Source organism: Rhizobium sp. 01T437 (genome assembly GCF_056398505.1).
In genome coordinates, this window is record NZ_JBFTPM010000026.1 from 1 (window position 1) to 56,708 (window position 56,708).

Genomic DNA, 56,708 nt, shown 5'->3' on the forward strand with positions numbered 1-56,708 from the left:
ATCGCGTGACGTTCCCTGATCTTTTCCTGCAGCGACTGCGTCGCCTTCGCCATCATGCCGACTTCGTTGTTCATGCCGGTATGCGGGATCTTCAGGGAAACATCTTCCTCGGCAACCGCCTGCAGGGCGTTGTGCACGTCCTTCAGAGGRTTCGAAATACCGCGGATGACCAGATAGGCGGCGACGATGGCGAAGAAGAACAGGACGATGCTGCCAGACAGCGCGGACAGAATCTTGTCGTTCACCTGAGTATCGAGATCGTCCATGTAGACGCCGGTGACGACGACGACCCTCCAGGGATCGAAGGCCAGTGCATAGGCCGTCTTGCGGAAATCACCCGCGGGCTGACCCGGCTTGGCCGTGGAATAGTATTCGACGAGACCACCGCCCTGCTGCCCGACCTTGACCAGCTCTTCGCGATAGAGCTTGCCCTTGCTGTCCGGCTGCCCCTTGTTGGTCTGGCCGATTTTCGAGGCGTCATAGTGGAACATCATCTGGATGTCGTAGCTATAGCCGAAAAAATAACCATCGGGGTCGTATTTCATGGCGTTGAGCGTGGAGTAGGCCTGCTTCTGGGCGTCTTCCAGCTTCATTTCGCCTGAAGTCACCTTTGCCTGATAGAGCTTGAGAACGGAGACCGCAGACTGGACCTCCGAACGCAGCATGTCATAGCGTTCCTTGTAGATCGCATTGACCGAGGAGCGGACCTGGAGAGTGGTCGCGATCGCAAACGCTACCATCAGGCCGATGACCAGCAAGATAAGCTGCTTCGATATTTTCAAATTTTTCATGATGCCTCGCAACGGGAATGAGTGGCTGCATTCCGGTGCGGTTTTCTACCGCCTGTGCGAGCGCGCCAGATAAAGGCGACGCATCTACCGCTGCTAAAGGAACATGCTGCGACCGGTTAGTTACGATTGGCATTCATCCTATAATAAAGCTTTAATTTTATTAGATTTTGGACAAAATTTCCCTACAAATCTGGGGGTGCGCCAAAAGCAAAGCCGCCGGATCTTCATCCGGCGGCCGCTAATATTTTGGTAATGAAAAGGCCTGATGTCTCCGCCCCGCTTATGCGGCGCGGCGACCCTGATGCATGGCCGGAGCGACACCGGCAGAGCTGATGCGGAAGCCCCTGATAAGGCCGAGCAGTTCATCGGTATCGGCAGCCAGCGTTTCGGCCGATGCCGTCGTCTCTTCGGCCATGGCAGCGTTCTGCTGGGTGGCAGCGTCGAGCTGGTTCATCGAAGACGAGATCGAACGCAGCGTCGTATCCTGTTCGGAGGCGCTGTGGGCGATCTTGGCGACGATCTCRTTGGCAGCCTTGATCTGGTCGGAGATGCGCTTCAGCGCTTCGCCTGCCTCGCCGACGAGGCGGACACCGTGGTCGACCTGGCTGGAGGAGCGGGCGATCTGATCCTTGATCTCCTTGGCGGCAGCAGCCGAGCGCTGGGCCAGTTCACGCACTTCCTGAGCGACGACGGCAAAGCCCTTGCCGCTTTCGCCGGCACGGGCAGCCTCGACACCGGCGTTGAGCGCCAGCAGGTTCGTCTGGAAGGCGATCTCGTCGATGACGCCGATGATCTTGGTGATCTCAGACGAAGACTTCTCGATGCCGCTCATGGCTTCGATCGCCTGGGTGACGATGGCATCGCTGTGGGTTGCTTCGGTCGAGACCGAGTGAACCCGCTTGCTGGCTTCATGGGCACCATCGGCCGTCTGGCGRACGGCAACGGTCAGCTCGTCGAGAGCAGCCGAGGTTTCCTCCAGGCTTGCGGCCTGGCGCTCGGTGCGCTGCGAAAGCTCGTTGGAGGCGCGACGGATCTCTTCCTTGGCGACACCGATATCACCGCCCYTGGCGCTGACCTGGGCCATGGCGGCCTCGAGATGCGAAAGCGCATCGTTGAAGTTATCACGCAGAGCCGCGTATTTCTGGCCGATGTCGGCGCAACGCACCGTCAGGTCGCCGTGGGCGATCTGCTCCAGCGCCTGGCCGATGGTGCTGACGACGCGGGCCTGCAGCGTGGCTTCATCCTGCTGATGGCGCAGGTTGCTTTCGCGCTCGCTTTCGAGAGCCAGYTGCTGGGCCGCCTCGCGATCGGACATCGCGTGACGTTCCCTGATCTTTTCCTGCAGCGACTGCGTCGCCTTCGCCATCATGCCGACTTCGTTGTTCATGCCGGTATGCGGGATCTTCAGGGAAACATCTTCCTCGGCAACCGCCTGCAGGGCGTTGTGCACGTCCTTCAGAGGTCGAAGGCCTTGGAATAGGCGCCCTTGAGGAATACCTGGTCTTCCGGCTGGCCGGGCTTGCCCCAGTAATAGAAGGTACGGCCGCCGCCGGCCTTGCCGTGGTCGACGAGCGCCTGGCTGAATTTCGTGCCCGCCTTGTCGACCTGACCGCTCATGTCCTTACCGATATTGGTCGGATTCGGATGAAAGACCTGGACGACGTTGTAGTCCATGCCGAAGAGATATCCTGATGGCTGGAAGGTCACGCGCTTCAGGATGTCGAAGGCTTCGGCCTGGGCAGCCTCATGCGTCATCTGGCCGGCCTTCTCGCGTTCGTAGAAGGTGTTGAGGACGGAGATGCCTGATTCGACCTGCGTGCGCAGCATGTCGAAACGCTCATCATAGATCGCCTGCTCGGATGTACGGATTTCAAAATAGGTTGCGACTGCAAATGCAGCCATCAAAACACCGACCAGCGCAAAAAGCTGATGAGCAATCTTGAGTTTCTTCATGATTGGCCTCACAGAAAAGGTGAAATGCAGTATCCCGGATCGGTCAACTCCCGACCTGCGCGCGAGAAATCGCGCGCTCAGCTAGCGCAATCATGCGTCCTCCGGCCCTCGGTAAGTAAAATTAAAGTGAATGATTAAATTATCTTTTAACAAAGGCAGGACTTCTACTCGGGCGGACTAGTAAAATTGATGGGTGTCTTCTTGCAGACTTGTATAGGTTGCAGTCTGATCATGAATACAATCAGATAAATTAGAATATACTTATTTTGAATAGACAAAAAGCACCCTGCTTCTCTTCAGAGTGCGTTCGCGATGATCGAAACTTTGATCCGAGTGGCAAAGGGATCCGATTAGAAACGGAGCTCAAACGCGGAAGCGTCGAGAGGCGTGGTTCCACCCATGCCGGCCGCTACCGGCTTCGCATCGCCGCCGACCACGGCTGCCGTCGCCTCATTGTCGATACCCTCGCTGGGCACCGGCGGAGCCAGCGCAAGCATCTGCTCGGGCGTTGCCTTGCTCACGAAGAGGACGGGGGAACCACCCATCCAGTTTTCGGTGCGATAGATCTTCTTTTCTCCATCGACATCACGGACCTCGGCATGCTGGAAAGCGCCGGGATGCAGTTCCGGCACCGAATAATCCTTTTTGGAGGCTTCCGTCTGTAGCGGCGGGCAATGGTCGCAGGTCTCGGTGATGATGCTGCCGGCTTCCCTCGGCTTGCCCGGCCCGACCGCTTCGATCGAACCGGCCATGGCGGAACCAGCCGCCAGCAGAAATACTGCACTGAGGAAAATCTGACGCATCAACACTACTCCGTCTCACATTAAGAGCCAGATTAGCGCAGCTTTGTTTCCATCCCGTCAGAAGAAAGGGTAAAAATTTAGCGAAACGGGCCGATGTCCGCCCGCCGCCTATGCCTTTTCGCGTTCGACCGCGCGCCAACCGATATCGCGGCGGCAGAAGCCGTTTTCCCATTTCACCCCGTCGAGCAGGGCATAGGCGCGGTCCTTTGCCTCACCGACCGTGCGGCCCGTCGCCGTCACGTTCAGGACACGGCCGCCGGTTGCCACCAGAGCACCATCCTTCAGCGATGTGCCGGCATGAAACACCTTCTCGCCCTCGCCGGCTGCCGGCAGCGCGAAGATCGGGGTGTTCTTCTCATAGGAGCCGGGATAGCCTTTCGAGGCCATGACGACGGTCAGTGCAGGGTCGTCGGTCCATTCAGCCTCGACCTGGTCCAGCGTGCCATGAGCACAGGCAAGCAGCAGCGGCAGGAGATCGCTCTTCAGCCGCATCATCAGCACCTGGCATTCCGGATCACCGAAGCGGACATTGTATTCGATGAGTTCCGGCCCCTTGGCGGTCATCATCAGGCCAGCGAAGAAGACACCGCTGAAGGGATGGCCACTTTCGGCCATGCCGTGAATGGTCGGCTCGATGATCTCCTTCATCGTACGCTCGATCATCTCGGCCGTCATGACAGGTGCGGGCGAATAGGCACCCATGCCGCCGGTATTGGGACCGGTATCACCCTCACCGACACGTTTATGGTCCTGCGCGGTCGCGAGAGGAAGGGCGGTCTTTCCATCGCAGAGGCAGAAGAAGCTTGCTTCCTCGCCATCAAGATAGGCTTCGACGACGACTTCGGCCCCTGCCTCCCCGAAAGCGCCTTCGAAACAATCGTCCACTGCGGCCAGCGCCTCGTCCAGCGTCATGGCGACCGTCACACCCTTGCCGGCGGCAAGACCATCGGCCTTGACGACGATCGGCGCGCCCTGCTCACGGATATAGGCCTTGGCCTTCGGAGCGTTGTTGAAGCGCTGATAGGCGCCGGTCGGGATATTGTAGCGGGCGCAGATATCCTTGGTGAAACCCTTGGAACCCTCGAGTTGGGCAGCCGCCGCAGAAGGGCCGAAGACCGCAAAGCCTGCGGCACGCAGCGCATCGGCGATGCCGGCAACGAGCGGGGCTTCCGGTCCAACGACGACGAAGTCGATCGCCTTTTGCCGGCAGAAGGCGACCACCGCATCGTGGTCGTCGACATTGACCGCGACCAGTGTCGCATGTTCTGCGATGCCGGGATTGCCGGGCGCAGCGTAGAATTCCGTCATCAGCGGCGATTGCGCCAGTTTCCAGGCGAGTGCGTGCTCGCGTCCGCCCGATCCGATCAACAGAACCTTCATGCCTGATCCCTTTCCTGCTGGTCTGGCCTGCTGGCCCGGCCTGTTGGTCTGGCGGTTAAGCGGGAAGGCCCGAAAGGTCAAGCGGGAAAGCTCACCAGCCCCCCCCGCCGCCGCCCCCGCCACCTCCGCCGGAAGATCCGCCGCCGGAAAAACCCGAGGACGAACTGGAGGGCGGCGGCGAAGGAATGGTGGACGCGATCGTCGAGGCCATCGACGACGAGAAGCCGCCAATACGATCCGAAAAGCTGCCGCTGTTGAAATTGCCGGAATACCAAGCGGGGCTATAGGCAGCCGCAGCGGCTCCGGCTGCAGCAGCCGCCAGCCAAGTTTCGAACGTGCGCGACCATGGCTTTTCGACACCGAGCGCCACGGCATAGGGCAACAGGGTCTCGAAATGTTGCGGCGACATTTGCGGCGCGCCGGCCATGTTCATCCGGTCCTTCTCGGCGAGCGTCAGATATTGCCGCAGGCCGTCGACGCCGGCTGTCATCTTGGCACCGAGCGGCGTCGGTGCCCCCATGATGAAGAAATAGAGGATGTTGAAGAGCACGATGCCGCCGACCGCAAAGAGCATGGGCGTTTCGTGGAATTCCATCAGCGAAGAGCCGAGCGCCAGCACGACGGCAGAGAGAATGCTCAAGCCCACAAAAACGGCGATGGCGATGGCGATGACCGCGAAAATCTTGCCGACGAGCGAACGGCCGCGATGCAGCGCCTTCGCAAAACCTGCCACGAAGACAGACAGGAAGACAGAAATGCCGATGGGGATGATCATCAGCGCGATCGTATCCGGCTCCAGCGAGCCGAAGACGAAGAGCGCCACCAGGGCCGCAGCGCTTAAAATCACGCCGCCGGTGATATAACCGGCATTGGAATTGTAATATTTGCCGCGGTGTTCCCGTTCGATCGACGAGCGGAAGCTCTGGCCGACCGATTTGACCTTTTCGCCGTTAGCCTTGTCGATGGTGAGCGTATCACCGGCTCTGCCGACCGCCTTCAGGAACTCGGCCTCGCCGGCCTGGAGCTTCTCCTTGCCGAGCGGCTTGTCGGTGCGACGGATGACGATCGAGTCCTTGAGATCTTCCAGCGCAACATAGCCGCGCACGGCAAGATCGAGCGCGGTTGCCGAAAGCGCCGTCCAGCCCTGGCCGGAAAAGCCTCTATTGTCGATGTAATTGACGAGCGCCGGAGAGATACCAGACGGCGGATCCCAGCGCGGCACAACGATCTCTCGCGCCGGATCACGGCCAACCTTCAGCCAGGAGCGCGTGTAATAGAGGAAGACGAGGATGAGGCCGCCGAAACCGATGAAATAGTCGCGGTTATCGCTGAACCACCAACTGCTCTCCTGATCGGCGCTCGGCGGATCGATCGCACCCTTCGGCAGTTTCGCGGCAAAGGTCAACCCCTCCTCCGCGCCGAGGGGCGCGGTGGTTGCGACGACCAGTCGGCCGTCGTCTGCGCTCGCTCGAGCATTCTTGCCGGTGGCACCGACGGGGCCAGTGAAGAAGGCGACGTCTTCGGGCACAACACCCTGCGGAAAGGTGACCGTCGCTACTGCCGAGCGGATCGGAAAAATCCAGCCGTTGCCGGTAACGTTCCAATAGAGCTCGTCATGATCGTCGAAGTAACGGATCTGACGGTTCGTTTTGTAGGTGAAGACATATTGATGGCGGCCGGGAGAGATCATCACATCTTCGGAGCCGGCATAGATGCGGATGCCGCCAGTGACGGATTCCGTATGCCAGGGCTCGTCCCTGCCATCGCGCGTGACCGAGACGACGCTGAAATCGACGCTGCGGCGTCGGCCGCTCGCATCCCTGAAGGTCAGCGGAAAATCGCGGAAGATGCCCCGCCGGATGCGGTCGCCTTCGGCATTGACTGTGATCGTTTCCGCCACCGTTATCGCCCCGCTCTTTTCCAGCTGGATTGTGGAATCGAAGGAAGCGATGAATTCCTCAGCCGTTGCTGCTCGTGCCGACAGCACCAGCAGCAATGCGAAACAAATGCCGAAAAACCGCCGGACCATGTCCCCTCCCCGATTGCGGTTCAGCCTGAAGCGTGTCGCGATGTTTAGAGTCGCCGCCACGCTTTAGGTGTTTGTTTTACGCGTGTCGTGATCGCAAAACCGCGGCACAATTCTGTGCAACAGTTCCAGGCCTGACTCAGGCTTCGTCCTTGTAGGCAACTCCCAACCCTGCAAGCGTGCGCCAGTAAGCCGGGAAGGTCTTGCCGACGCAGTCAGGGTCGAGAATGGTGATGCCATCGATCTTCAAGCCGGCAAGCGCAAAGCTCATGGCGATGCGGTGATCGGCAAAGGTATCGATATCGGCCGGCAACGTCTGGCCGGCGAGGCCGGGATCGGAATGGACGATCAGATCGTCGCCTTCCTCGACCGCCAGGCCTTCGCGAATGTTGTTGAGCCCCGTGGACAGAGCGCGGATGCGATCGCATTCCTTCACCCGCAGGTTGGCGATGCCGACGAAACGGACCGGCGTCTCGTTGAAAGCCGCGAGAACGGCGATCGTCGGGATAGCATCCTGCATCTGCGAGCCGTCGATTTCGGCCGGCAGGTACGGAAATTTGGCGATCGTCTCATAGGCCTTGGCGTCCGGCTGGGTGAAGGCATCGTTCGCCACGCCAAGGTCGATCTTACCGCCGCTCAGCACTTCAGCGGCCCAGAGGTATGTCGCCGCCGACGCATCCGGCTCGATGACGAAATCGGTTGCGGTGTAGCCGGTCGGCTCGACGCGCCAGGTCGCGGCGTCGAGCTGCTCCACCTTGGCGCCGAAGGCCTCCATGGCGGCAAGTGTGAGATCGACATAACCGCGGGCACCGATATCGGTACCGGCAAGCGCAATCGTGACAGGCGCGTTGGCGCCCTGCTTGGCGAGCGGTGCTGCCATCAGAAGGGCCGACACATACTGGCTGGACAGACCGGCATCGATTTCGACACGGCCGGACGCGAAATGTCCGTTGCCGCGCACCGTCACCGGCGGGCAGCCGGTTGGCGCCTCGGCGTCCAGTCCCAGCGACTTCAGGGCAGCGACCAGCGGACCGATCGGCCGCTTACGCATATGCTCGTCGCCGTCCACCACGACCGTGCCCTCGACGGAAGCAACCGCGGCTGTCAGGAAGCGCGTCGCCGTGCCGGCATTGCCGAGGAAGAGCGGAGCTTTCGGCTGATGAAGCTTGCCGCTGCCGGTCACGACGAAGGTAGTCTCGTCGGGCTCGTCTATCTGCACGCCCATGGCCCGCAGCGCCTCGGCCATATATTTCGTGTCGTCGCTCTTCAGCGCGCCGGTCAGCCGGCTCGTGCCCTTGGCAAGACCCGCCAGGAGCAGGGCGCGGTTGGTGATCGACTTGGAGCCCGGCGGCACGGCACGACCGGCCAGCGGCTTGCCCGGCGGGATGATGGTGAGCTTGGCTTTACTCATTGCGCTTGTCTCTTCTGTCTATTGCAGCGGCCGCAGACGGCCTTGTCGGACTGCTCATAGCAGTTTTTGTGCAAAGACAAAGGTCAGAACTTGACGGTCGGTACGGCGCGATCGGCCTCGTTGGCGATTTCGAAATATTCGCGCTTGGAGAATCCGAACTGGCCGGCAACGAGGTTCGAGGGGAAGCTCTCGACCTTGACGTTCAGATCGCGGGCAGCGCCGTTATAATAGCGCCGCGCCATCTGGATTTCGCTTTCCATCGTTTCCAGCGAGGCCTGAAGCTCGGAGAAATTCTGGTTAGCCTTGAGGTCTGGATAGGCTTCGGCAAGCGCCATCACCCGGCCGAGCGCCTGCCCGAGCAGACCTTCCGCCTGCGCCCTGCCGGCCACATCGCCAGCAGGAACGGCCTGCGCCCTGTTGCGGAGTTCGACGACCTCTTCGAGCGTCGTCTTTTCGTGGGCGGCGTAACCTTTGACGGTCTCGATCAGGTTCGGGATCAGATCGGCGCGCCGCTTCAGCTGCACATCGATGCCGGACCAGGCTTCCTCGGCCATCTGCCGGGAACGGACGAGGCCGTTGTAGATGAAGATGACGTAGAGTGCGACGATGACGACAACAGCGAGTATTATGTACATACGAATGCGCTCCCAGCTCCGATGACCGCACGTTAACGATTCGATGCTCCAAAGTCATGATGGCACAGGAATGCTTTTGCCGATTTCGTAAGACTTGGGAGGCTGGGAGCCAATCTAGGATTTTTTCAGCCAATCAGGAGCGTAGGCATCCATCTTCTCGCTCGCTAGCCACAGGTTGAAGCGCTCGGTCCAGCATTGTTCTGCGCCAAATGCTATAGCGAATGGAAGGCAACGCTCGTAGCTTTCGATCGACATTTTCGGACCATCTATCTTCCCGAGAAAATAACGATTTAGCGCCAGCAGATTGTTACGGAGCTGCCGCTGTGACGGTGTTGGAGGGCGCTTCATCCTCAACGCGGCGAAAAGGGCGGCAATATTCACGAGAATGGCCAGCAGAAATGGCCACTGTTCGCTGACAAGCTCGGCCGTGGTGACGTAGTACAGCGCAATAACCGCTAACGCCGGTAGAACTACATATAGACCGAACGCGTCCTTAGAATTGTCGGGCCAATTGACCCGCTCCGGGTGCAGGATTCCCATCACGACAAAGAGCGACATCAGCAATATACCGCATACGGCCACAGAATAGAGCAATAGCCCCGCGAAATACGCAACCCCAACGCCAAGAGCCAGGATCGAGAAGACGGTCACTAATTTGCTGCGATCTGTCCCAGTGTTTAAACGCCCGTATTCCTCGACAACCTTCTTGTGCAACTCTCCATTCAAATTGTTCCATGCGCGCATAATTCTGCGCCGATCATCGACAGGCTTTTCTTTCTCAATCTGCTCGAAGACCAGACGGCTGGTGGCCGGTAGACTATACCACCTGATACCAGTCACCTTACCCTTTTTGGGTTTCTTGGAAGACAGTTCCGAAGCCTCGGCGTCTTCATTGAGGCCGGAAATGCGGAACTTTCGCTTGACCGCGAGATGGCAGACAGAAGCCAGAAACGCGGCCTTTGCCGCATCCTCCTTCCAATTCCAGAAAAGATAGGCGGCCAGAGCAGGAGATGTGGTCTGCACCACTTTGGTGTCGACGTCCGCCAAGTTCTCAGGCGACTGACACTTGGATCGCAATCTCAATGCGACGAACAGACCCGCGATCAACGGTCCCGAAATGCCTATGAATGTTAAAAAATGGTCGGAGAGCCACCAGCGCGCTTGCATTCCGATCGTCGCCTGCCGAAAGGTTCCTTTCGGATATTCGATCTCAATATCAGGCAGCCGCCGGTCGCGCTCACCCGCCTCAATCGATACCTCGATCTCGCCGGGTGCATTTTGCGTCATTTCATAAGCTGCGGGGTCAAGCTTTGAAGGGCGCGGCACTCCCCCAGGCGGGACCATCAGAACAACAGTCTTCTCGGCGCTCCAGTCGTGAACACGGCCCATATAGGCAGGCAGGACAAGAACCTGACGATCGCCCTCTTCACGAACCAGGCGGCCCAGCCTGTAAATGATGTTGATATAGCTGACGCCGACGGGAATGTCCGTAGAGCAGCGTTTACAATGCTCTTTTCCGATATAGATCGAGTAGCCCGGCACATTCTGTTCTACAAAATAGTGTTCCTCACGCCCATCGCGTCGGGTCGAGAACAGCTCGAAATCTCGCCGGTGAACGCTTCCTGACGCATCCTTGAAACGTTGCGGTATATCGACGTAGACGCCGCCGTAATTTGTCGACTTCTTGACCGCGATGGCGAAGTTTTCCGACACGACAGCGCTGCCGTCATCGGACACTTCAACCGTCGTCTTTACGGATTTGACAAGGAACTCTGCGTCAAAGTTACCGCATGACGTCAGCAATGCAGAAAGCGTGCATAGGATAATCCACGATGAGAGCACTCGGAGCATTCCGCTCGGACAACTCACAGATGAAATCTTAAAATAAAGAGGCTTGCTCTTCAAAGGGAATCCCGAATCTATACTTCAATTTTACCGCGCAACGAGACAATGTAAGAGCGGTCCATGCAACGTAAAAGAAGCATGGTTCAAGAAGCAGAGAATTTTTTCGGGACTGCTTTTACGCCGCCTCTTTCGGGAGGTTTACGCCACCCGCATCCGTCAGCAGGAAGGCTTCGCCGCAGGCTTTGGCGAGCGTGCGCACCCTCAGGATGTAGCTCTGGCGCTCGGTGACGGAAATCACGCCGCGGGCGTCGAGCAGGTTGAAGACGTGGCTGGCCTTGATGCATTGGTCGTAGGCAGGGAAGACGCATTTGTGCAGGCGCTGGTTGGCGTTGCCGCCGGGTGCGCCGGCGGCAAGCAGCGCCTGGCATTCCTTCTCGGCATCGATGAAGTGACGATGCAGCATCTCGGTATTGGCGAATTCGAAGTTGTGGCGTGAATATTCCTGCTCAGCCTGCAGGAAGACATCGCCATAGCTGATCTTCTCGTCGCCTTCGCGGCCGTTGAAGTTCAGGTCGTAGACATTGTCGACGCCCTGCACATACATGGCAAGGCGCTCCAAACCATAGGTCAGTTCGCCGGCGACGGGCGAGCATTCGATGCCGCAGATCTGCTGGAAATAGGTGAACTGCGAGACTTCCATGCCGTCGCACCAGCATTCCCAGCCGAGGCCCCAGGCGCCGAGTGTCGGGCTTTCCCAGTCATCCTCGACGAAGCGGATATCGTGCAGCAACGGATCGAGGCCGATGGCAGCGAGCGAGCCGAGGTAAAGCTCCTGCAGGTTCGGCGGGTTCGGCTTCAGGATGACCTGATACTGGTAGTAATGCTGCAGGCGGTTCGGGTTTTCGCCGTAACGGCCGTCAGAGGGGCGGCGGGAGGGCTGGACGTAGGCGGCCTTCCACGGCTTGGGCCCAAGCGCGCGCAGCGTAGTGGCCGGGTGGAAGGTACCCGCGCCCACTTCCATGTCATAGGGCTGCAGGACCGCACAACCCTTATCCGCCCAGTAATTATGCAGGGTCAGGATCAGCGCCTGGAAGGAGCGCTTCGGGTTCATATGGTCAGGAATGGCAGCAGACATGGAAGGGCACCGATTGCTTGGAATATGAGCGCGACAGGTGCCACGGAGGGCCGCAGGGGTCAAGACTTTTGCACCGCGTCCCGACAAACCTCACAAACGGCAAGCCGGCCAGCGATCTCGATCGCCGATCGGCAACGCTCAACACGCACGCTTCGGCCTATTCGTCTTCCCGTTTCAGGCGATATTCGCCCGTTGACGGATCCTTTACCAGCGTGCCGATGGCGCCCGTCTGGCGCTCCTTCTCGGCGCGGCGGGATTTTTCAGCAAGCCTCTGCGCATCAGAAACAAAACGGCGATAAAGCCACCAGCCCGCGCAGACGAGGATCAATAACGTAATTAGTTGTGCCATGTCCCCTCGTATCTCCCATCAAAGCCCGTAGCGGCTCCACAATGCCCTTTCCTCCGCGGCTTCGACAAGCCCCGATGCAAGACCGGACGCCGCACCTTCAAGCGAGACCGGCGAGACACCGGGAATGCGGCGGCCGAGCAGCCCGCGAGTCGCCGTGACGAGCTGCAGCTTCGTTTTCTGGCCGTAGCGTTTCTTCAGTTCCTGGCGCATGTCGCCAAGCCCGTCGATCAGGCCGAGCTCCAGGCCGCGCGTGCCGCTCCAGAAGAGACCGGAGAAAACGGCCGCATCGTCCGTCAGCTTGCCGGCACGGCGCTCGCGCACCATCGAGATGAAGACCTGATGGATCTCCAGCTGCAGGCTCTTCAGATACTCGATGTCCTTTTCCTTCTCGGGCTGGAAGGGATCAAGGATCACCTTGTTTTCGCCTGCCGTGTAGACGCGACGCTCGACACCGATCTTCTTCAGCAGTTCCGGAAAACCGAAGCCACCGGAGACGACGCCGATAGAGCCGACGATGGATGTCGGGTCGGCGATGATCTCATCGCCCGCCAGCGCGATCATGTAGCCGCCGGAGGCTGCCACATCTTCCACGAAAACCAGCACCTTCTTCTGCTTTTCCCGCGCAAGCTCGCGGATACGCGTGAAGATAAGGCGGGACTGGACGGGCGAGCCGCCCGGCGAATTGATGGAGATGGCAACGGCCGGCGCGTCCTTCATAGAGAAGGCCTTTTCCAGCACCGGCGCAACATTGGCGAGATTGAGGGTCGGGCGGAACTGACCACCGCCGCTGATGATCGCGCCCTGCAGCCTGACGACGGGAATGACGATCCCATCCTTGCGAAACCGCTTCGGCATCAGCTTTCTCAAAAATCCAGCCATTTCTCTTCCTCAACATGATCGGCGGCGCAAGCATGCATATGCACATTACAAGGGCATTGCATGTATGCGCTGCAACGACAAACGCAATGGCTATGCTCCCAAAACATCACCTCTCCATTTTCTTGTTGCGAATGACTTGCATTATCATTCTAATCAGGCATAGTGCCGGCATGGCTAAACAGGTGAAAATGGCATGGACATCGTAAATCCGAATGCAAAGGGCGGCTGGCGGACCGAGCGCGGGGAAGCTTCGCTCTCTGATGTCTACCGTACGGTTGGTACGGGGCGGCACAGCTCCACCTGGCGGCGCGCGGCAGCCTTCTTCGGCCCCGGCTACATGGTGGCGGTCGGCTACATGGACCCCGGCAACTGGGCGACCTCGCTCGCAGGCGGATCGAAGTTCGGCTATGCGCTGCTGACTGTCGCACTGCTTTCGAACATCATGGCAATCGTGCTGCAATCGCTTTGCGCGCGTCTTGCGATCGGCTCCGGCCGCGACCTGGCGCAGGCCTGTCGCGATGCCTATCCGAGCTATGTTGCGGTGCCGCTCTGGGCCTTTGCGGAAATCGCCATCATCGCCACCGATATTGCCGAGGTGATCGGCACGGCGATCGGCCTCAATCTGCTCTTCGGCATTCCGCTCGAAATCGGCGTGCTGATCACCGCGCTCGACGTGTTCGTCATCCTTCTGCTGCAGAGGCTCGGCTTCCGCTGGATGGAGGCCTTCATCATCACGCTGCTCGGCGTCATCGCGATCTGCTTTGCGATCCAGATCTTCCTTGCCGACCCGCAATGGGGCGCCGTCATCAGGGGCTTCCTGCCTACGCCCGAGGTCGTCACCAACCCGGAAATGCTCTACCTGGCGCTCGGTATTCTCGGCGCGACCGTGATGCCGCACAATCTCTACCTTCACTCCGGCATCGTGCAGACGCGCTCTTACGGCCATACCGTGCCGGAGAAGAAGGAAGCGCTGACCTTTGCGACCCTCGACTCCACCGTGGCGCTCTGCTTCGCACTCCTGATCAACGCCTCGATCCTGATCCTTGCCGCGGCTGCCTTCAATGCCAACGGCAAGACGGATGTGGTGGAACTTGGTGAGGCGCATTCGCTGCTGTCGCCGCTGCTTGGCCTTGCCATTGCGCCTACGCTCTTCGGCATTGCGCTGCTCTGCTGCGGCCTGAATTCCACGGTCACCGCCACGCTTGCGGGGCAGATCGTCATGGAAGGCTTCCTAAAAATCAAGCTGAAGCCCTGGGTACGCCGCCTGATCACCCGCGCCATCGCCATCGTTCCCGCGGCTTTCGTGACGATCTGGTACGGCGATCAGGGCACGGCCGAGCTGCTGATCTTGACCCAGGTGGTGCTCAGCCTGCAGCTTTCCTTTGCCGTCTTCCCGCTGGTGATGTTCACGGCCAGCAAGGCGAAGATGGGCGAGCTGGTGGCACCGAAGTGGCTGAGCGCTATCGCCTATGTGGTCGCTATCGTGATCGCCGGCCTGAACGTCAAGCTGCTCTTCGACTTCATGACCGGAGGTTAGAATTTGTTCTCAGGCAATTCCGGAATTGATTTTGCTCGCAATTCCGAACGAAATTGCTTCAAAGCCTGGCATAGGCCGCACGGCCATTGTTGAAATCATCGACGAGAGGGGAGAACTTGTGGCTCCCCTCTTCGTGCATGATGAGGGGCGCACGCAGTGACAGCCTTGCCCGCGAACCCTTGATTGCCGTCACGAGGATGCGGACGGCGTTTTCCCCCTCACGCGGATGAATGGCGGTGATCTCGATGCCGCCGAAGCGCCTGCCGCAGCCATCAATGATCTCGGCGATCGATTGCGGCCTCGCGATCAGCGACAATTGTCCGCCCGGCATCATGATGGCGCCGGCCGTACGGATCCAGCTCTCAAAAAGGCCATCGATCATGGCATGCGCCTCCGCCTTCAGCGCATCCGGCGTCCTGCGGTCGCCGGCATCGTTGAAAGGCGGGTTCATAATAACGTGATCGAAGCTTTCGTCGATCAAGCCTGCGTCATTGCGTGCCTTGGCGGTCAGCGTGACATCGGCCTCAACGACCGAGACGCGGCCGGCCATATGTGCATTGTCAGGGAGTGCGGCACTGCGGCGAGCGTAGTTGGCCATCTCCGCCGAGCGCTCGAAAAGCACGACCTCGGCCTTCGGAAGGCGGGAGGCGACGGCAAGGCCGGCTGCACCCGCTCCGGCCCCGAGATCGGCCACTCTTATGGGGCGATCATCGGCAACGAGGGCCGCCAGTAGCATGGCATCCATGCCGGCGCGATGCCCCCTGCCCTTCGGCTGGACGATATGGAAAAGGCCGCGATGAAAGGCGTCTATGGTGTCCGTCACCGCCTGCGTCATTTTTTCACTTCCGCTCGCGCAATTCGCCGCCGAGACCCGCATCGGTGAGGATGCGACGGGCTTGATCGGCCATCGCCTCATCGACCAACAGGCGGCGCGGCAGCATGCCGAGCGAGCCCTCCAGCACGCTCATCCCCTGGTCGGCGATGAAGCACGAAATCCCCGCATCCTTCATGAGGCTCTCCGCAAATGAGAGCAGAACGGGGTCGTTTGCGCGGATAAGCTCATGCATTTGCCGTCATTTTCCCTTCCGAATTTGCTGGCAGCGACAATTCACCCCTTGCCGCCTCCATCGCCCCTTTCTATTGTCAAAGGCAACGAATGAACAGGAGTCCGGGTCGTTGGGCGTGGTCATACCGCTTGAAGAAAACAAAAACAAACTGGCTTCCATCAAGCCGCTGGTGGACCTCACCAAGGCTGACATGGAGCGGGTGAACCAGCTTATCCTTTCCAAGGCCGGCTCCGATGTCCAGATGATCCCGGAGGTGGCGAACCATCTCATCTCCTCCGGCGGCAAGCGGCTGCGGCCGATGCTGACGCTCGCGGCGGCCTCGCTCTTTAACTACAGGGGCGAAAACCACATCAAGCTCGCCACATCAGTCGAGTTCATGCACACGGCAACGCTGTTGCATGACGACGTGGTGGATGAAAGCGACCTGCGCCGCGGCAAGTCGACCGCGCGGACGATCTGGGGTAACCAGGCGAGCGTTCTCGTGGGCGACTTCCTGCTCGGCCAGGCCTTCCGCATGATGGTCGAAGTCGGCTCGCTGGAGGCGCTCGACGTGCTTTCCTCTGCCGCCTGCGTCATCGCCGAGGGCGAGGTGCTGCAGCTCTCCGTCGCCAAGAACATGGAAACGACCGAGGACGATTACCTCTCTGTCATCCGCGCCAAGACGGCCGCTCTCTTTGCAGCTGCTGCAGAAGTCGGACCCATCGTTGCCGAGACCAGCAAATCCAACCGCAACGCGCTGAAATCCTACGGCATGAATCTCGGCCTCGCTTTCCAGCTCGTCGACGACGCGCTCGATTACGGCGGCAAGGCTGCCGATCTCGGCAAGAATGTCGGCGACGACTTCCGCGAAGGCAAGATCACCCTTCCGGTTATCCTGGCCTATCGCCGTGGCACGCAGGACGAGCGCGCTTTCTGGCGCGATGCGATCGAAGGCGGTAACAGCAGCGATGCCAATCTGGAAAAGGCGCTCGGCCTGATCACCAAATACGGCACGTTGAACGACACGATCCAGCGGGCCGTCCACTACGGCACGATCGCACGGGATGCGCTGGCGCCGCTGCCGGACAGCCCCTGGAAATCGGCCCTGATAGAAGTCATCGATTTCTGCATCGAGCGCGTGAACTGACGCGCGCCTCCGCGAGGGGCATGTCTTTGCAGCAACGCCGCCGCACACTTTTGCGCGGCGGCGCTTTAATCAAACGTCCTTGAACGTGGGCTGAATTTCTTGCAGGGCCGCTTCAAAAAAGCCATCCTGTTGTGAATCAGTGTTTGCAACTGATTTTGCGGTTGGCCCATTGAGTCGGCCGTCCCTGAAGAAAGGTTTTCTAATGCGGCAGAGATTTGTCACCCGTCTCCTTTCGAGCGCAGCCCTGGCGGCGGTGCTTTCGCTCGGCTGGATCGGCGGCGTGAATGCCGAAGACGCGGCCAAGGCAGATGATGCCGGCAAGACCGTGACTTTCGATCCGGACAGCGTTTCCACCTTCTCGGGCGCGTTTCTCGCTGCTCGCACGGCCGATGTGGATCACGACTATCCGACGGCGATCGAGCTCTACAAGAAAGCCTTGCAGATCGAGCCGGGCAATCCGGAAATCCGCCAGCGCCTGATGATCTCGCTGCTGCTCAACGGCGACATCAAAGACGGCGTGAAATATGCCAACGACCTCAAGGGCGACCCGACAGTCGAGCGGATCACCACGATCGTGCGCGGCATGGACGCGATGCGCCGCGGCGAGTTCAAGACGGCGGAATCGATCCTGAAATATGACGGGCCGAACGATCTCGACCGGATGATGAATGACCTTCTGCTGGCCTGGGCGCGTGTCGGCGCCGGCCGCGGCAAGGAAGGGCTCACCATGGTCGAGAAGATGAAGGGACCGGATTGGGTCCGCATCTTCCAGAACTACAATGCCGGTGCGATCGCGATCGTCAACGGCGACGTCAAATCCGCCCGCCAGCATCTCAATGATGCCGTGCTGGACAAGGAAGGAGGCGCGACTGCGCCCGATACCTTCATGCGCGCCATCATGGCGCTCGCCCGCCTCGAAGCCTCGCAGGGCAACAAGCAAAAGGCGCTCGACGCTGTTTCTGTCGGCGACAATCTGCTGCCGAACTACACGCCGCTGAACGCGCTGCGCGACAGTATCGAAAAGGGCGAGAAGCAGGAGCAGCAGGTCAAGAGCGCCGAAGAGGGCGCGGCTGGCGTGCTCTTCTCGGTCGGCGGCGCGCTGAACCGCGATGGCGCCGAGGACATTGTCTCGCTCTATCTGCAGACGGCCAATGCGCTCGATCCGAACAGTGCGGACACGCTGGTGCTGCTCGGCGGCATTGCCGAAAAGCAGAACCAGATGGATCGCGCCATTGCGCTTTACCAGAAGGTGCCGGCGAATTCGCCGATGCGCCGCATCTCCGAACTGCAGCTCGGCCTCGCTCTCGCGCAGGGCGGCAAGGTGGACGAAGCCCGCAAGCACCTGCAGTCGCTGATCGCCTCCGACCCGACGGATATCAGAAGCTACCTCGCCTATGGCAGCGTGCTTTCCGACGCCAAGGATTATCAGGCGATGGCCGATAATTACGACAAGGCTGTCGAAGTGATCGGGCCGCTGCCGGGCCGCTCCGACTGGAGCGTCTTCTTCCAGCGCGGCATCGCCTATGAGCGGCTGAAGAAGTGGGACCAGGCGGAGCCGAACTTCCGCAAGGCGCTCGACCTCAATCCGAACCAGCCGCAGGTTCTGAATTATCTCGGCTATTCCTGGATCGACATGAACCGCAACCTCGATGAAGGCCTTGGGATGATCAAGAAGGCCGTCGAGCTGCGTCCTGACGACGGTTATATCATTGACTCGCTCGGCTGGGCCTATTTCCGCCTCAACCGTTACAACGATGCTGTCGATGAGCTGGAACGCGCAGCGCAGATCAAGGCTGGCGACGCGACGATCAACGACCATCTCGGCGATGCCTACTGGCGGGTGGGCCGCAAGCTGGAAGCTGTCTATCAGTGGAACCGGGCGCTCGCCTCCGAACCCGAGGAAGCGGCGATTCCGAAGATAAAGGAAAAGGTCGCCAACGGCCTGCCGGCACAGGACGACGACTCCAAGACCGTCGACAAGAAGCAGCCGGACCCGCAGCCGGTGACGCCGCCGCCGGTCGACAAGAAATCCTGAGGCCGCATGCCTGACTTGGGCATGCCACTTTCCGTGACAGGCGATTTCGCCGTTACTGAAGATGCCTGCGCAAAAATCAATCTCGCCCTGCATGTGACGGGCCAGAGGCCTGACGGCTACCATCTTCTTGAAATGCTGGTGACATTTGCGCGCCATGGCGACCGGCTGGGCTTTGCGCCTGCCGATGCCGATGATTTCACGCTTTCCGGTCAGTTCGCCGATGTGCTTGCCGATGACCCCGGCACCAATCTGGTGCTGAAGGCGCGTGACCTGCTGCGGGAAGCGGCAGGCGGTGCTCCGCCCGTGCGCATCCATCTGGAAAAGAATCTGCCGGTCGCTTCCGGAATCGGCGGCGGCTCCGCCGATGCGGCAGCGACGCTGCGCGGGCTGATGCGTCTATGGGACGTGACGCTTCCCACTGAGACCGTTGCCGCCCTCGCGCTGAAGCTTGGGGCCGACGTGCCGATGTGCCTGAAAAGCACGCCGCTGATCGCACGCGGTATCGGCGAAAAGATAGAGACGGCCGATGCCCTGCCCTCCTTCGCTATGGTGCTCGCCAACCCGCTGAAAGGCGTCTCCACGCCCGAGATCTTCCGCCGGCTTGTCACCAAAAATAATCCTCCGCTGGTCCTGAAGAAGACGCCGCACTGGATGGAAACCATACGGGCGACACGCAATGATCTTGAGGTGCTGGCGCGAGAGCTGGTTCCCGAAATCGCCGAGATTTCAAACATGCTCGCGGCAGAAGACGCGCTTTTCACCCGCATGTCCGGCTCTGGCGCGACCTGCTTCGGCATCTTCGAGACACCCGTTGCTGCGCTACGCGCCGCTGAGCGTCTTCACGCGGCCCGCCCGGACTGGTATTTCCAGTCGACGGAGACTTTCGCAGGAGGTGCATGATGGCAGGCCTGGACGAAAAACGAGCTTTTATACCTCTCGGCATTGCGGTTCTGACCGTTTCGGATACGCGTACACTGGCGGACGACAAATCCGGCGATACGCTGGTGGCACGGATTGCGGAAGCCGGACATCAGCTGGTCGACCGCGACATCGTGCCTGATGACCGCGAGAGGATCACAGCGCGCGTGCGCGCCTGGACTGAAGCCAAGGAGATCGACGTCGTCATCACCACGGGCGGGACCGGCTTCACCGGCCGCGACGTGACGCCCGACGCGCTGGAACCGCTCTTCGAAAAGCGGATGGACGGGTTCTCGGCCTTGTTCCACCGCATTTCCTACGACAAGATCGGCACCTCTACGATCCAGTCGCGCGCTACGGCAGGTGTTGCCAACGCCACCTTCATCTTCGTGCTGCCGGGCTCGCCCGGCGCCTGCAAGGATGCGTGGGACGGTATCTTGAAGGCGCAGCTCGACTATCGGCATATGCCCTGCAATTTCGTGGAGATCATGCCGCGGCTGGACGAACACCTCAAGCGCGGCGCGACGAAATAGACCGGTTACAATAGCAGCATCGCTATGTCGCGAGGCCCGGCAGGGCGGGCATCGTTTCCCAGCTATCACCGGACAGCAGCACGCAGCTTATGCCGTGAACGTCCGTGACGACGAGCGTCCATGTGCCGCTTTCGGCGGCATAGACCTCGAGAATGGCGTTCTGGTTAATCAGTCCGACTGCAGTGAGCTTTTCACCAAAGTTGCTGTCCAGGAAATTGACGATCTCGGATCGGCCTGCGCAACTGCGCATCATCTGCGATGCTGCCGGATGCGGATGCGCGATCACCAATGTCGTCAATATGGCGGCCAGCAGGCCGTGGACCATATTGCGTAGCATGACGCACCTCCTTTCGCCGGGTACCGGCAGAAAAGGAGATTTTCGCTGACCTGTTCTGCCGTTCACCGGCATTCCATGGCCATCCGTTACGAAGCGAGGCGCTTCGGCGGCGCCATACCCGAATTATAGCGCGAAATCCTATTGGGCGCCATCTTTTCGCAATGTCGAGGAGTGCAGCTATCGCGCGGCGCGGGCGACCCAGGAGGGAATCAATTCGCTGGAGAGTTGGCGCGGCTTCTGTGCCTTGACGAATTCGGTAAGGCGCATGCCGCTCTTTGCAGCTGAAATGGCGAGTTTCTTCGGCATGAGCAGACCGAGTTCCAGCGGCGGCCTGGCACGGCCGACGCGCTGGAAAAAGGGGCGTCGATATCCGCGCGAGGCGGTGAAGCGCGCAGGCACCTTATTCAAGGCTACGTATTCCGCGACTTCGTCGATCCAGCCTGCCTGCGGTCTTGCGCCCGGTTCGACGAAGAGCAGCCATTCGCCGCGAGCGGAACGGATGATGTCCTTGATATCCCACTGCGAATGGAAACGGCAGCCGGCGGCATCCGCCACCCGCGAGGTGCCGTCGCGGGAGCCGTGATCGAGCACGACCACGTCGCTGACGAGGCCCTCGACGGCGCCCGCCACCAATACCGATAGAGTCTGGGCCAGCTCAGGTTCCTGATCCTGGCATTCAAGAACGACAGTCAACATTGCCTGTTTATAGAGCGCCGCACAAAATTTTGCCAGCACCACTTTCCCCATTTTGTTCTTGCATTGTTCTCTTTTTGCGGATAGGAATATAATCATCAAAACGAGCGGGATCGAGCGTTTTCCGCCGCTGGAGAATCCGATGAGACCACAGTCCCTTGCAGGGCAGGCGGCATTTGCGCCTGCCAATACGGCAGATATTGCCGACGCGATGATCGCGGCCTCAGGGCTGCGCATCGAGGTTGACCGGCGGCGTGGCCGCGGCGCGGGGCTTAACCCCAGCGGCCGCTTCGAGCCAACGCAGCGCGAGACCTTCGATGATGGCTGGCAGACGCTCGAGGAGCTGCCGCCCTTCAAGACGGATGTTCAGATCGAGAAGCCGCGCACGGCGATCACCCGCAACGAGTCCCCCGATCTTTCCTTCGACCGGTCGATCAATCCCTATCGCGGCTGCGAGCATGGCTGCATCTATTGTTTCGCCCGGCCGACGCATGCCTATATGGGCCTCTCGGCAGGGCTGGATTTCGAAAGCAAGCTCTTTGCCAAGCCGGACGCGCCGAAGCTTCTGGAGCGCGAGCTCGCCAAACCTGGCTACAAGGTCCGCGTCATCGCGATCGGCACCAACACCGATCCCTACCAGCCGATCGAGAAGGAGTGGCGCATCATGCGGCAGATCCTCGAAGTGCTGAACAAGGCGAACCACCCCGTTGCGATCGTGACCAAGTCGGCGATGATCCTGCGCGATCTCGATATCCTCACCGAGATGGCGGCGAAGAACATCGTGCGTGTCGGCATTTCAGTCACGACGCTCGACCGCAAGCTCGCGCGCCTGATGGAACCACGCGCTTCGACACCGACGCGCAGGCTGGAGGCGGTCCGCGGGCTTTCCGAGGCCGGTGTGCGCACGTCAGTGATGGCGGCGCCAATCATCCCGGCGCTCAACGATCACGAGCTGGAGCGTATTCTGGATGCCGCAAAGGCGGCAGGCGCAGAAGAGGCAAGTTATGTGCTGCTGCGGCTGCCGCTGGAGGTGAGCCCGCTGTTCCGCGACTGGCTGCTGCAGAACTATCCTGACCGTTATCGCCACGTCATGTCGCTGGTGCGCTCAATGCGCGGCGGTAAGGATTATGATGCCGAGTTCGGCAAGCGCATGAAAGGCGCCGGACCCTACGCCTGGCAGATCGCCCGCCGTTTCGAGATGGCGGCAAAGCGGTTGGGGCTGACCCGGCGAAGCCTTGCCCTGCGCGACGATCTCTTCGTGCCGCCAAATGGCAGCGGCGTGCAACTTTCGCTGCTCTGACTGGTTGTTTTACGCAATTCCGGACGCAAAACCGCGGCACACTTTTGCTGGAATTGCTTTTGTTAACGAGCTTGCGTGAGGCGTGAAGAAGACCTGCCCTGCGTCTTCTGTCTTGCGCAATTCCTGCGGATGGCCCTGACCGCACCATCCGCCGGACCGCCCCCGGCCGTCGCCGCCCTGATCCGGGGGGCTTGCAGGAAATCGGGTTGGCGTGCGAGTTTCAACCGCATGAAACGTCGCACGTCACCCGATTCTCCTCTGCTCTTTGAAGAGGTCCCCCTCGTGCCGGATTTCCGGCTGGAGCTGAAAGCCCGCAAGGCTGGCCATTGGCCTGTCGCGGGCGCCGACGAGGCTGGGCGCGGGCCGCTTGCAGGCCCCGTCGTGGCTGCAGCCGTGATCCTCGATCCCAAGCGTATTCCAGAGGGCCTTAACGATTCCAAGCAGCTTTCGGCGCAGAAACGCGAGGAGCTGTTCGTCCAAATTCTTGCTACCGCCACAGTCTCCATCGCCTCGTCCAGTTCCACACGCATCGACGAAACCGATATCCGCAAAGCAAGCCTCGACGCCATGCGCCGCGCAATCTGCGGCCTTTCCGTACCGGCAAGCTATGTGCTGACGGATGGGCTGGACGTGCCGATTGGGCTCGATTGCCCCGGGCAGGCCGTGGTGAAGGGTGACGCGCGATCCGTTTCGATCGCCGCCGCCTCCATCGTTGCAAAGGTGACGCGCGACCGAATGATGGCGCGCGCGCATCTGGTGTTTCCCGAATATGGTTTTGCCGCCCATGTCGGATATGGCACGGCGCAGCATCGCTCCGGCATCGAGAAGCACGGGCCGTGCTCGCTGCACCGGATGAGCTTCCGGCCACTCCGCAAGGACGGCGTCGTGGAAGAGGTGAATGGGGAGATGCTGGAGGAGTAAGCTCCAGCGCGATATCCGCTCCATTTCCCTGCAAGCCCAGGGATGGGAAAGTGTCAGAGACACTCGATTGCTGGACCGACATCGAGGGTTTCGGCAGGAGCTTCCGAAAAGGGTGATCCGTTGTTTTCGGCGCTGCCCATCACAGGTTCAGACATCACACTAAGCACAACAGCATCCGCCACAAGCAGAAAAGCCCCGCTGAGGCGGGGCTTTTCCAATCCTATAGAGCTGCAGCTCAGTTCAGACGGGTTTTCACTTCGCCGACGGCGTGACCGAAGAGCTCGGACTGAACCTTGCCATCAGCCTGCTTGCCGATAACGGATTCAGCGGCTGCGATGGCGAGATCGACTGCAGCAGAGCGAACAGCCTTCATTGCGTCAGCTTCGGCCTGCTTGATCTTCTGCTCCGAAAGAGCCGTGCGGTTGGCGACGAATTCTTCCGTCTTCTTCTTCGCCTCAGCGGTCAGCATTTCAGCTTCGCGCTCGGCAGCGGCAACGATGTGAGCGGCTTCGGCTTCAGCTTCCTTGCGTTTGCGCTGGTATTCCGCGAGCAGGTGCTGGGCTTCCTCGCGCAGACGCTTGGCTTCCGCCAGCTCGTTGCGGATCTGGTCGGCGCGGTCGTCAAGCGACTTCGCCATCATGCCCGGAACCTTCAGGTAGATGATCAGCGCCAGGAAGAGAACGAGGCCAACGAAGGCGAAGAAAGTTGCATCAAAAGCAAATTCCATTGATCAAGCCTCCTTCTTGGCGGCTGCAACGGCAGCGGCGACATCAGACTGGGCAGTAGAGCCGCCGATGAGTTGTTCGACAACAGCTGCTGCGGTTTCCTCGGCGATGGCACCGACATCGGCAAAAGCCTTTGCCTTCACATCAGCGATACGGGCCTCGGCAGCCTTCAGCTTTTCGTTGAGGCTAGCCTCGACTGCGCGACGATCACCCTCGGCCTTTACCTTAGCAGCATCGCGAGCGGCAGTGCCGATCGAGTTTGCCTTGGCACGGGCAGCGGCGAGTTCGCCTTCGTAGGTTGTGACAGCGGCATCGGCCTCAGCCTTCAGGCGGCCAGCCTCTTCGACATCCTGCGAGATGCGGTTGTGACGCTGCTCGAGGATGGCGCCGATGCGCGGTGCGATGACCTTTTGCATGAGCAGGTAGAAAATGACGAACGTAATCACCAGCCAGAGAAGCTGGGATGCGTAGGTCGACGAATCGAAAGGCGGGAAAGGCCCACGCGCGTGGCCGCCTTCGGCAACGCCGGTCTCGGTATGGACCTCGCCGGCAGCCGGAGCGGCATGCGCATCCGTCGCGGTTCCCGCCGGGGCCTCTTCAGCGTAGGCCGGGGTCACAAAGTACATGCTCACCTCCAGGTGTACTGCAAATGCAAAGGATCACGGCTCGCTGTTCGCAGGCCGTGATCCATCAATCCACCGATATTAAACGGCGAAGAGGAGGAGAAGAGCGACGAGCAGCGAGAAGATGCCCAGAGCTTCCGTAACGGCGAAGCCGAATACCAGACGGCCGAACTGGCTGTCAGCAGCAGACGGATTGCGCAGAGCGCCGGAGAGGTAGCTGCCGAAGATATTGCCGAGGCCGAGAGCCGTACCGGCCATACCAAAGCAAGCCAGACCTGCACCGATGAACTTTGCTGCTTCCGCTTCCATGTTGAACTCCTTTGAAATGGTTGTTGCGGCGAATGACTGACGCCCTTTGACGTCGATGTCGTTATCCTTAGTGCCCGCCCGGATGGATCGCGTCATTGAGGTACATGCAAGTCAGCACCGCAAAGACGTAAGCCTGGAGGAAGGCAACGAGGAACTCGAGACCGGTCAGGGCGACGGTCATGATGAGAGGAAGAACGGCTCCGCCGACACCGACAGCACCGAGGGCTCCAAGCGAGGCGACGAAGCCTGCGAACACCTTCAGCGTGATGTGACCAGCGAGCATGTTTGCGAAAAGACGAACCGACAATGAAATCGGACGGGACAGGAAGGAAATGATCTCGATCGACACAACCAGCGGCAACAGAATGCCCGGCACGCCCGAGGGCACGAAGACATTAAAGAAGTGGAAGCCGTGCTTATAGAAGCCGTAGACGAGAACCGTGCCGATGACGAGGATCGCCAGCGCGAAGGTGACGATGATCTGGCTGGTAATCGTGAAGAAATACGGGAACATGCCGAGCAGGTTTGCCGTCAGCACGAACATGAAGAGCGAGAAGACCAGCGGGAAGAACTGCATTCCCTTGGTGCCCGCACCTTCCTTCAGCATGCCAGCAATGAACTCGTAGGACATTTCGGCGAGTGACTGCGAACGGCCCGGAACAATGGCGCGATTCGTGGTCGAGAAATAAAGGAAGCCAGCAGCGACGGCAGCCGAAGCCACCATGAAGAGAGATGCGTTGGTGAACGAGAAATCAATCCCGCCGATCTCAATCGGCACAATCTTGAAGATCTGGAACTGATGGGTCGGATCGTTTGACACCGGTTGCTCTCTCTCTTTGGCCCGCCCAAGAGGCGGAAATTGCACTGGGCCAGACGGCCCTATTTATCAGCGTTTTGGCGATCCAGGGGTTGGGCGACCTTCCCCGCAGCGCGCAAAACATTCAAAACGCCGGCACAGAATCCAAGAAGCAGAAGAACAATCAACCCCCAAGGCGTCGTGCCAACAAAATGGTCGAAGAGCCAGCCGAGTACAGCACCGACAACGATGGCGGAAATGAATTCGCTCGAGAGCTTCATCGCCTGGGCATAACCTTTACGGCTCTGCTCGGCACTGGCCTCTCGCGCCTCTTCCTTCCTGTCATCGACATGCCTGGAGGCTAGTTCCGCTTCCAGCTGCCGACGGCGCTGCTCAAGACTTTCTTCGCGGTCATCCGCCATCGTGCTCTCCTCCGCTCCCGTCGCCCGCAATCCCGCTACCCCGGTTTTCCGAACCACGGACGCAAAGGTTAAAGAACCCTCCGGCCCGTTCTGAAGTCGCGCGCAACATAGTTTTAGGGATTAGCATAGTCAAGGCGTAGAGAGCTTGTGTCCAGCCATAAAATAACCGCAAAAAATCAAAGATTTAAGCGGAATTTGGCCACTCGCACCCGATTTCATCGAAAGAATCCGTCTTCGAACGGCGCCGGGCGGCGAAAAATCGGCAATCGGCCGCCCTTTTGCCTCAGCTCCAGCCGCCACCATAAGTGCGGTAGAAGACATGCATGCCGATGCGGCCGACCTTTTCCATGGTTCTGGCCCAATTCGGCCGGACGTAGACGGCATGGTAATGCGTGGCCGAACCCACTTGCGGCAGCCAGATCTTGCCGGCGGTCACGGCCATGGCAACATCGCGGGCGACGCGCCAATGATATTGTGAATTCACACGGTCCCTGATGTTGTCGCAGGCGAAGGAAAACTGGCAGCGATTGCGCCAGTCTTCGTTCTGGTAGACGACGCCGCAAATGGTCTTGGGATAGGCTGGATTGCGGACGCGGTTGAGGATGACCTGCGCGACGGCCGCCTGCCCCTTCACGGATTCGCCGCGCGCCTCAAAATAGATACCTGAAGCCAGGCACCGCTGCTCGCCGGCTGAAAAGACACTTGGCGGCAGGATGCTGGCCGCCCAAGCGTGGTCCTTCGGGCCGATCTGCGGCGCGAAACGGCCTTCATCCTTGTCCGTCAGGATGGAATCGAAAGGCGACTGGCGGGAATAATCCGGTGCGGCAGGCGCATAGGCCGTCGCCAGCACATCCGCCTTGTTGCTGGTCACGAGGCTCGCCAGAATTGCCGGTACAACAGTGTCCCCTTGTGGCGCCGGCTGCGTCTTGTAGAAGGCCGTGGCGATCTCGATCTCCTTGCCCTTGATCGTCGGCTTCACGAAGGCGGACTTGTCCTTGAGATCGAAGACCGGGCGGAAGAGGAGTTTGGTGCGCTCGAGGATGGAGCCGGCGGAGAAATCCTTCGGCGGCTGCACCTTTTCGACGGCAACGACGCGGCCCTTCTTGGCATTGCGATTGACGCGATCCTCGTCCGGGGTGCCGTCATTGCCCTTCTCACCAGAGACGAAGGCAACCTTGCGGCCATCGGGCAGTACCATGCCTGCACCGGCGGCGATCGAGTCAGTGGCAGCGAGATCGGCAAAGGCGAGTTCTGCCTGATGGATGGAGCCTGCGGGCGAATTGGTCAGAACCATGCGCCAGCTTTCGCGATCATTGTCGAGACCGGCGAGCATGGTGGCAAGATCGGCATGGGAGACGACGCTCGGGAAGATCAGCCATCCGGCCACGCCGAAGATCGCGGGAGAGACCCAATTCTGGGGCAAGAGACGCAGCTTGCTGCGGAAGCGGCCATTTCGACGCAACGCGGACTCCGGGCATGGGACGCGGGAACAGTCCCAAGAAAATCTCGCATTAACCTTGATAGCTGGTTAACGACCTGTCCCGGAATATGCCCATGAGGATTCCTGCATATTCTAATGCGGCTGACATTTTCGTGAGATGGATCATCTCGCCCCGTTCATTCCCGTGCCGGTCACAGAAATGGGAGAGGACGAGATGGCGCCCTCTCCTTGCTTCCCGTCAAATGATGACGTGCGAACCCAACTCCACCACGCGGTTGGCCGGCAGGCGGAAGTAGTCGGAGGGGTTGGCGGCCGCATTGGCGAGCGCGATGTAGAGGCGGTCCTGCCAGTAGGGCATGCCGGACTTGGCATCCGGCACCAGCTTGCGGCGGCCGAGATAGAAGGACGTCGTCATAATGTCGAACTTCAGGCCAGTCTTGCGCAGCGCCGCCAGCGCCTGAGAGACGTTCTGCGATTCCATGAAGCCGAAGAGCAGTTCGACACGCGAGAAGCGTTCGGAGATCTGCTCGACCTTGTAGCGTTCCTGCGGGGAGACGCGCGGCTTGTTGACCGTGCGGATCGTCAGAATGACGTTACGGTCATGGAGCACGTGATTGTGCTTGAGATTGTGCAGCAGTGCGGCGGGTGCCGAATCCGGATCGCTGGTCAGGAAGATCGCGGTGCCCGGAACATGGGCCGGCGAATGCTCGCTCTTGCGCTCGATTGAGCTCACGAACGAGGCAAGCGGAATATCCGTATGACGGGTCTTTTCCGTCAGGATCGCCGTGCCGCGACGCCAGGTCCACATGATGACGGTGAAGGCCGTCGCAATCAGGATCGGGATGTAGCCGCCGTCATGGATCTTCAGGAGGTTGGCGCCCAAGAAGATCAGTTCGAGAAGGACGAGCGGCAGCAGCGCAATGATGGCAACCGGAAGCGACCAGTTCCAACGGACGCGGACGAATTCGAAGGCCATGATCGAGGTGACGACCATCGCGCCGGTGACCGAGATGCCGTAGGCGGTCGCCAGCGAATCCGAGGTCTTGAAGCCGAGCACGAGGAAGATGACGCCGAAGAACAGCACCGCGTTGACCGAAGGCACAAAGATCTGCCCGGTATTGGTCTCTGACGTGAAGAGAATTTCCATGCGCGGCAGGAAGCCGAGGTTGATTCCCTGGCGTACGAGCGAGAAGGCGCCCGTAATGACGGCCTGGCTGGCGATGATCGTCGCGCAGGTCGCGAGGATAACGACCGGCAACAGCGCCCACTGCGGATACATGAGATAGAAGGGGTCGGACATCGTCGCCGGATTGCCGAGAACGAGCGCGCCCTGCCCCAGATAGTTCAGCGTCAGCGACGGGAAGACCAGCGCGAACCATGCCCACTGGATCGGGCGGCGGCCGAAATGGCCGAGGTCTGCGTAGAGGGCTTCCGCGCCTGTCACCGTCAGGAAGACAGCGCCGAGAACGACGACGCCATAGAAACCCTCGTGCAGCAGGAAGCTGATGGCATAATAGGGGTTGAAAGCGGCGAGGATGCCGTAGTCATCGGAAATATGAGCGATGCCGGCGGCGGCCATGACGAGGAACCAAAGCGCCGTGATGGGGCCGAAGAATCGTGCGACCGCCCCCGTGCCATGCGACTGCACGACGAAGAGCAGTGCCAGAATCGCTACCGATATGGGCACGATATATTCCGACAACTGCGGCGTGACGAGCTTGATACCTTCGACCGCTGACAGAACCGAGAGCGCCGGGGTGATCATGGCGTCGCCGAGGAAGAGTGCCGCGCCCATCAGGCCGAGCAGCATCAAAAGCGCTGTGTGGCCATTGGCGGTCTTCATCAGGAGGGCGAGCAGCGACAGCGTACCGCCTTCGCCGTCGTTGTCGGCGCGCAGCAGAAAGAGCACGTATTTGATGGTGACGATGATCGTCAGCGCCCAGATCATCAGGGAAATGAGGCTGATGACCTCGAAACGGGTGAGACCATCATGGGCGACCGGCTTCAGCGCTTCGCGGAAGGCATAAAGCGGGCTCGTGCCGATATCCCCGTAAACGACACCTACAGAGCCTAGCGCAAGATAAAAGAGCTTGCGCGGCGTGAGGTTACGTTCTTGAGAATGGCTTTCTTCAGACATGAAGTAATTACAGGCTCCTCAGAGCCAGCCTTTCCAGCGGAAAAAGAAGAAGGGAATGACGGCGGAGATCACCATGAGGCCCAGCGAGTAAGGATAACCCGCGGCCAGGTGCAACTCCGGCATGAACTCGAAATTCATGCCATAGATGGAGGCGACCAGCGTCGGCGGCAAGAACACGACCGAAGCAATCGAGAAAATCTTGATGATGGCATTCTGCTCGATGTTGATGAGGCCGAGCGAGGCGTCGAGCAGAAAGGTAATGTTGCCGGCGACGAAGGACGCATGTTCCGAAAGGGACTGGATGTCGCGCGAAATCGTCCGGCAGAGTTCCTTGGTTTCCTGATCGTGCTGCACGACAGGGATCGTATAGAAGAAGGTGAGAAGGCGAGCGAGCGAGCCGAGACTGTCGCGCAGCTTGCTGATCATGCGGTGATGGCCGGCAATGTCCTTCAGCTTCTCTTCCAGATAGTTCGAGGGCTTGCGCACCTTCTTGGCGCGGTCACCGAACACATGCACCGAGAGGATGTCCAGGCGGGACACCGACATTTCCAGAACTTCGGCGGTGCGATCGACGATCGTTTCCAGGAGCTTGGCAAGAAGGGCGGCGCCGCTGCGCCACTGCTCCGGTATGCGATGCAGGGCGGCGATGAAGAGTGCGAAGGACTTCGGATGGGCGTAGCGGATGGTCACCAGCTTGTCGCCGGCAAGGATGAAGGCGACATCCGTCAGGGTCGGCGCTTCCGTTTCCGCTTTCCATATCAGCGAAGCGGTCATGTATACGGCGTTATTTTCAACATAGAGGCGGGCTGACGGCTCAATCGCCCTGAGATCGTCCCGGGTCGGCACTTCGATGCCAAGGATCGTTTCGACATGCAGCTCCTCCTCGCGAGTCGGCTCCACCATGTCGATCCATACCACATCCGCCGGAAACTCCGGAGGATTGGCAAGATCACGGATCTCGACCGACTTGCAGTTGGAACAATATGCGGTGATCACAGCCCGCATCTCCGGCGCCGGTAGCGCCCAGCCGTCGTAGCCCTTTTCATCGAAAGCCCTTCCATGCCCACACGAGCGCGGTGACGCCAGGGCGCACTCGCCATCGATCGTAACGGAAGCGGATAAACAAAGTTCATACAACTCCGGTCATGTCCGGCCTTATCGGCCGGGTTGCTCCACCGCATCGCAGTCACCAATCCTTCGATCGACAAGTCAACTCCGAATATGCAGGGAGGCCGGAACCTTCATCGACAGGCGGCCATCACAGAGCATTTGCAGACGCGCCATCATGACGCCGGCGCGCATATGAAGCAAAGCCGGAAAATAATCAAGACATCTTACGTGAACTGCGCCCTTTCATCTCATTTCCCCCACAATTCGAGGTGAGCGGCGCGTGATTCGCACTATTCGAAGACGATCGCAGGGGCTTCGCGCTGCGGCTTTTCACCGAGCTGTTCCCAGACCTTGGCAGCGATGGCACGGTAGATGCCGGCAACGACGCCATTCGGATCGGAGGCGACAAGCGGCGTTCCGGCATCCGAAGTCTCGCGGATGTTCATGGTCAGCGGCACTTCGCCGAGGAAGGGCACACCGATGCGCTCGGCCTCCCTGCGGGCGCCGCCGTGGCCGAAGATGTCGTAGCGCGTGCCGGTATCAGGCGCGACGAAATAGCTCATGTTCTCGACGATGCCGAGAACCGGCACTTCGACCTTGCGGAACATGTTGAGGCCCTTGCGGGCATCGATCAGCGCCAGATCCTGCGGCGTGGAGACGATCACGGCGCCGGCGAGCGGCACCTGCTGAGCCATGGTGAGCTGAGCGTCACCGGTGCCGGGCGGCATGTCGACGACGAGAACGTCGAGTTCACCCCAGGCGACTTCGCGCAGCATCTGCAGGAGGGCGGACTGGACCATCGGTCCGCGCCAGATCATCGCGGTCTCCTCATCGACGAGGAAGCCCATGGACATGACCTTGAGGCCATAATTCTCCATGGGATTGATGATGCGGCCGTCGATCTGGGTCGGGCGGCCGGAGATCTTCAGGAGGCGTGGCATCGAGGGGCCGTAGATATCGGCATCGAGAATGCCGACGCGAAGACCATTCGCCTGCAGGCCGAGTGCCAGATTGACCGCCGTCGTCGACTTGCCGACGCCGCCCTTGCCCGATGCGACGGCTATGATGGCCCCGATGCCGGGAACGCCGATCTTGGCGGTGCGCGGCTGCTGCTGCGGGGTATGGGAGTGGCCGTGATGGCTGTGGTCAGCCTGCGGGGCGGGGCGCGCTGCGGGCGCATTTGCGGCAGCCTTCTTGTCTGCCGTCAGCGCCACGAGCGCACCTTTCACACCTGGCATTTCCTTGATCACACGCTCGGCAGCCAGCCGCAGCGGCTCCAGTTCCTTGGCGCGTTCCGCCGGCACGGTGATCGAGAAATAGACCTTGCCATCGGAGATGAAGACATCGGAAACCATGCCGAGTTCGACGATGTTGTGCTCCAGATCCGGCCCGCGCACGGTCTTCAGCGTTTCCAGAACCTGTTCCTTGGTGACCTCAGTCATTCCGCCCTCACTGCTTTTTCGTCTTCAGTAAATAGTGGAGGCCAGCAGCTTCGCCAAACAAAATCGGGCGGCAGGCACATCTCGCATCAAAGGAAAGGCAGCGCGTTCTCTCTCCGTTGCGGTCATCAAGTCCGCTGGGCTCTCGCCCTGATGACCGCAACGGACTCCCCGAGAACCGGCGCAATTCGGGGCGAATTAGAGCAAGCGAAAAAAAAGGCCAGAAAAAAATGAACGATATCATCCGGTTTCGGAACAGGGCAAAAGGTGGTTGCCCAAACGCAACAACCGCCGCTGATATCGGAACGCCGGGAGAAAAGCGGCAGCGATATCAGACGGCGGCGTGTCGGTCGCGCCATTGAGCTGGCGCTGTTTTCAAAGTCCCCTCTGGACCTCTGCTGATAACGATGCACGAAGCATGCCAACTCCGGAATCAGGTGAAAAGGATGATAATTGTCAGTCCAGGGCCACCAGCAAAGGGAATGGCGCTCACATATTGAGCACGGCGGCAGCGACTGACGATATTTTAGGCCGGCAATGCCTACTAATCGGCGCCTACTTGATGAGGCCGATGCGTAGCGCCTTGGCGACAGCCTGCGTGCGGTTGACCGTATCAAGCTTCTTGGTGGCGCGGTTCAGGTAGTGATTGACCGTATGCTCCGAGAGATCGAGGATTTCGGCAATCTCGGCACTGGTCTTGCCGGCGGCAGTCCAGTTGAGGCAATCGATCTCGCGGTCGGTCAGTGTGTCAGTTATGCGCGTATCGAGATTGCGGATCTCGGCCAGACGATCGAAGACATGGATCGCGATATAGCTGAGCTCGCGCATTTCTACCGGGGTGAAAGGCTCGCGATCACCGGCGAAGGAGACTGCACCGCGCGCGCCTGACGGTTCATGTGTCGGAAAATAGGCGCAGCGCATCATCTTGAAGCGTTCGAAAAGGGTTGCAACGACACCTGTCTTGCCGTCGTCGCGCGGCCAATTGGTGCGCGACGTATCGTAGAAGAAAGGCAGGGTCGACGTGCGCAGCCGCCGTAGGACCGGGCTGTTTACCATCAGCCCTTCCTGATCGTAGATGGACAGCAGTTCAGCGGGCCAGCTGGTGATGATCGTATTGCCCTGAAGATCGAACGAGGTAATCGGCGGCAGGTTCAATACCATGAAGGCCCGGCTGCGATAGGCCTCCGTCACCCGCTTCATGAAGCGGAAAATGTCGAACTGCGTCTTTAGACTAGTGACCTCCTGGACATAGGCGTCTTCCACCGAAGTTTGCGGTAAGCTTGCCATCAGATTTTTTCGCCTTCAACCGGGCTTTGGGTAAACCTCTGGCAGCCTGTGCGGAAAAACGGTCAGGTACAGGGTGGGTTACACAACGCCCGTCAGATCAATAGGATTCAGCCTCGGCGTGCAGCGCGTTCGGCCGGTGAATTGTCGATGATTTCGCGGACGACCCCAGTTGGCGTGATTCGCCGTCAAATCTCAATAACGCACTCATCATAAGCATGCTATGTATACCACGTCCAGCAATGACAGCGGCCAAATCGGTTTCAACGCCTCGGCCCGAGGCGCATGCGCATTTCGTCCATGATTTTCCGTGCTGTCATCTGAACGGGAACGGCCCATTCCTGAAGAAGTTCCATCGACAGCCGGTAAGCGGGACCGGTGACAGAGACCCCGCCGATGAAAGAGCGGTCGTCCGACCAGATGGGGGCGGCGACACAGCGGATGCCCGCCTCGTGCTCCTCGCGATCGAAAGCATGACCGGCCGCGGCGATTTCGCCGATCTCCGCCAGCAGGCTTTCAGCGTTCACATGCGTCGCCGAGGTGAAGCGGTTAAAATGCAGACCGGGTAGCAGTTCACTGATTTTGTCGAGTGGGAGCACCGAAAGGGCCGCCTTGCCGACACCGGTGCAATAACAGGGCGAGGCATTGCCGATCTGTGAATACATACGCACCGGCTGGTGTCCTTCGACCTTGTCGAGATAGATGATGGAGGAGCCGCGCAGCACGCCGAGATGGACGGTCTCTCCCGTCTCCCGATGAAGGGCGGCCAGATGCGGCGCGGCAATCAAGCGGAATTCGTTGCGCGCCCAGCTTCGTGAGGCGAAATCAAGCAGCCGGAGGCCCGGCGCATAGCGGCCTTCGGCGTCAAGTTCAAGGAGCCCTTCCTCAACGAGATGGCTGAGCTGTCGATGCAGCGTGCCACGCGGCTGATTGGCAAGTGCGAGGATATCGGTGAAACGCAAGGGAGCATCGGCATGGGTGACGAGATCGAGCAGCACCATCAGCTTGCCGAGCGTGCCAGTGTCACGCGGCGTGCCGGTGTCACGCGGCAAGCCAGCATCACGCGACGCGCCTTTGTCATCCGCCTGCGCCATGCTGTCGCCGCTAGAGCTCATTGCCTTTCCCACCCTTGACAGGAAAGGCAGCCTAGTCGGATAATTCCATATAGTCAAATTAAGTTCCAAATAATGGAATAAATAGCATGCCCGGAGGAGAGACGGTGAGCGCTATGTCTGCACAATTCCCCGAATTCAAGGATTGCACGGTATTGGTGAGCGGCGGAGGTTCCGGCATCGGCGCTGCCCTTGTCGAAGGTTTCGCAAGGCAGGGCGCAAAGGTTTCCTTCCTCGACATCGCCGAGGCAGAAAGCCGGGAATTGGCGGAACGGCTTTCCAGAGAGACTGAGCATCCCGTCAGCTTCTACCACACCGACCTGCGCGATATCGATGCCATCAGGCGCGCGGTGAACGAGGTTGTCGAAAAGTCCGGACCGATCCGGGTGCTCGTCAACAATGCCGCCTGGGACGACCGGCACGAATTCGACGATGTGACCGAGGACTATTGGGACAATAATCAGGCGGTCAATCTGCGCCATGTCTTCTTCACCTCGCAGGCGGTTGCCCCTTCGATGCGGGCAGCCGGCGGTGGAGCGATCATCAATATGTCGTCGATCGCCTTCAAACTGAACATGGGCGTCTTTCCCGCCTATGCCGCCGCCAAGGCGGCAGTCGTCGGCCTGACAAAGAGCATGGCGGGAAGGCTTGGCCCTGAGAATATCCGCGTCAACTGCATCCTGCCGGGCATGGTTGTGACCGATCGGCAGATGAAGTTATGGCTGACGGAGGAAAGTATTGCCCGCTCCGTGCAGGGGCAATGCCTTAAGATCGTATTGAAGCCTGACGCGATCGTCGGTCCGGCTCTGTTTCTTGCGTCCGACTGCGCAGCCGGCATGACCGCGCAGTCCCTCATCGTCGATGGAGGCGTTCTCTAATGGCAAATCCCGCTTATGTCGCGGTGGACTGGGGCACCAGCAGCTTCCGGCTCTGGCTTATCGGCGCTGACGGCAGCATTCTTGCCGAGCGTCGCAGCGGCGAAGGCATGACGACGGCCGCCAAGACCGGTTTTTCCCAGGTACTCGAAGGACATCTTGCAGCAGTTGAAGCGCCGGCCAACCTGCCGGTCATCGTCTGCGGCATGGCAGGCGCGCGGCAGGGCTGGGTTGAGGCGGGTTACATAGACGTGCCGGCTTCGCTTTCCTCGATTCTATCAGGTGCGGTCTCCGTGCCCGGCGAAGGCCGTGACGTACGCATCCTTCCGGGCCTTGCCCAGCGCGATGCGGCGACGCCGGATGTCATGCGCGGCGAGGAAACGCAGCTTCTCGGCGCGCTCGGGCCTGAGAGCAAGGGCACACAGGCCGTCTGCATGCCGGGCACGCATTCCAAATGGGTGCATGTCAAGGACGGCAAAGTCACCGGCTTCTCCACCTTCATGACCGGTGAGCTTTTCGACGCCATCACCAAACATACGATCCTCATGCATGCCGTGGCCGGCGCCGAGGACCAGCCGGCCGACGCCGACGCCTTCGAAGCGGCGGTTGCAGCCGCCTTCCAGCGGCCGGCGCTCGCGTCGAACCTGATTTTCACCGCCCGCTCCGGCCAGCTTCTGCACGGTATTTCGGCTGCCGCTGCCCAAGCCAAACTCTCGGGTACGCTGATCGGCCTCGAAATCGCCGGCGCGCTGCAGGATGCCGGAAAGGATACGGCCATTGCCCTTGTCGCTTCCGGACGCCTGCAGGCGCTTTACGAGCAGGCCTTCCGCACGCTCTCCCTTTCCTTCACCGCCATCGATGCCGATGCCGCCGTTCGCGGCGGGCTTTCGGCCGCTGCCCGGGCCATCTGGCCGAACTGAGAAAGATACCTCCCATGAACCGTATCCCCTTCCCCGACATGAAGCGTCCGCTGATTGCTATTTTGCGCGGCATCAAGCCCGAGGAAACCCAAGCGGTGGTCGGCGCGCTGATCGAAAACGGTCTGACGGCAATCGAAATCCCGCTGAATTCGCCCGAGCCCTTCAAGTCGATCGAGATCGCCGCCAAGATGGCGCCTGACAATGTGCTGATAGGCGCCGGCACCGTGCTGACCACCGGGGCCGTCGACAGCCTGCATGCGGCCGGCGGCAAACTGCTGGTGACACCGAATGTCGAGCCCGACGTCATCATCCGCGCCCGCGACTATGGCATGGTGACCATGCCCGGCGTCTTCACGCCCACAGAAGCGCTGCAGGCAGCTCGCGCGGGTGCGACCGGCCTCAAGTTCTTCCCCGCCAGCGTTTTGGGACCGTCGGGCATCACCGCGATCCGCGCCATCCTGCCGCCGGAACTGGTGATTGCGGCGGTCGGCGGGGTGTCGGACAAGAACTTCTCCGACTACACCAAGGCCGGCATTCTCGCCTTCGGTCTCGGCACCAGCATCTACAAGCCCGGAATGACTGATGCAGAGGTTGCCGAGCGCGCCAAGGCGACCATCTTAGCCTATGACGCAGCCATAGGAGCATAGGCATATGACTGATATTTATGAATTCGAGGGCAAAACACTTTGCAATACCAATTCGGTTCTCGGTGAAGGCCCCACCTACGATCCCGGCACTAACACGGTCTGGTGGTTCAATATTCTTGGCAAGGAACTGCACGAACTCAATCTTTCGACCGATGAAAAGAAGGTGCATTCGCTGCCGATGATGGCAAGCGTGCTCGCCCGCATCGATGCCGGCCGCCAGTTGCTGGCGACCGAAGAGGGGTTGTTCGTGCGCGACGTCGCCAGCGGCAACCTGACCTTCTATGCGGCGCTGGAAAACGACAGACCGGAAAACCGCTCCAATGACGGACGCACGCATCCCTCGGGTGCACTCTGGATCGGCACGATGAGCAAGCGCGCCGAGAACCAGGCCGGCGCGATCTATCACCTGGCCGCCGGCAAGGTAACCAAGCTCTTCAGCGGCATCAGCATCCCGAACTCCATCTGCTTTTCGCCCGACGGCACGATCGGCTATTTCACCGATACGCGCCTCAGCCGGCTGATGCGCGTCATGGTCGATCCGCAGACCGGCCTCCCCTCCGGCGAACCGATCGTAATGGTCGACAGCATGGACGAACCCGGCGGGCTGGATGGATCGGTCTGCGATGCCGACGGCTATATCTGGAACGCGCGCTGGGGCGCCGGCGTCGTCGACCGCTACAGCCCGGATGGCCTGCGCATCGCCCGCTACAAGGTGCCGGCCGCACAGCCTTCCTGCCCGGCCTTCATCGGTGCCAATGCCGACCGGCTGGTGGTGACGACGGCCTGGGAGGGGCTGGACGAGGATGCCCGCTCCGCCCAGCCGAGCGCAGGTGCGCTGCTCGAGCTCGGCATCACGGTGAAGGGTGTTTTCGATCCTGCCTATGTGATCTGAACGTCGGAAGCCCGCATTTAAAAAGGCGCTCCATTGCAGGGCGCCTTTTGCTTTTTTCGGGTCGTTTTCCGGTCAAGGTTCCGTGAAAACCGTAAAATTTTCCGTGTCTTCGGTCGGAACCAATAAGCTAATCGGTCATTTCACTCTTGAACCGGCGCGGCAGGAATGCCTGAAAAACAGGCACTGCTACGCCAGGGATCACTCAAGGAATGAAGGTAGGTTCGAAATGACACGCAAACTTCTGACGACCGTTGCCGCTGGCGCACTGTTTGCCACGGCTTTCGCACCGGCGGCATTTTCGCAGACGGCTCCGCAGCCGGCGAACCCTGCTGCCCCGACGCAGTCTGCGCCCGCCGATCCGGCATCCCCCGCACCGGCAGAGCCGGTCAAGCCGATGGCGCCCGCAGGTGATGCCGCACGGGCTCCGGCCCCGGCACCAAGCACCGATACGGCTCAGGCAGGTGGCGACAGCTATCTGACGCAGCAGGCCCCGGACCAGATCAGTGCCAACACCTATATCGGCCAGGCGGTCTATAACGGCAACAATGAGAGCATCGGCAGCGTCAATGACCTGATCATGAAGAAGGACGGCGGCCTTGTTGCAGCCGTGATCGGTGTCGGCGGCTTCCTGGGCATCGGCGAAAAGAATGTCGCCGTCCCGATGGAAAAGGTCACCGTCGCGCAGAATACGCAGGATGGCTCCATCAAGCTGACGACCACGGAGACCGCCGAGACGCTGAAGGCCGCTCCGGAATTCAAGACGCTGGCCATGCAGTCAGCTGAAAAGGCTCCGGCAGCAACCGACACGGCCCTGCCGACGGATAACACCGCAACAGGGTCCACGACCAACAAGTAATTCCGTACGGAGAGTATAGCGTAGGCGATGGCGTCCCATGGGGCGCCATCGTTTTTTTGTGCCTAGATCGCTATGCGGTCGCGCGTTCCGTAGCACTCGTGTCGTAGTAATAGTTTTCATGCAGGAAGCGCAGCGTGGCGATGCCATCGGCCGGGCGGCCGAAATGATAGCCCTGCCCCATGCCGCAGCCGAGCATGCGCAGCTTGACCGCTTCCGAATAATCCTCGATGCCCTCGGCCACGACCTCCAGTTCGAGGCCTTCGCACATGGCCAGGATCGCCTTGATGATGTGCTCGGAGGCGCGGTCGGAATTGATGCGCGAGACGAAGGCGCGGTCGATCTTGATCTTGTCGAAGATGAAATCGCGCAGGCGCCCGAGGCTCGACTGGCCGGTGCCGAAATCGTCAAGCGAGATGCGCACGCCGGCGGCCCTCAGATCGGCAATGATCCGGTGCGCCGTATCGGCAGAGCTCATGACTGCCGTCTCGGTGATCTCAAGCTCAAGACGATGCGGGTCAAAGCCGACGCGGCCGAGGATCGACAGAATGCTGCTGCTCGTGCCTGGATCCATGAGCTGGGCCGAAGACAGATTGAAGGACAGGAAGAGTTCTCGCGGCCAGGAAAGTGCCGCTTCCGCAGCCTTGCGCAGCAACGCTTCCGACAGGGCATCGATGAAACCGCGCTCTTCGGCGAGCGGCACGAAGACGCCGGGCGAGACGAAGCCGAGATCGGGATCGTTCCAGCGGGCAAGAGCCTCGAAGCCCACCACCTGATTGTTGGCGAGCGAGACGATCGGCTGGAAATGCACGTCGATCGCATCGGAAATGATGGCGTTTCGAAGCGCTTGTTCGAGCTGGGTCGCCCGTTTCATCTCCTGCGCGATCTCACGCGAATAGACGGTGATCTGACCGCGGCCGCGGCGCTTGGAACGATAGAGTGCAGTTTCGGCACTCTTCAGCAGCTCCTCGCAATCCTCGCCGGCAAAGGGATAGATCGCAAAGCCGAAGGAGGCGGAAAGGCGCACATTGCGGTCGCCGAGATCGTAGGGCGCCGACAGGACCTCACGGATCATCTGGCCGAACTTCTCGGCACTGGCGCGCTCGAAGATCAGCGGCAGGACAAAGGCAAACTCGTCGCCGTCATGACGGGTGACCACTGCACCATCCGGAATGCAGGCTTTCAGACGATGGGCGACCTGACACAGGATTTCGTCACCGGCGGCAGAACCGAAGAGATCGTTGATCGGCTTGAAGCTGTCGAGATTGGCGATACCGATAGTGAAGGGCGCCGGATCGCTGGCCCGCTCGGCAGAAATCTGTATCACCTTGTCCCGCATACGATTGCGGTTTCCCAATCCGGTCAGCGGATCGGTATAGGCCATAGACTGGAGTTCGTTTTGACTCACAGCCATGAATGGTACTTCCGCCGACACCATCACTCCAAACCCAAGATTTTCCTCCACACCCCGGTGAAGATGACGGCCAAATCTTAACAATTCGATAGTAGATCGACGGAACTACAACCCGAAGCATTCCCAAATTCTGGGGAGTTGACGGGTACTTTATTTAGATTTGAGCCTTGATCGGCTCATCTAACAGGTACTTCTGAAATACCGTTTCCAGAATGTCAGGGCTGACCGGCTTCATGATGACGTCATCCATACCGGCCTTGGCGCATTCCGCTCGATCGCGCTCGAAGGCCTGTGTCAGCACGCCGATAATCGGGGTCCGCGTGCCCTGTCCCTCTTCCATCTGGCGAATGAGGCGCGAGGCTTCAAAGCCGTTGAAGACCGGAAGCGAAATATCCATCAGCACGATCTGCGGCCTGTGTTCGGCCCAGAGACGAACGACCTCTTCGCCGGTCGCTGCGATCCGATGGCGGTAACCGAGACCTTCGAGGATCTGCGTGAAGACGATCTGGTTGATGTCGTTGTCCTCGGCGACGAGAACCTGCAAGCCTACGGTTTCTTCAGTCGTGGTGATTTCCCAGTCGCCTTCAGTGCCGCCGCCACGTCCGCTGCGGTTGAAATGGCGAGCGATCTGGAAGGTCAGCTCGTTGGCGATCTGGAAGCCATCCATGACGAGGGCCGGAATGCCGTATTGTTCGGTGAGCTCCAGGCAGCGCATGCCCATCTGGTTATCGATGATCAGAAGATCGAGCGAGATGCCGGAGGAGCTGGCAATCTCGAGGAAACGTTCCTCCTCATCCTCGCCACGGACCGAGCAGGCTTCGAAGCCGTATTTGGCGAGTGTGCGCAGCGCGGCAGCCTCGGCGGCGAGATCCGAGGTAACGACAAGGATCTTTCGGCCGGAGAAGTTTTCCGGAACGATCGCCTCCATCGCCGCAGGCTCGCGACGCTGCGATGCGCTCGGTACCGGCACATAGGCGCGGCGGTAGGTCTGGTTGCTTGAGGTGGTGATCTCGGAGGCCCGATTGAATTCGTCGAGATCGTCGCCGTCGCGCGGCAGGTCCTGCATGGTCGAGACGAGAAAATAACGCCCAGGCTTACCGATCCTGTGCTTGCGGCTGACGATGTCGCGCTCGGTGCCGTCGCGGGCGATCTGGCGCTGGCGGGAGACCGACATTTCACCGGTTTCCAGCACGTGGCGGTCGCTTTCCTCGAAGCGCTTGGCAATGTCAGGCGAAAACAGATCACCGCTCTTGCGGCCAAGAACCTCGTCCGCCGTCGTCTGGTACTTCTCGCAGAAGGCCTTGTTGACGGCGACGTAGGCGAGGTTGCGATCCTTGACGAAGAGCGGGAACGGCAGATGGTCGAGAATGTCCTCGGTGAGCTGTACGCGCTCCAGGTCGCAGCGCCACTGTTCCTCTCGCTTCCGCGCCTCAGAAATATCGGAGATGATAGTCACGCCGTAGCCGTTCGGCAGGCGGCGCTTCAAAAAGCGCACCCAGCGGTCGGCGCCGTGGCGCTCGACGGATTCGAAACGTTCGCGCCAATGGGAGGCGATGCGCTGGGACAACCAGTCCTCGCGACTGAGCGAACCCGGTTGATGCACGAGGGTCTGCTCGCGAAAGCCTGTGTCGTAGACCGCACTCAGGAAATCGCGAAGCCGGGTGCCCGGCCGAAGCACATCCTCGGGTACCGGAAAGAATTCCATGACCTGATGGCTGGCAAAGATAAGAAGATCGTTGCGATCATAGATGACGAACGCAGCAGAAAGACTATCGCACACCGCATCGAAAAGCACCGTCTGAAGGTCAGCCTCAGGCGGCAGTGCGTCACTCGCAGATGATGTGTCCGCCTTTTCGAAGCCGGCACTCATTCCTTCACGTCCCACATCTATCCGATTTTCGCAGTTTCGCAGGTATATGAATAAAATGCCGTTTTTGTCTTAAGAGCCGCTTAACGGTAATGACCCCCAAATTTGGGGGAGAAGCCTCCGGTGTCCTCCCACGGGCTGATGAAAACGCTTTCCTCCGGGCCGCGAATCCTCGAAAATAGGGATATGGCCATCAGACAGCTCTCCGAAACGCTCATCAACCAGATCGCCGCCGGTGAAGTCATCGAACGGCCGGCGAGTGCTGCAAAAGAACTGATCGAAAACGCGCTCGACGCAGGCGCGACTCGTATCGAAATCGCAACCGCCGGCGGCGGCAAGGCGCTGCTGCGCGTCAGCGACAACGGTGCCGGCATGGATGCCGCCGATCTGGAACTTGCCGTCGAGCGGCACTGCACCTCGAAAATATCGGAGACGCTCGACGATATCCGCACACTCGGCTTCCGGGGCGAAGCATTGCCGTCCATCGGTTCGGTGGCGCGGCTCAGCATCGCAAGCCGCAGGCGTGACAGCACGGCCGGCAACGAAATTTCCGTTGCCGGCGGCAAGATCGTGCATCTGCGCCCGGCAGCCGGCAATCCGGGAACGGTCGTCGAAGTGCGCGACCTATTTTTCGCCACGCCGGCGCGGCTGAAGTTCCTGAAGACGGAGAAGGCGGAAGCGGCCGCAATCACGGAGATCGTCAAGCGTATGGCGATCGCCTTTCCGGGCGTGCGTTTCGTGCTGTCTGGCCCCGACCGCTCAACGCTGGAATTTCCGGCAACCGGCGAGGATCATCTGGCGCGCATGGCGCAGGTGCTCGGCAAGGAATTCCGTGACAATGCCATCGCCTTGGACGCCGAGCGCGAAGATGTGCAGTTGACCGGCTTTGCCGGCGTGCCCACCTTCAACCGGGGCAATTCGGCCCATCAATATGCTTTCGTCAACGGCCGCCCCGTGCAGGACAAACTCATCCTCTCGGCGATCCGCGGCGCCTATGCCGAAACGATCCCGGCCGGCCGTTATCCCGTCGCGGTGCTGTCGATCACGCTCGATCCGGCGCTGGTGGACGTCAATGTGCATCCGGCGAAATCCGACGTCCGCTTCCGCGATCCGGGACTGGTGCGCGGGCTGATCGTCGGCGCAATCCGCGAAGCACTTGCCCGTGATGGCAGCCGGGCGGCAACGACTGGCGCAAGCGACATGCTGCGCGCCTTCCGCCCCGGTTTCCAGGCTGCACCACAGCGACCGCAGGCACCATGGTCGGCGGCGACCTCCCCATCCCGGCCGTATCAGCCGAGTGCCGGTTTCGGCGAGAGGCCGCAAGCTTCCTTCGACGGGCTCGTCCATCCGACGGCCCGTTCCGAACCTACTTTCCAACCTGCACCACAGCCTCATGCCGTTGCCGCCGAACCTTTGGCGCGGTATCCGCTTGGTGCCGCCCGGGCGCAGATTCACGAAAACTATATCGTCGCCCAGACCGATGACGGCATCGTCATCGTCGATCAACACGCGGCTCACGAACGGCTGGTCTTCGAAGCCATGCGTAAGGCCTTACACTCCAAGAGGCTCGCCTCGCAGGTGCTGCTGATCCCCGAAATCGTCGACATTCCCGAAGAGGATTGCGACCGGCTGATCGCGCATGCCGAGGAATTTTCCGAGCTTGGCCTTGCGATCGAACGCTTCGGGCCGGGCGCCATTGCCGTGCGCGAGACGCCGGCCATGCTCGGCGAAGTGAATGCGCAAGGCCTCATCCGCCAGCTTGCCGATGAGATCGCCGAATGGGATACGGCCTCCGGCCTGTCCGCCAAGCTCGAATATGTGGCGGCGACCATGGCCTGCCATGGCTCGGTGCGATCAGGACGACGGATGCGGCCGGAAGAAATGAATGCACTTTTGCGCCAGATGGAAGTGACCCCAGGCTCCGGCCAGTGCAATCACGGACGCCCGACCTATATCGAACTCAAGCTTGCCGATATCGAGCGGCTGTTCGGCCGGGGCTGAAAAAGCTGGCAAAACGGCCTCCCGGGGAGTATGGCAGACAGATGACAGACTGCAGGGAATGGAGCGCATGAACTTGTTCGAAGGACACGGAAACCGCGAGGCGAAGATCCGTTATCTCGACGGTGATTTCCAGATTCTGTCGCCCGGCTCCTATGTCGTCTGCGCACTGACCGGTAAACAGGTCCCGCTCGACGAACTTCGCTACTGGAGCGTGGCGCGACAGGAGCCATATGTCGATGTCGCCTCCGCACTGGAAGCCGACCGGCGCGCCGGCGTTCTGCCGACCCAGCGCTAAGTTTTTGCCTTTGTCTCCTTGAGCCGCCGCTCACGGCAGGCTTCAAAGGCTCGGTCGATGATGAGACCGGGGGCGAGCGGGTCGGCGAAGGCCATTTCCACCTCGACGACACGGCAGCGGGCCGCAAGCTGCTCCGCCTTTCCGTGATGGCCGGCGAGACGCACGAAATCCTTCGACGTCGTGACGATCGTCAGGTTCTGCTGGTCTGCGGTCATCAGGAGACCGTCGATCTCTTCCTCGCTTAAATGCTCGTGATCGCCGAAGGAGGTCGCGATCTCGATGGTCGCTCCAAGCGAACGGACCGTGCGAAAGAATTTTTCCGGATCGGCAATACCCGCAAAGGCAAGTACCTTGAGGCCTTCGAGAGAATTCTCGCCGGACACTTTCAGCGCGGCGGTGAAATAGGGCTTGGCAGCGCGCGCCGCGATACGGACGATACGGTCAGCCGCATTGCCATCTCCGACCTTCAGAAGCGCGGTCGCCTGGCGCAGTTGCAGGCGAACCGGCGCGCGCACCGGGCCACCCGGCACGATATGACCGTTGCCGAGACCGCGCGTCGCATCGATCACCAGAAGCGCGTAGTCGATTGCGAGCCGCGCGCTTTGGAAACCATCGTCCATGATGATGAAATCGGCACCTTCTTCGACGAGCCTCACAGCGCCATCGACACGCCTGCGGGAGATCACCGTCAGGGCTTCCTGCGCCAGCAACAGCGGCTCGTCGCCCACGGCGACTGCCCAGTGATGGGCGGGATCGACGACCGTGGTGACATCCAGCGAGCCGCCGTGACCGCGACTTAAGAAACCGGGCTTGAGCCCCTTGGCTTTCGCGGCACGGGCAATGGCAATTGCCGTCGGCGTCTTACCGGCGCCGCCGACCGTGAAATTACCGACGCAGACGACGGGGATCGGAACCGAGGCACGGCGCGCATGGACCATGCGGTAGCCCGCCACGCGACCATAGAGGAAAGAAAGGGGCGACAGAGCCCACGCCTGCCAACCTGCCCGCCTCCACCAGAAAGGCGGCGCTTCGGATATCATGATGCCGTCCCGTTTCCCTTGCCCTCACCCCCCAGGCGAGGTCTCACAAAATCGACCGGGGCGGATTGAGAAGCCAAAACGCGTGAAAATGCAAGTCCTTGCGCCTCAGGCCAGTTGCAAATCCAGCAGCAGGGCTTCGATGTGGGTGATGTCATCGAAAACATGATCGGCGGCGGCGGAGAGTGTTTCACGCGAGCCGGTGCCGGTCAGAACCGCGATCGTCAGGCCGGTTTTTGCGTTCCTGCCCATATGGAGATCGTGGTTGTTATCGCCGACCATGGCAATCTCTTCCGGCTGCAGGCCGGTCGCGGCGCAGAAGCCGAGCACCATGCCGGGCTCAGGCTTGCTGCCGAAGCCGCTGTCGTAACCGGCGATGTAGTCGACATAGTCGGAAATGCCGAAGCGCTGGGCCGTTTGGCGGATCGAGCGCTCATTGTCGCTGGAAGCGATACCGAGCTTGAAGCCACGGCTGTGCAGGCGTCCAAAGAAGGCTGCGAGATCGGTGACCGGCACAGAGAATTCTGCGGCATTGGCAAACAGATTGTCGAGCTTGATCGTCAGCTCGATCACATCGAGTTTCGAGCCGGCGGCAACGAGGCCTTCCGCGATCTGGTGGGTATTGCCGGCAGCAAGCAGGCTGTCGGGAACAATATGGCCTGTGACGGGGTCCATGCCGCATGCGGCAAGGAGGTGATCGGCAAGCGTCGCGTCGCCTTCGGCGGCGATGTGAGCAAGCTCGCGGTTTACCGGCAGCCAGCTTTCATCATAGTCGAGCAGCGTGCCGTCCTTGTCGAAGAGGATGCCCCTGATCTTCGCCTCTGCCGACATGACCGCTCCTCAGGCCTGCGCCACGGCCTTCGGCAGCAGACGCGCCTTCACCGTCAGCGGATTGATATAGGGCTCCAACCCCTTCAACGTGGCGCTGAGCGCGCCGCGCATTTCATGCACGGCCGCGATACCAGCCTGGATCATCTTGCCGCGGGCCTCGTCATTGGTCAGCAGGTAATGCACGCCCTTCGCCAGCATCTCGGTATCACGCACCATGCGGGCGCTGCCGCTGCGCGCGAGCTTCTGATAGGCCTCGCGGAAATTCTGCACATTGCCGCCCGAAAGGATGGCGCAGCCGAGCATGGCCGGCTCGAGCGGGTTCTGGCCGCCCTCGGCAAAGAGCGAGCGGCCGACGAAGGCCACTTCCGTCAGGCGCAGATAAAGGCCCATTTCGCCGATCGTATCACCAAGGAAGATATCGACATCCGGGGTCAGAACATCGTCACGCGTACGGCGAGCGACCTTCAGACCCTGCTTGACGAGGGCGGCCTCGATCTCGTCAGCGCGCTCGGGATGGCGCGGCACGATAATGGTCAGCTGCTTGTCGCGGTCACGCAGCGCCCGATGGACGATGCCGGCGGCATTTTCCTCGCCGTCGAAGGTGGAGATCGCCGCCCATGTCTTGCGGTCGCCGATCTGCTTCTTATAGCGGGCGAAAACAGCACTGTCATAGGGCGGAGCGTCGGTATCGACCTTCAGGTTGCCTGAGGTGATGACCGGCACAGCGCCGAGATCGCGGAAACGCTCTGCATCCAGGTCGGACTGAGCAATGACGAGCGCCAGATTTTCGAAGAGCGCCTCGGCAAGCGACGGGCGGCGGCGCCAGCGGGCGAAGGAGCGGTCGGACATGCGGGCATTGACGAGGATCTGCGGAATGCGGCGACGACCAAGTTCAAGCACGGTCGCGGGCCAGATCTCGGATTCGGCAATGATGGCGCAATCCGGCTGCCAGTAGTCGAGGAAACGGCCGACAGCGGGCTTCAGGTCGAGCGGCACATATTGATGGATCGCGTCATTACCGAGACGTTCAGCAGCAAGCCTTGCAGAGGTGATGGTGCCTGTCGTCAGAATGACATGGATGTCGCGTCGGCGGATTTCACGGATCAGGGGAATGACGGCGTTGGTTTCGCCAACACTTGCGGCATGAAACCAGACGAGCGGGCCTTGCGGCCGATTAGCGCTCGCATAGCCGAAGCGCTCCAACCGGCGGGCGCGGTCTTCCTTGCCCTTGGCCGTGCGGTAGGTGATGTAGAGGCCGACGACCGGCGACGCCACAGTTCCCGCCAGACGGTACGCGTTCAGACCGATCCGCGCCATCCGGGAGCTCATTCGGCGGACCTCCGACCCATGCAGATCGACATCAATCCAATTCCCTAATTATCGTTGCGGCCGCAATGACCGATCAATTTGTTCAGAATGCGTCGATCAAGGGCAAGGAACCGATGCGCAAAGGCCTCCGCTGTGGACAGCGGAGGGCCAGCGGCTTGCTGCTAGGGCTCACTTGCTCCCGGTCGTATCCTGCGGATCGAGCAGACGATGCATGTGGACGATGAAATAGCGCATATGCGCATTGTCGACCGTCTGCTGCGCCTTGGCCTTCCAGGCCGTCAGTGCCGTGGCATAGTCGGGGAAGATACCGACAATATCGAGATCCCCAAGATCCCGGAACTGGATGCCTTCAAGGTTTTCGAGTTCGCCACCGAAGACGAGGTGCAGGAGCTGCTTTTTACCGCCGGAGTCCGTCATTTTTATTCTCTTTCTGCCTATTCTCCTCCGGCCCTTCATCTGAGGGATTTTGACGGAAACGTCAACCATCTCTTAGCTGAGTGAACAAGTCCAGATATTCACGGAGACGCGGGACAGGCGAAGCGCAGAGCGCCTCGTGGCTGACTTTTTCTCTATTATAGGTTGTCGGGTGACCCGAGAGGTCGACGAGACCGCCGCCGGCACGTTCGAGAATAAGATCGGCTGCCGCAATATCCCAGTCGTGGGCATTCCGCCCGACAAACGTCGTGTCCAGCCGGCCATCGGCCACCATGGCGATGCGGTAGGCGAGCGAGGGGATATATTTGACGCGTTCGCTGCGTTCGCGAACCGCCGCCGGCAGAACCTTGAACAGTTCCTCGCTGACGGCAAGCTGGCTGAGATCGGCTTCGCCGCGCGTGGAGACGGAAATCGGCATGCCGTTTTTCAGCGCAGGGCCACCTTCCGCCGCTTCGTAGAGTTCATCGAGCGCCGGCGCATAAAGCGCGCCTGCAACCGGGCGGCCGCGATGGACGATGCCGACGCTGACGCACCAGAGATCCTTACCGGCCAGGAAGGCCCTGGTACCGTCGATCGGATCGACGATGAACAGCGTCTCGTGTTCAAGACGGCCGGCATCGTCGTCAGTCTCTTCCGACAGCCAGCCATAGTCCGGCCGTGCCCTGCGCAGGATAGTTTCGAGCGTTTCATTGGCGGCGAAATCGGCGGCGCTGACGGGCGAGCGTTCCTCGTTCTTCCACCAGACTTCCGGTGACTTGTTGAAGAAACCAAGTGCGACGGCGCCCGCCTGTTTTGCAGCATCGGCGATCAGTGCGAGATCGCTCTGCCAACGGTTGTCCGTGTCGCTCATCGCGTCGATCCGTTCGTCAGCGGCCGGCAAGCGTCATGCCTTCAATGGCGAAGGTCGGAGCAGCCACACCGAATTTACGGTCGATGTCGTTGGCGAGCGTCAGCCGCATGAACATGTCCTTGAGGTTGGAGGCGATCGTCACCTCCGATACCGGGAAGGTGAGTTCGCCGTTTTCGATCCAGAAACCAGTCGCACCCCGGCTGTATTCGCCGGTTATCATGTTGACGCCCTGGCCGATCAGCTCGGTCACGTAGAAACCGTTGCCAACGCTGCGGATCAGTTCTTCGGGGGAAATGTCGCCCGGCTCCAGCGCCAGATTGGTGGAGGCGGGCGTAACCGATGTGCCGCCGCGCACGCCGCGGCCATTGGTTTCCAGACCGCCGATTTCGTTTGCGGTGGAGGTCGACAGGAACCAGTGCTTGAGTACCCCGTCCTCGATCATGACCAGCCGCTCGCCGGAAACGCCCTCACCATCGAAGGGACGGGAGGACGGGCCGCGCACGATCAGGGGGTCATCGGTGATCGACAGGCCCGCTTTCAGCACCTGTTGGCCCATCTTGTCGCGCAGGAAACTCGTCTTGCGGGCAACCGACGCACCATTGATGGCGCCGGCAATATGGCCGACGAAACCACGAGCGATGCGAGGATCGAAGATGACGGTAATACCCTTGCCGGTCGGCACCTGCCGGGGGTTAACGCGTTTGATGGCGCGCTCGCCGGCCCTGCGGCCGATCTCGGCGGGATCGTCCAGTTCGGAATAATAGAGGCGGCTGTCGAAATCATAGTCGCGCTCCATGCCCGTGCCTTCACCGGCAATGACGCTGACGGAGTTGCCGAAGCGCGAAGCCATATAGCTGCCTTCGAAGCCATGCGAAGTGGCGAGCACCAGCCCGCCCATGCCGGCAGAGGCGCCAGCGCCGGAGGAATTGGTGACACCTTTCACTGCAAGGGCCGCCCCTTCGGCGGCAAGAGCCGCTTCCCGCAACTGATCGGCGCCGACTTCGGTCGTGTCGAGAAGCTGCAGGTCGGGATAGGTTTTTGCGAGCCTGTTCTCATCGGCGAGGCAGGCAAACGGATCTTCCGGCGAGACCTTGGCCATGGCAACGGCGCGTTCGGCGAGCGCGGTCAGGTCGAAGCCCGGATTGGCGGAAACGCTTGCCACCCGTTTGCCGACAAAGACGCGCAGCGAAAAGTCGTCGCTCTCGGAGGACTCCGTGCCTTCGACCTTGCCCAGGCGTACGCTGACCGATTGAGCGCGCGAGCGAACGACAACAGCGTCGGCGGCATCAGCACCTGCCTTTTTCGCCAGATCGATCAGTTGACTTGCACGGGAAAGAAGTGTCGAGGAATCGATTTCAGAGGACATGATTTGGCCTTTCCTTCCCGTTCCATTTATTGTGCACTCCCGAAAGCATCAAGGCCGTGGATGCCGATTCTTTTCCTGGCTGCCTGCTTGCCCCGCCATCGAAAGAAATGAAGCATGTCCGCACCCAACGCGCTTTTCACCGAAACGATCCTGCTGCTCGGCGGCGCGGTCGTCGCCGCACCGATCTTCAAGAAGCTCGGGCTCGGCACGGTTCTCGGCTATCTGGCGGCGGGTATCGTCATCGGGCCGATCTTTCATGGCATTACCGATGGCGAGCAGATCCTCGATGTCGCCGAACTTGGCGTCGTCTTTCTGCTGTTCATCATCGGGCTTGAATTGAAGCCCACCCGCCTCTGGCAGATGCGGCGCGACATCTTCGGTCTCGGCACGGCGCAGGTGGTGGTGACGGGCCTTGCGCTGACAGCACTTGCCTGGTTTTCCGGCGTGCTCGAATGGCGCGGCAGCATCGTCGCCGGCTTCGGGCTGGCGCTTTCTTCCACCGCATTCGCCATGCAGATCCTCGAAGGCGACGGCGACGTCAATACCCGTTACGGGCAGCGCTCCTTCTCCATGCTGCTGTTTCAGGATCTGGCGATCGTGCCGCTTCTGGCAGTCGTCACCATCCTCGATGGCGACAAGGGCAGCGGTAACCCACTCGTCGACTTCGGCATTTCCATTGCGGCGGTCGGTGCGATGATCATCATGGGCCGATACCTGCTGACACCCCTGTTCCAGATCATCGCCCGCACCGGCGCGCGCGAAGCGATGATCGCGGCCGCGCTCTTCGTCGTGATGGGATCGGCAAGCCTGATGCAGTTTGCCGGGCTCTCGATGGCGATGGGCGCCTTCCTGTCCGGCGTCATGCTGGCGGAATCTTCCTACCGGCATGAGCTGGAAGCAGATATCGAGCCGTTCCGCGGCGTCCTTCTCGCTATCTTCTTCATCGCCGTCGGCCTGTCGTTGCAGCTTCAGGTGCTGCTCGACAATGTGCTCTTCATCATCATTGCCGTACCGATCATTATGGCGGTGAAAGCGCTCATCATCTACGTGCTCTGCCGTGTGGCGCGTTCTTCGCATAACGATGCCGTTCGCATCGCCTTCCTGCTGCCGCAGGGCGGGGAATTCGGTTTCGTCCTCTTCACCACGGCTGCTGTCGCCGGGCTGATGTCGAGCAGCACGGCTTCGCTGCTCGTTGCGATCGTCACCCTTTCCATGGCGCTGACACCACTTGGCGCAGCGCTTTCCAAGCGGATGTTGACGGGAGAAGAGCACGAAGAACTCGACGAGGATTTCGAGGGTGCGGGTGCGGACGTGCTGATGGTCGGCTTCTCGCGTTTCGGCCAGATCGCCGCGCAGATCCTGCTTGCCGGCGGCCGCAGCGTCACCGTCATCGACTTCTCCGCCGACCGCATCCGGCAGGCATCCTCCTTCGGTTTCCGCATCTATTTCGGCGATGGCACTCGCAAGGACGTGCTGCGTTCGGCCGGCATTGATAGGGCCAAGATCGTGCTCGTCTGCACCCAGAAGAGGGAGATCACCGACAAGATCGTCGAACTGATCCAGGCCGACTACCCGCAGACGACGCTCTTCGTGCGCTCCTATGACCGCATTCACTCCATCGAACTGCGCAACAAGGGCGTCGATTACGAGCTGCGCGAAACGCTGGAATCTGGTCTGCTATTCGGCCGGCGCACACTGGAGGCGCTCGGTGTCGCCGAAGTCGATGCCTACGAGATCGGCGAGGACATTCGCAAGCGCGACGAAGCGCGGCTGGTGCTGCAGGTTTCGGAGGGCCTGCAAGCGGGACAGGACCTGCTGTTTTCGAAGCCGATCCATCCGGAGCCGCTGGTCAAGCCCAAGCGTGCGCCCGGTCCCTTCGACAACGATCCGCTGGCAAATACGGCCGATGTGACGGCGGACGCTTGAGGCGATACTAGAGTATTTCCGTTTTTCTTCGAATCACGAAAATACTCTATCTCTTTGTTTTCACGCAATTCCGGACGCAAAACCGCTACGCACTTTTGCTGGAATTGCTCTAATTTACCGCTTCAACCGCGCTTCGATTTCCCGATCGAGCGCATATTTCAGCTCGTCCTTGACGCCAACCGACATGGCAAGCACATCGCGCGCCTTCAGGAAATCCATGACGCCGGTGCGGCCGACGATGGGGCGCAGGAAGATATGCGGCCGCAGGAGCTTCAGCTTCAGGGAAATCGCCGCCTGCATCATCAGCTGGCCGGAGCCGAAGATGCTCTCCATCCGGTTCGGGATATGGGTGCCGTCGCCTTCGGGCGCGCCGACGACATCAATGCCGATGACGATATCGGCAAGATCCATCAGGCATTCGTAGGGAACGGGATTGGCAATACCGCCATCGATCATCACGCGGCCGTGCAGCCTGACCGGCATGAAGACCGCAGGAATAGCCGATGATGCGGCGAGTGCCGGAAAAAGCTGGCCTTGGTCGACGATGACCTCGGCTTGGCCGTAATAGTCGGTGGCGATCACTTTCATCGGCACCAGCAGATCCTCGAAGCGCGCCGGAAGCTCTGAGGGCAGGAAGGCTTTCAGGATGCGTTCGAGATTGAACTGGCCGATGCGGATGCCCTTGGCCACGGCATCGCGTACGGTCGTCGGGCGCAGCCCCCAGATACGGCTGACAACGGCTGCCTTGTTGCCGACTGTTGCCAGCGCGTGCTCACGAATCTCCGCGCCCGACATGCCGGCCGCCATACCGGCGCCCATAATGGCGCCGATCGAGGAACCCGAGATCGCCACCGGGCGGATGCCGAGTTCATCCAGCGTTTCGATGATGTGGATATGCGAGAGGCCGCGTGCGCCACCGCCGCCAAAGGCGACGGCAACCGTCGGAAGGTCGCTGATCGCAGGCGATTTCGGACTGATGATTTCCGCCTGCACGATCTGCCCCCAACGCGCCCGCTACTGCGGCTGATACCGGAAGAAATGTACTCTTGTGTCGCCGAATATTCGGCTTTCGAGGAAAACATAGGAAGGATGGACCGAAACGGCAACATCCGCGCGTTCTTCCAGAACGGTAATCGCGCCAGGCTTGAGCCAGCCGCCTTCGGCCGCCGCCGCAAGCGCTTTTTCGCCGAGCCCCCGGCCATAGGGCGGATCGGCAAAGAGCATGTCGAAAGGCTCGAGATTGCCGATGCTGCCGAGATCGGTCGCATCACGGCGCAGGATTCGCGTCCTGCCATGCAGACCGAGCGCATCGATGTTTTCCCAGAGGAGCGCCCTGCCCTCCACGCTATTCTCAACGAACAGCGCATGGCGACAGCCACGTGAGACGGCTTCGAGGCCGACCGCGCCCGTACCGGCGAAAAGATCGAGTATCCGGGTGCCATCGATGCATTCCGGATAGGCATGGCTCAGAATATTGAACAGGCTCTCACGCGTCCGGTCCGCAGTCGGCCGGATGTCGTTGGATTTTGGTACGGCAAGCGGCCGTCCGCGAAACTCACCGCCGACGATCCGCACCGCGCGTCATTCCCTTGCCTTTCGCACCACCTCTGGAAGGCCCGCCGGAAGGCTTGCCACCACCGCCCGGCCGATCGCCTTTCGGCTTGCCGGAAAAATTCTTTGCCCCGCGGGGTTTGTCACCTTGGGGACGTTCCGAACGGCCCTCGCCGCCAAAGCTTCTCGCCGGACGCGAAGAACGCTCGCCACCCTCCTCGCGCGGACGATCGCGGAAGGAACGCGGACGTTCTTCCCCCTCCGTACGCGGACGACGKTCGCCACGCGGCTTGTCACCAACGGGTTTGTCGCCGCGGACGCGCTCGGAGCGGCCTTCGCCGGCAAAGCTTCTGGCCGGACGCGAAGCGCGTTCGCCTCCGTCCTCACGCGGCCGATCGCGGAAGGACCGCGGGCGTTCTTCTCCCTCCGTACGTGGACGACGGTCACCACGCGGCTTGTCGCCGAAGGGTTTGTCGCCACGCGGACGCTCCGAGCGACCTTCGCCGCCGAAGCTTCTGGACGGACGCGAAGAACGTTCGCCACCTTCCTCACGCGAGCGGCTGCGGAAGGGACGCGAGCCCTCTTCGCCTTCCGTGCGTGGACGGTGCTCGCCACGCGGCTTGCCACCAAAGGGCTTGTCGCCACGCGGACGCTCCGAGCGGCCTTCGCCGCCGAAGCTTCTGGCTGGACGCGAAGAACGTTCGCCACCCTCTTCTCGCGGACGGTCGCGGAAGGAACGCGGACGCTCCTCTCCACCCGTACGCGGGCGACGTTCGCCACGCGGCTTATCACCAAAGGAGCGCTTGCGGCCGAAACCTTCATCCTCATCGCGCTTGGCAGGCGTCTCGCTCGAGCGGATCCATTCGCCATCCTCTTCATGGATGCGATTGATCTGCGGGCGCAGCCGATCGGCTGCAGGATCGAAGCGCTGCTCCTTCACAGGTGCCGTTTCACCGCGACGGCGCGCGGTCTGTGCATTCTTGGCAGCCTTGGCCGCTGCCTTCTCACCAAGCGGACGAGCACCGGGTGCCATCCACACATTGGCATTGCGGCGGCTGCCGAGCGCCGGGCGCTTCGGCCGGTCGTCTTCGCTACGACGGTCGTCCTTTCGATCGTCTCGGCGATCATCGCGACGGTCGTCGCGCTTGGTATCGAGGCGGCTCAGCGCCCGTTCGCGCTTGTCCTCGTCGCGACGGGGACGTTCGCGGCGCTCAGGCGCCGGTTCTTCGGACTCTTCGGCTGCAACGGCCGGGGCATTATAGAGCGGCGCATCGAAATTCGCTTTGGCATCTTCGATGAGACGCGGGCCGAGCTGGTCGCGCAACGTGCGGCCGCGCACCTCGATTACATGCCCCTCGGGCAGTTCACCAAGCTGGAAGGGGCCGTAGGAAATGCGGATCAGGCGGTTGACCTCGAGACCAAGCGCGCCGAGCACGTTCTTGATTTCGCGGTTCTTGCCTTCGCGCAGGCCCATGGTGATCCAGACATTGGAACCCTGCGTGCGGTCGAGCGTCGCTTCGATGGAGCCGTAGAGAACGCCTTCGACGGCAATACCGTCCTTCAGCTTGTCCAGCGCATCCTGATCGATATCGCCATGGGCGCGCACGCGGTAGCGGCGCAGCCAGCCGGTGGTCGGCAGTTCCAGCGCACGGGCCAGGCCGCCGTCATTGGTGAGCAGCAGTAGGCCTTCAGTATTGATGTCGAGACGACCGATCGACATGACACGCGGAAGCTCTTCCGGCAGATTGTCGAAAACGGTCGGGCGTCCCTCCGGATCGGAATTCGTCGTCACAAGTCCCTGCGGCTTGTGGTAGAGCCAAAGGCGCGTGCGCTCGATGCCGCGGATCGGCACGCCATCGACTTCGATCTTGTCTTCGAGCGTGACGTTGACGACGGGCGTGTCCAGGAGCTTGCCGTTCAGCGTGACACGGCCGTCCATGATCATGCGTTCGATATCGCGACGGGAGGCGACGCCAGCGCGCGCCATCACCTTGGAGATACGTTCCGCCTTGGCGTCGCCATCCGCTTCGTTAGCAGCGACTTTCGCGGCAGCAGCCTTCAACGGCTTCTCGCTGCCGGTCTTCTGGCCGCTTTTGGACCGGGCTTCGCGCGCGGGGGCCTTGGTGCCGGGGCGTTTTGGCTTGTCTTTGGGTGTCATTTGTTGTTTGCCTGCCTTTTCGGCCTGTCTATCAGGTCATGCACCTGCGGTTAAGTGGAAATTCTGCGAACGTGAAGACAAATCGATTTATGGAGATGGCGCTCGAGGAAGCGCGCGCTGCTGGGGAGCGCGGCGAAGTGCCGATCGGCGCCGTCATCGTCGTCGATGGCGCGGCAGTCGCCGCCTCCGGAAACCGCACGCGGGAACTCAACGACGTCACCGCCCATGCCGAAATTGCCACCATTCGCATGGCCTGCGAAAAGCTTGGCCTGGAACGGCTTACCGGCGCCGACCTCTATGTCACGCTGGAGCCTTGCACCATGTGTGCGGCGGCGATTTCCTTCGCCCGTGTCCGCAGGCTCTATTACGGCGCGGAAGACCCGAAGGGC

52 protein-coding genes and 1 pseudogene (1 of these 53 running past the window's edge) are annotated in these 56,708 nt (G+C 60.7%); 16 read left to right on the top strand and 37 right to left on the bottom strand.

Annotation, left to right across the window (positions count from 1 at the left end; all coding sequences use genetic code 11):
• The 11 genes and pseudogenes from AC1DM5_RS31925 to AC1DM5_RS31975 form a co-directional block, all read right to left on the bottom strand.
• Positions 1 to 791 (bottom strand): cache domain-containing protein (locus tag AC1DM5_RS31925; protein ID WP_477822762.1); only part of this gene is annotated, 791 nt, incomplete at its 3' end.
• Positions 792 to 1,071: 280 nt separating this feature from the next.
• A pseudogene (locus AC1DM5_RS31930) lies at positions 1,072 to 2,744 on the bottom strand (methyl-accepting chemotaxis protein).
• Between the two features lie 350 nt (positions 2,745 to 3,094).
• Complete coding sequence (locus AC1DM5_RS31935) at positions 3,095 to 3,547, bottom strand: plant virulence effector HPE1-like domain-containing protein (RefSeq protein ID WP_477822763.1); 453 nt, start codon at positions 3,545 to 3,547, stop codon at positions 3,095 to 3,097.
• A gap of 108 nt (positions 3,548 to 3,655) precedes the next feature.
• Entirely contained in the window at positions 3,656 to 4,927 is a 1,272-nt protein-coding gene (gene purD, locus AC1DM5_RS31940) for a phosphoribosylamine--glycine ligase (protein WP_477822764.1), read from the bottom strand.
• A gap of 91 nt (positions 4,928 to 5,018) precedes the next feature.
• The gene (locus AC1DM5_RS31945; RefSeq protein ID WP_477822765.1) at positions 5,019 to 6,956 is read right to left on the bottom strand and encodes a DUF2207 domain-containing protein; all 1,938 of its coding nucleotides are present in this window, start codon (positions 6,954 to 6,956) and stop codon (positions 5,019 to 5,021) included.
• A 136-nt stretch (positions 6,957 to 7,092) separates the two neighbouring features.
• Positions 7,093 to 8,364 carry a 3-phosphoshikimate 1-carboxyvinyltransferase gene (aroA, locus tag AC1DM5_RS31950; protein WP_477822766.1) on the bottom strand — a complete coding sequence of 424 codons (1,272 nt, stop codon included), beginning with the start codon at positions 8,362 to 8,364 and terminating at the stop codon, positions 7,093 to 7,095.
• Between the two features lie 83 nt (positions 8,365 to 8,447).
• A complete protein-coding gene (locus AC1DM5_RS31955) occupies positions 8,448 to 8,999 on the bottom strand; it encodes a LemA family protein (protein ID WP_477822767.1) in 552 nt (183 codons plus the stop codon).
• A 114-nt stretch (positions 9,000 to 9,113) separates the two neighbouring features.
• Positions 9,114 to 10,850 carry a DUF2207 family protein gene (locus AC1DM5_RS31960; RefSeq protein WP_477822800.1) on the bottom strand — a complete coding sequence of 579 codons (1,737 nt, stop codon included), beginning with the start codon at positions 10,848 to 10,850 and terminating at the stop codon, positions 9,114 to 9,116.
• Between the two features lie 169 nt (positions 10,851 to 11,019).
• A complete protein-coding gene (locus AC1DM5_RS31965) occupies positions 11,020 to 11,955 on the bottom strand; it encodes a glycine--tRNA ligase subunit alpha (RefSeq protein ID WP_477822801.1) in 936 nt (311 codons plus the stop codon).
• A 181-nt stretch (positions 11,956 to 12,136) separates the two neighbouring features.
• The gene (locus tag AC1DM5_RS31970) at positions 12,137 to 12,328 is read right to left on the bottom strand and encodes a hypothetical protein (protein ID WP_007814309.1); all 192 of its coding nucleotides are present in this window, start codon (positions 12,326 to 12,328) and stop codon (positions 12,137 to 12,139) included.
• 18 nt (positions 12,329 to 12,346) lie between these two features.
• Positions 12,347 to 13,207 carry a S49 family peptidase gene (locus tag AC1DM5_RS31975; protein WP_477822768.1) on the bottom strand — a complete coding sequence of 287 codons (861 nt, stop codon included), beginning with the start codon at positions 13,205 to 13,207 and terminating at the stop codon, positions 12,347 to 12,349.
• Between the two features lie 193 nt (positions 13,208 to 13,400).
• Here AC1DM5_RS31975 and AC1DM5_RS31980 point away from each other — a divergent pair, with 193 nt between their 5' ends.
• Positions 13,401 to 14,744 carry an Nramp family divalent metal transporter gene (locus AC1DM5_RS31980; RefSeq protein ID WP_477822769.1) on the top strand — a complete coding sequence of 448 codons (1,344 nt, stop codon included), beginning with the start codon at positions 13,401 to 13,403 and terminating at the stop codon, positions 14,742 to 14,744.
• Between the two features lie 58 nt (positions 14,745 to 14,802).
• Here the strand turns inward: AC1DM5_RS31980 and AC1DM5_RS31985 are convergent, their stop codons facing one another.
• Positions 14,803 to 15,579 (bottom strand): tRNA1(Val) (adenine(37)-N6)-methyltransferase, encoded by a 777-nt coding sequence (locus AC1DM5_RS31985; protein WP_477822770.1) that lies wholly within the window; start codon positions 15,577 to 15,579, stop codon positions 14,803 to 14,805.
• Between the two features lie 4 nt (positions 15,580 to 15,583).
• Entirely contained in the window at positions 15,584 to 15,811 is a 228-nt protein-coding gene (locus AC1DM5_RS31990) for a putative signal transducing protein (protein ID WP_310378525.1), read from the bottom strand.
• A gap of 109 nt (positions 15,812 to 15,920) precedes the next feature.
• Between AC1DM5_RS31990 and AC1DM5_RS31995 the strand changes: the two genes are divergently transcribed.
• The 4 genes from AC1DM5_RS31995 to moaB all read left to right on the top strand — a co-directional run bounded on the left by AC1DM5_RS31995 (position 15,921) and on the right by moaB (position 20,423).
• Positions 15,921 to 16,937, top strand: a complete 1,017-nt coding sequence (locus AC1DM5_RS31995) for a polyprenyl synthetase family protein (protein ID WP_439014205.1) — start codon at positions 15,921 to 15,923, stop codon at positions 16,935 to 16,937.
• Positions 16,938 to 17,139: 202 nt separating this feature from the next.
• On the top strand, positions 17,140 to 18,972 hold the full coding sequence (locus AC1DM5_RS32000) for a tetratricopeptide repeat protein (RefSeq protein WP_477822771.1): 1,833 nt from the start codon (positions 17,140 to 17,142) through the stop codon (positions 18,970 to 18,972).
• A 6-nt stretch (positions 18,973 to 18,978) separates the two neighbouring features.
• A complete protein-coding gene (locus AC1DM5_RS32005) occupies positions 18,979 to 19,872 on the top strand; it encodes a 4-(cytidine 5'-diphospho)-2-C-methyl-D-erythritol kinase (protein WP_477822772.1) in 894 nt (297 codons plus the stop codon).
• Complete coding sequence (gene moaB / locus AC1DM5_RS32010; protein WP_477822773.1) at positions 19,872 to 20,423, top strand: molybdenum cofactor biosynthesis protein B; 552 nt, start codon at positions 19,872 to 19,874, stop codon at positions 20,421 to 20,423. Before AC1DM5_RS32005 ends, moaB begins: the two co-directional genes overlap by 1 nt.
• A gap of 22 nt (positions 20,424 to 20,445) precedes the next feature.
• On the opposite strand, the gene AC1DM5_RS32015 is transcribed toward moaB, so the two are convergent.
• Positions 20,446 to 20,760, bottom strand: coding sequence for a hypothetical protein (locus tag AC1DM5_RS32015; protein WP_477822774.1), 315 nt, complete (start codon positions 20,758 to 20,760; stop codon positions 20,446 to 20,448).
• 177 nt (positions 20,761 to 20,937) lie between these two features.
• Complete coding sequence (locus tag AC1DM5_RS32020) at positions 20,938 to 21,456, bottom strand: glycosyltransferase family 2 protein (protein ID WP_113321887.1); 519 nt, start codon at positions 21,454 to 21,456, stop codon at positions 20,938 to 20,940.
• 139 nt (positions 21,457 to 21,595) lie between these two features.
• Here AC1DM5_RS32020 and AC1DM5_RS32025 point away from each other — a divergent pair, with 139 nt between their 5' ends.
• A complete protein-coding gene (locus AC1DM5_RS32025; RefSeq protein ID WP_477822775.1) occupies positions 21,596 to 22,753 on the top strand; it encodes a PA0069 family radical SAM protein in 1,158 nt (385 codons plus the stop codon).
• A gap of 228 nt (positions 22,754 to 22,981) precedes the next feature.
• Positions 22,982 to 23,674 (top strand): ribonuclease HII, encoded by a 693-nt coding sequence (locus AC1DM5_RS32030; protein ID WP_477822776.1) that lies wholly within the window; start codon positions 22,982 to 22,984, stop codon positions 23,672 to 23,674.
• 235 nt (positions 23,675 to 23,909) lie between these two features.
• On the opposite strand, the gene AC1DM5_RS32035 is transcribed toward AC1DM5_RS32030, so the two are convergent.
• The 11 genes from AC1DM5_RS32035 to AC1DM5_RS32085 all read right to left on the bottom strand — a co-directional run bounded on the left by AC1DM5_RS32035 (position 23,910) and on the right by AC1DM5_RS32085 (position 34,961).
• Positions 23,910 to 24,401, bottom strand: a complete 492-nt coding sequence (locus AC1DM5_RS32035) for a F0F1 ATP synthase subunit B (protein ID WP_477822777.1) — start codon at positions 24,399 to 24,401, stop codon at positions 23,910 to 23,912.
• Between the two features lie 3 nt (positions 24,402 to 24,404).
• Positions 24,405 to 25,025: a F0F1 ATP synthase subunit B gene (locus AC1DM5_RS32040; RefSeq protein ID WP_310378538.1), complete on the bottom strand. Its 621-nt coding sequence runs from the start codon at positions 25,023 to 25,025 to the stop codon at positions 24,405 to 24,407.
• A gap of 78 nt (positions 25,026 to 25,103) precedes the next feature.
• Positions 25,104 to 25,331: a F0F1 ATP synthase subunit C gene (locus AC1DM5_RS32045; RefSeq protein WP_003588243.1), complete on the bottom strand. Its 228-nt coding sequence runs from the start codon at positions 25,329 to 25,331 to the stop codon at positions 25,104 to 25,106.
• Positions 25,332 to 25,398: 67 nt separating this feature from the next.
• Entirely contained in the window at positions 25,399 to 26,151 is a 753-nt protein-coding gene (locus AC1DM5_RS32050) for a F0F1 ATP synthase subunit A (RefSeq protein WP_037105789.1), read from the bottom strand.
• 59 nt (positions 26,152 to 26,210) lie between these two features.
• Positions 26,211 to 26,549: an AtpZ/AtpI family protein gene (locus tag AC1DM5_RS32055; RefSeq protein WP_113321863.1), complete on the bottom strand. Its 339-nt coding sequence runs from the start codon at positions 26,547 to 26,549 to the stop codon at positions 26,211 to 26,213.
• Between the two features lie 283 nt (positions 26,550 to 26,832).
• Complete coding sequence (locus AC1DM5_RS32060) at positions 26,833 to 28,011, bottom strand: cell wall hydrolase (protein WP_477822778.1); 1,179 nt, start codon at positions 28,009 to 28,011, stop codon at positions 26,833 to 26,835.
• Between the two features lie 217 nt (positions 28,012 to 28,228).
• Positions 28,229 to 30,127, bottom strand: coding sequence for a potassium transporter Kup (locus AC1DM5_RS32065; RefSeq protein WP_113321865.1), 1,899 nt, complete (start codon positions 30,125 to 30,127; stop codon positions 28,229 to 28,231).
• Between the two features lie 18 nt (positions 30,128 to 30,145).
• Positions 30,146 to 31,123, bottom strand: coding sequence for a magnesium transporter CorA family protein (locus tag AC1DM5_RS32070; RefSeq protein ID WP_477976580.1), 978 nt, complete (start codon positions 31,121 to 31,123; stop codon positions 30,146 to 30,148).
• Positions 31,124 to 31,527: 404 nt separating this feature from the next.
• Positions 31,528 to 32,679 (bottom strand): Mrp/NBP35 family ATP-binding protein, encoded by a 1,152-nt coding sequence (locus AC1DM5_RS32075; RefSeq protein ID WP_477822780.1) that lies wholly within the window; start codon positions 32,677 to 32,679, stop codon positions 31,528 to 31,530.
• A 552-nt stretch (positions 32,680 to 33,231) separates the two neighbouring features.
• Entirely contained in the window at positions 33,232 to 33,963 is a 732-nt protein-coding gene (locus tag AC1DM5_RS32080) for a LuxR family transcriptional regulator (RefSeq protein ID WP_477822781.1), read from the bottom strand.
• A 260-nt stretch (positions 33,964 to 34,223) separates the two neighbouring features.
• Positions 34,224 to 34,961, bottom strand: coding sequence for an IclR family transcriptional regulator (locus AC1DM5_RS32085; protein WP_477822802.1), 738 nt, complete (start codon positions 34,959 to 34,961; stop codon positions 34,224 to 34,226).
• Positions 34,962 to 35,188: 227 nt separating this feature from the next.
• Here AC1DM5_RS32085 and AC1DM5_RS32090 point away from each other — a divergent pair, with 227 nt between their 5' ends.
• From AC1DM5_RS32090 to AC1DM5_RS32110, 5 genes are all read left to right on the top strand, one after another.
• The gene (locus tag AC1DM5_RS32090) at positions 35,189 to 35,950 is read left to right on the top strand and encodes an SDR family NAD(P)-dependent oxidoreductase (protein ID WP_477822803.1); all 762 of its coding nucleotides are present in this window, start codon (positions 35,189 to 35,191) and stop codon (positions 35,948 to 35,950) included.
• Positions 35,950 to 36,867: a 2-dehydro-3-deoxygalactonokinase gene (locus AC1DM5_RS32095; protein WP_477822782.1), complete on the top strand. Its 918-nt coding sequence runs from the start codon at positions 35,950 to 35,952 to the stop codon at positions 36,865 to 36,867. The genes AC1DM5_RS32090 and AC1DM5_RS32095 overlap by 1 nt, the downstream gene beginning before the upstream one ends.
• 14 nt (positions 36,868 to 36,881) lie before the next feature.
• Positions 36,882 to 37,514: a 2-dehydro-3-deoxy-6-phosphogalactonate aldolase gene (locus AC1DM5_RS32100; protein ID WP_439014196.1), complete on the top strand. Its 633-nt coding sequence runs from the start codon at positions 36,882 to 36,884 to the stop codon at positions 37,512 to 37,514.
• A gap of 4 nt (positions 37,515 to 37,518) precedes the next feature.
• A complete protein-coding gene (locus AC1DM5_RS32105) occupies positions 37,519 to 38,406 on the top strand; it encodes an SMP-30/gluconolactonase/LRE family protein (RefSeq protein WP_477822783.1) in 888 nt (295 codons plus the stop codon).
• Between the two features lie 226 nt (positions 38,407 to 38,632).
• Positions 38,633 to 39,262, top strand: a complete 630-nt coding sequence (locus AC1DM5_RS32110; RefSeq protein ID WP_477822784.1) for a PRC-barrel domain-containing protein — start codon at positions 38,633 to 38,635, stop codon at positions 39,260 to 39,262.
• Between the two features lie 70 nt (positions 39,263 to 39,332).
• On the opposite strand, the gene AC1DM5_RS32115 is transcribed toward AC1DM5_RS32110, so the two are convergent.
• Complete coding sequence (locus AC1DM5_RS32115) at positions 39,333 to 40,700, bottom strand: putative bifunctional diguanylate cyclase/phosphodiesterase (RefSeq protein ID WP_477822785.1); 1,368 nt, start codon at positions 40,698 to 40,700, stop codon at positions 39,333 to 39,335.
• A 127-nt stretch (positions 40,701 to 40,827) separates the two neighbouring features.
• The gene (locus AC1DM5_RS32120) at positions 40,828 to 42,543 is read right to left on the bottom strand and encodes a response regulator (protein ID WP_477822786.1); all 1,716 of its coding nucleotides are present in this window, start codon (positions 42,541 to 42,543) and stop codon (positions 40,828 to 40,830) included.
• A 183-nt stretch (positions 42,544 to 42,726) separates the two neighbouring features.
• Between AC1DM5_RS32120 and mutL the strand changes: the two genes are divergently transcribed.
• Both mutL and AC1DM5_RS32130 read left to right on the top strand, forming a co-directional pair.
• Complete coding sequence (mutL, locus tag AC1DM5_RS32125) at positions 42,727 to 44,541, top strand: DNA mismatch repair endonuclease MutL (RefSeq protein WP_477822787.1); 1,815 nt, start codon at positions 42,727 to 42,729, stop codon at positions 44,539 to 44,541.
• Positions 44,542 to 44,608: 67 nt separating this feature from the next.
• Positions 44,609 to 44,836: a DUF2093 domain-containing protein gene (locus AC1DM5_RS32130; protein ID WP_439014191.1), complete on the top strand. Its 228-nt coding sequence runs from the start codon at positions 44,609 to 44,611 to the stop codon at positions 44,834 to 44,836.
• On the opposite strand, the gene lpxK is transcribed toward AC1DM5_RS32130, so the two are convergent.
• The 6 genes from lpxK to AC1DM5_RS32160 form a co-directional block, all read right to left on the bottom strand.
• Positions 44,833 to 45,876: a tetraacyldisaccharide 4'-kinase gene (lpxK, locus tag AC1DM5_RS32135; protein WP_477822788.1), complete on the bottom strand. Its 1,044-nt coding sequence runs from the start codon at positions 45,874 to 45,876 to the stop codon at positions 44,833 to 44,835. The two genes, AC1DM5_RS32130 and lpxK, sit on opposite strands and share 4 nt — an antisense overlap.
• 105 nt (positions 45,877 to 45,981) lie before the next feature.
• Positions 45,982 to 46,704 (bottom strand): HAD family hydrolase, encoded by a 723-nt coding sequence (locus AC1DM5_RS32140; RefSeq protein ID WP_477976582.1) that lies wholly within the window; start codon positions 46,702 to 46,704, stop codon positions 45,982 to 45,984.
• A gap of 9 nt (positions 46,705 to 46,713) precedes the next feature.
• Complete coding sequence (waaA, locus tag AC1DM5_RS32145; protein WP_310378567.1) at positions 46,714 to 48,033, bottom strand: lipid IV(A) 3-deoxy-D-manno-octulosonic acid transferase; 1,320 nt, start codon at positions 48,031 to 48,033, stop codon at positions 46,714 to 46,716.
• A gap of 168 nt (positions 48,034 to 48,201) precedes the next feature.
• A complete protein-coding gene (locus AC1DM5_RS32150; protein WP_007814234.1) occupies positions 48,202 to 48,450 on the bottom strand; it encodes a DUF4170 domain-containing protein in 249 nt (82 codons plus the stop codon).
• A 61-nt stretch (positions 48,451 to 48,511) separates the two neighbouring features.
• Positions 48,512 to 49,318, bottom strand: coding sequence for a 3'(2'),5'-bisphosphate nucleotidase CysQ (locus AC1DM5_RS32155; RefSeq protein ID WP_477822790.1), 807 nt, complete (start codon positions 49,316 to 49,318; stop codon positions 48,512 to 48,514).
• Between the two features lie 16 nt (positions 49,319 to 49,334).
• Positions 49,335 to 50,684, bottom strand: a complete 1,350-nt coding sequence (locus tag AC1DM5_RS32160) for a TldD/PmbA family protein (protein WP_477822791.1) — start codon at positions 50,682 to 50,684, stop codon at positions 49,335 to 49,337.
• Positions 50,685 to 50,798: 114 nt separating this feature from the next.
• Here AC1DM5_RS32160 and AC1DM5_RS32165 point away from each other — a divergent pair, with 114 nt between their 5' ends.
• Positions 50,799 to 52,610 carry a monovalent cation:proton antiporter-2 (CPA2) family protein gene (locus tag AC1DM5_RS32165; RefSeq protein ID WP_477822792.1) on the top strand — a complete coding sequence of 604 codons (1,812 nt, stop codon included), beginning with the start codon at positions 50,799 to 50,801 and terminating at the stop codon, positions 52,608 to 52,610.
• A gap of 114 nt (positions 52,611 to 52,724) precedes the next feature.
• Here the strand turns inward: AC1DM5_RS32165 and AC1DM5_RS32170 are convergent, their stop codons facing one another.
• Genes AC1DM5_RS32170 through AC1DM5_RS32180 form a run of 3 tightly spaced genes read right to left on the bottom strand, consistent with a single transcriptional unit; the run spans position 52,725 to position 56,319 of the window.
• Entirely contained in the window at positions 52,725 to 53,606 is an 882-nt protein-coding gene (locus AC1DM5_RS32170) for a patatin-like phospholipase family protein (RefSeq protein ID WP_477822804.1), read from the bottom strand.
• Between the two features lie 18 nt (positions 53,607 to 53,624).
• Positions 53,625 to 54,185 (bottom strand): 16S rRNA (guanine(966)-N(2))-methyltransferase RsmD, encoded by a 561-nt coding sequence (gene rsmD, locus AC1DM5_RS32175; protein WP_037105838.1) that lies wholly within the window; start codon positions 54,183 to 54,185, stop codon positions 53,625 to 53,627.
• A complete protein-coding gene (locus AC1DM5_RS32180; protein WP_477976584.1) occupies positions 54,166 to 56,319 on the bottom strand; it encodes a pseudouridine synthase in 2,154 nt (717 codons plus the stop codon). The genes rsmD and AC1DM5_RS32180 overlap by 20 nt, the downstream gene beginning before the upstream one ends.
• Positions 56,320 to 56,408: 89 nt before the next feature.
• Here AC1DM5_RS32180 and AC1DM5_RS32185 point away from each other — a divergent pair, with 89 nt between their 5' ends.
• A protein-coding gene (locus AC1DM5_RS32185; RefSeq protein ID WP_477822805.1) for a nucleoside deaminase crosses the window boundary here: on the top strand, positions 56,409 to 56,708 show its 5' portion. The gene runs 138 nt beyond the window's last position; 300 of the gene's 438 nt are visible here — the first part of the coding sequence; its start codon is at positions 56,409 to 56,411; its stop codon lies off the right edge, out of view.

What these genes read in the sequence shown, in the direction of transcription:
- AC1DM5_RS31935 (WP_477822763.1), bottom strand. Translation starts at nt 3,547, where the DNA reads ATGCGTCAGATTTTCCTCAGTGCAGTATTTCTGCTGGCGGCTGGTTCC.
- purD (WP_477822764.1), bottom strand. Translation starts at nt 4,927, where the DNA reads ATGAAGGTTCTGTTGATCGGATCGGGCGGACGCGAGCACGCACTCGCC.
- AC1DM5_RS31945 (WP_477822765.1), bottom strand. Translation starts at nt 6,956, where the DNA reads ATGGTCCGGCGGTTTTTCGGCATTTGTTTCGCATTGCTGCTGGTGCTG.
- aroA (WP_477822766.1), bottom strand. Translation starts at nt 8,364, where the DNA reads ATGAGTAAAGCCAAGCTCACCATCATCCCGCCGGGCAAGCCGCTGGCC.
- AC1DM5_RS31955 (WP_477822767.1), bottom strand. Translation starts at nt 8,999, where the DNA reads ATGTACATAATACTCGCTGTTGTCGTCATCGTCGCACTCTACGTCATC.
- AC1DM5_RS31960 (WP_477822800.1), bottom strand. Translation starts at nt 10,850, where the DNA reads ATGCTCCGAGTGCTCTCATCGTGGATTATCCTATGCACGCTTTCTGCA.
- AC1DM5_RS31965 (WP_477822801.1), bottom strand. Translation starts at nt 11,955, where the DNA reads ATGAACCCGAAGCGCTCCTTCCAGGCGCTGATCCTGACCCTGCATAAT.
- AC1DM5_RS31970 (WP_007814309.1), bottom strand. Translation starts at nt 12,328, where the DNA reads ATGGCACAACTAATTACGTTATTGATCCTCGTCTGCGCGGGCTGGTGG.
- AC1DM5_RS31975 (WP_477822768.1), bottom strand. Translation starts at nt 13,207, where the DNA reads ATGGCTGGATTTTTGAGAAAGCTGATGCCGAAGCGGTTTCGCAAGGAT.
- AC1DM5_RS31980 (WP_477822769.1), top strand. Translation starts at nt 13,401, where the DNA reads ATGGACATCGTAAATCCGAATGCAAAGGGCGGCTGGCGGACCGAGCGC.
- AC1DM5_RS31985 (WP_477822770.1), bottom strand. Translation starts at nt 15,579, where the DNA reads ATGACGCAGGCGGTGACGGACACCATAGACGCCTTTCATCGCGGCCTT.
- AC1DM5_RS31990 (WP_310378525.1), bottom strand. Translation starts at nt 15,811, where the DNA reads ATGCATGAGCTTATCCGCGCAAACGACCCCGTTCTGCTCTCATTTGCG.
- AC1DM5_RS32000 (WP_477822771.1), top strand. Translation starts at nt 17,140, where the DNA reads ATGCGGCAGAGATTTGTCACCCGTCTCCTTTCGAGCGCAGCCCTGGCG.
- AC1DM5_RS32005 (WP_477822772.1), top strand. Translation starts at nt 18,979, where the DNA reads ATGCCTGACTTGGGCATGCCACTTTCCGTGACAGGCGATTTCGCCGTT.
- moaB (WP_477822773.1), top strand. Translation starts at nt 19,872, where the DNA reads ATGGCAGGCCTGGACGAAAAACGAGCTTTTATACCTCTCGGCATTGCG.
- AC1DM5_RS32015 (WP_477822774.1), bottom strand. Translation starts at nt 20,760, where the DNA reads ATGCTACGCAATATGGTCCACGGCCTGCTGGCCGCCATATTGACGACA.
- AC1DM5_RS32020 (WP_113321887.1), bottom strand. Translation starts at nt 21,456, where the DNA reads ATGTTGACTGTCGTTCTTGAATGCCAGGATCAGGAACCTGAGCTGGCC.
- AC1DM5_RS32025 (WP_477822775.1), top strand. Translation starts at nt 21,596, where the DNA reads ATGAGACCACAGTCCCTTGCAGGGCAGGCGGCATTTGCGCCTGCCAAT.
- AC1DM5_RS32030 (WP_477822776.1), top strand. Translation starts at nt 22,982, where the DNA reads ATGAAACGTCGCACGTCACCCGATTCTCCTCTGCTCTTTGAAGAGGTC.
- AC1DM5_RS32035 (WP_477822777.1), bottom strand. Translation starts at nt 24,401, where the DNA reads ATGGAATTTGCTTTTGATGCAACTTTCTTCGCCTTCGTTGGCCTCGTT.
- AC1DM5_RS32040 (WP_310378538.1), bottom strand. Translation starts at nt 25,025, where the DNA reads ATGTACTTTGTGACCCCGGCCTACGCTGAAGAGGCCCCGGCGGGAACC.
- AC1DM5_RS32045 (WP_003588243.1), bottom strand. Translation starts at nt 25,331, where the DNA reads ATGGAAGCGGAAGCAGCAAAGTTCATCGGTGCAGGTCTGGCTTGCTTT.
- AC1DM5_RS32055 (WP_113321863.1), bottom strand. Translation starts at nt 26,549, where the DNA reads ATGGCGGATGACCGCGAAGAAAGTCTTGAGCAGCGCCGTCGGCAGCTG.
- AC1DM5_RS32065 (WP_113321865.1), bottom strand. Translation starts at nt 30,127, where the DNA reads ATGTCTGAAGAAAGCCATTCTCAAGAACGTAACCTCACGCCGCGCAAG.
- AC1DM5_RS32075 (WP_477822780.1), bottom strand. Translation starts at nt 32,679, where the DNA reads ATGACTGAGGTCACCAAGGAACAGGTTCTGGAAACGCTGAAGACCGTG.
- AC1DM5_RS32080 (WP_477822781.1), bottom strand. Translation starts at nt 33,963, where the DNA reads ATGGCAAGCTTACCGCAAACTTCGGTGGAAGACGCCTATGTCCAGGAG.
- AC1DM5_RS32085 (WP_477822802.1), bottom strand. Translation starts at nt 34,961, where the DNA reads ATGGTGCTGCTCGATCTCGTCACCCATGCCGATGCTCCCTTGCGTTTC.
- AC1DM5_RS32090 (WP_477822803.1), top strand. Translation starts at nt 35,189, where the DNA reads ATGTCTGCACAATTCCCCGAATTCAAGGATTGCACGGTATTGGTGAGC.
- AC1DM5_RS32095 (WP_477822782.1), top strand. Translation starts at nt 35,950, where the DNA reads ATGGCAAATCCCGCTTATGTCGCGGTGGACTGGGGCACCAGCAGCTTC.
- AC1DM5_RS32100 (WP_439014196.1), top strand. Translation starts at nt 36,882, where the DNA reads ATGAACCGTATCCCCTTCCCCGACATGAAGCGTCCGCTGATTGCTATT.
- AC1DM5_RS32105 (WP_477822783.1), top strand. Translation starts at nt 37,519, where the DNA reads ATGACTGATATTTATGAATTCGAGGGCAAAACACTTTGCAATACCAAT.
- AC1DM5_RS32110 (WP_477822784.1), top strand. Translation starts at nt 38,633, where the DNA reads ATGACACGCAAACTTCTGACGACCGTTGCCGCTGGCGCACTGTTTGCC.
- AC1DM5_RS32120 (WP_477822786.1), bottom strand. Translation starts at nt 42,543, where the DNA reads ATGAGTGCCGGCTTCGAAAAGGCGGACACATCATCTGCGAGTGACGCA.
- mutL (WP_477822787.1), top strand. Translation starts at nt 42,727, where the DNA reads ATGGCCATCAGACAGCTCTCCGAAACGCTCATCAACCAGATCGCCGCC.
- AC1DM5_RS32130 (WP_439014191.1), top strand. Translation starts at nt 44,609, where the DNA reads ATGAACTTGTTCGAAGGACACGGAAACCGCGAGGCGAAGATCCGTTAT.
- lpxK (WP_477822788.1), bottom strand. Translation starts at nt 45,876, where the DNA reads ATGATATCCGAAGCGCCGCCTTTCTGGTGGAGGCGGGCAGGTTGGCAG.
- AC1DM5_RS32140 (WP_477976582.1), bottom strand. Translation starts at nt 46,704, where the DNA reads ATGTCGGCAGAGGCGAAGATCAGGGGCATCCTCTTCGACAAGGACGGC.
- waaA (WP_310378567.1), bottom strand. Translation starts at nt 48,033, where the DNA reads ATGAGCTCCCGGATGGCGCGGATCGGTCTGAACGCGTACCGTCTGGCG.
- AC1DM5_RS32150 (WP_007814234.1), bottom strand. Translation starts at nt 48,450, where the DNA reads ATGACGGACTCCGGCGGTAAAAAGCAGCTCCTGCACCTCGTCTTCGGT.
- AC1DM5_RS32155 (WP_477822790.1), bottom strand. Translation starts at nt 49,318, where the DNA reads ATGAGCGACACGGACAACCGTTGGCAGAGCGATCTCGCACTGATCGCC.
- AC1DM5_RS32160 (WP_477822791.1), bottom strand. Translation starts at nt 50,684, where the DNA reads ATGTCCTCTGAAATCGATTCCTCGACACTTCTTTCCCGTGCAAGTCAA.
- AC1DM5_RS32165 (WP_477822792.1), top strand. Translation starts at nt 50,799, where the DNA reads ATGTCCGCACCCAACGCGCTTTTCACCGAAACGATCCTGCTGCTCGGC.